The following is a 56,939-nucleotide window of genomic DNA, read 5'->3' as shown; positions in this document are numbered from 1 at the left end:
GGAAACTTCCGGATGCGCCACCGCTGGAACGCATCGGCCGAGGTAGCCGACATGTTCCTCGAACGCGACGCACGTCCCACACGGCTACCGGAGCTGTCCGAGACGGAGCGCCGATGGATCTCCGCTCGGCCTGTCGACTCCCGGACCAGCCCGCCACCAGAGGTCCTGCGCGCTGCCGTCCAGCGCGCCTCCACGACGATCGAGGCATACCGGCAGTCGGTGCCCGAAGGACAGGTGCCTGATTCCTTTCCCCTGGGTGAGGGGATGACCGCCGGCGACATGATCAGCGTCCTGGCCGTGATCATGGGGCTCGCCTCCCTGTGCGAGCAGACAGCGCACAGGCTCTCCCGGCTGGAGACGACGCTCTTCCACCTGACAGACACCCGGCTGATGGCCGTCCTCGCGGAGATGTGCCCGGACGTCTCGGAGGCTCATCAGGCTCTGGTGGTGGAAAGACTCACTTACCGGACCGGGCGCGCGTGCAGGACCTCCCCGCTTATCCGACACGGCGATGTCCTCATCGTCTGCCCGCCCCTCGTGACTCCGAGGGCCGTGGACCCGATCATGCTTCGCTCGGCCGCCCATGCCTCCCGGGGATTCGGTCGCATAGGTAGGGAACAGGGCGAGCGCGCAGCGGCGTGGGCTGCCTGGCTGCGCACGACACCCGGCACCTCGGTCGCGGAACGAGTGCCGGTGGTCAGGACCGACGGCAGGTCTGCTGGTGATCTGGACGTGGTCGTCGTGGACCCGGGCAGGCGTCTCGGTCTGTGCCTCGAGATCAAGTGGCCGATCGAAGCACTCTCCCTGCATGAGGTCATGAAGGTCGAAAACTGGGTCACCTCCGCAGCCCAGCAGCTGGACCGTGTGAGGGGAGAACTACGGGCGGGCACGGCCACGGCCGAGCTGCCGGCCGACTGGCCACCGTTCGACGCGATCGACTGGACCTGGTGTGTCGGCACACCCCAACAACTCGGTCTTCGCCCTCTCCCGGCGCCGGACATGCACGCCACCTCTCTCCGCTACGTACATGCCCTGGGAACCCCGCCCGACCTCGACACCTTGGTGACAGCCCTGACGCGACCCGACCTCCCCACCGAGGGATTGCACTACAACGTGGTGAAGAGAACGTTTCCCGTGGGTCGGTGCCAAGTGCACATGGACGCGCTCCAGGTGTCGCCGGTCGGTTGGCAACCACGGTTCCGGTAGGACGGCGCCGCCGCCCTGTCGCCTCATGAGCCGAAGCCCCCTTCCTCAGCACGCGGAGAGGCGTATGGAACGTTCACACCCCAACTCGACTACCCATCCAGGGCCCGAACGGCATACGTGGATAATCGCAACCAGTATCAGAAACCGGAAACAGGCTGGACATTCGGCGTGACGTACGACATAGCAGCTCCGGAGCCGGCGGGCATGGTCGCCTCGCTCAGTTCGCTCGGGTACTCCCTGCCTGCCGCCATCGCGGATCTCGTGGACAACAGCATCTCCGCGGGGGCGTCCACGATCGACGTCGAGTTCACCTGGGCCGGGCAGGATTCCTGGATCGCCGTTGCCGACGACGGTGCTGGGATGACAGCCAGCGAGCTCGTGACCGCCATGACCGTGGCCGCGCGAGGCCCTGCGACGCCCCGAAGCGCCACGGACCTGGGGCGCTTCGGCGTCGGCCTCAAGTCGGCCTCGTTCTCACAGGCCCGGCAGCTCACCGTCGCCACCGCCACCACCGGCGAATGGCACGTGCGCACGTGGGACCTCGACGTCGTCGAGAGGACGGGCGAGTGGCGGCTGCTACGCGGCGCGGACGAGACGACCAGCGAGTTGCTCGACAGGATCCGGGGTGAGGCGAACCACGGCACGGTCGTGTTGTGGCGGCGCCTCAACGGCTACCACGTCGACGCGGTGACGGTGGAGGACGAGCGGACCCAGAAGCAGTTCTACGCGGAGGCCGCCCGCACGGAGTCCCATCTGGGGATGGTCTTCGCGCGGTTCCTCACCGGAGGCCGGCGCCGCAACCTCCGGGTGTCCGGTACCGCCGTCGAGCCATGGGACCCCTTCCTGTCCCGCCACCCGTCCGTACAACCGCTTCCCGTCGAGCGCCTGCCGCTGGGATCGGGTTCCGTACGGGTGGAGGCGTTCGTCCTCCCCAGCGCGCAGAGGCTCGCCCCGGACGAGTACGAGAAGGCCGGCGGCCCGCGTGGCTGGCTCGACCAGCAGGGGTTCTACGTGTACCGCCGGGACCGTCTGATCCTTGCGGGCGACTGGCTCGGACAGCGCGGACTACGCCGCGAGGAGAAGTACAACCTGGCACGGATCGCCGTGGACATCCCCGCCGAGACGGACGTCGAGTGGGGGGTCGACGTCCGGAAGTCCAGCGTCGTCCCGCCGGTCGCCCTGCGTTCCCACCTCCGTCGCATCGCCCTGCAGGCCCGGAGAAGGGCCGCCGACGTGCTGCGGTACCGCGGGCAGATCGCGGCGCGCACGCATGGGGATCCGCTCCTCTACGCCTGGAACGTCCGTCGTGTCGACGACCGGGTCACCTGCAGGGTCAACCGGGGGCACCCCCTGGTGAAGGCAGCTCTGCGTCCTGGCGGTGCGAGCTCGGATGACGTGCGTGCCCTGATCCGTCTGCTCGAGGAGACCGTGCCGGTCACCGCCCTCCGCGTGATGCACGAGACGGACACCAGCGACGATCCCGAGCCCTTCGGAGGCTCCGGGCCGGCCGATGCCGGAGCGACAGAGGTTGCGCAGCGGATCTACGAGGCGATGGTCTCCGATGGCCGTTCGCCCTCCGCCGCCCGTGAACGTCTGCGGCACATGCCGCCCTTCGACCAGATGCAGGGCTTCTGGAGCGGGTGACCCGCTGTCAGAGGTCGCCTTTAGCCTGCCCGATACCACTCCCGCAAACCGGAGGTCCGCTGTGAGTATCACCCCTGAGGAATCCGACGAGTCCCTGGCCAGGGCACGTCGCCTGGTGCTCGCGATGTTCTCCCAGGACCGCCAGCCTTCCCCCGAGGAAGTACAGACCGCGGTCACGGTCATCTTCGGGATGCTGGCCGGCCAGGGCGAGGTAGTGGACCGGGAACAGTTGGCCAAGGAGATCGAGGCCATGACGGCCGTTTTCCAGGAGGGTTCCTCCGGGTTGGAAAGCGACACGGACCACAAGCCCTGGCTGCCGGAGGCCAAGAACGACCGCGAGTGGGATTTCTGGGAGCGCTACCGCCGCTACCTCGAGGATGTCAAGAACCTGCCTCCGCTCGTCGTACGTCGCTTGGACCAGAGCACTGACGAGGTGCTGAGCCAGCTTGAGGACCCACGTCGAGAAGGTTCATGGCGCCGCACAGGGCTGGTGATCGGGCAGGTCCAGTCGGGCAAGACGGGACAGTACATCGGGCTAGCCTCGAAGGCAGTGGATGCCGGGTATCAGCTCGTGGTGATTCTCGCCGGCATCCACAACGATCTGCGGAGCCAGACACAACTACGTGTGGACGAGGGTCTTCTCGGTTTCGACTCCCAACATCAGCAGCGTTCCAACGAGGCGGGGAAGTCCAGTCGCATGGGCGCGGGGCGGATGCCTGGCAAGAGGCTGGTCATCGCGTCACCGACCAACAGTTCCGAAAAGGGTGACTTCGGGCGCCAGACGGCGAGCGCATTCAACTCGGTTCACCTTGGGCACTTCCCGGTTGTGCTCGTGGTGAAGAAGCACTGGAAGATCCTCGAGTACCTGCGTAACTGGGTGACGGACGTCCAAGGAACGGAGGACGAAACGGGCCGCAAGGTCGTACGTGACATCCCTCTGTTCGTCATCGACGACGAGGCCGACAACGCCACGATCAACACCAAGCGTGACCCCGAGGCGGACCCGACCAAGACCAACGGTGCGATCCGCGAGCTGATGAGGAGCTTCGAGAAGTCGGCATACGTCGGGTACACCGCAACGCCGTTCGCCAACATCTACATCGATCCCGACGTCGAACACGCCACCTTCGGCTCCGACCTGTTCCCCGAGAGCTTCATTCGCACACTCCCCTCACCGTCCAACTACCTCGGTCCGGAACGCGTCTTCGGGCTCCAGGTCGACAGTGACGACGAGGACGACATCGCTCCGCTGCCGCTCGTGCGCTCCGTCGACGATGCGGAGAGTTGGATCCCCACCAAGCACAAGTCCTCGTTCGTTCCCTCCGACAACCTTCCGGAGTCCCTGCGCGAGTCGATCGCCTCGTTCGTTCTGGCCTCCGCCGCTCGGAGAGCGCGGGGGCAGGTGCGGGTGCACAACTCCATGCTCGTACACGTCACCCGCTTCACCGCGGTCCAGGGGATCGTGCGTGACCAGGTGGATGACCACCTGCGACTCCTCGTGGACTCGCTCCGTGACCGTTATGGGCAGGCTGCTGGGCGTATGGCGGAGTTCCAGGCTCTCTGGGAGCGCGACTTCGTCCCCACCACGGAGCACTTCCCTGTGGACGAGACCGAGCCTGTCACGTGGGACGAGGTGTCTAGCCAGCTCCTGCCAGCACTGCGCAAGGTCGTCGTCAAGACGGTGAACGGTGCCTCGCGCGACGCGCTCGACTACTACGATCACCGCAGGAACGGTCTCTCGGTCATCGCGATCGGTGGCCAGAAGTTGTCCCGAGGGCTGACGCTGGAGGGCTTGACTGTCAGCTACTACCTGCGCACGTCGAGCACGTACGACACCCTCCTCCAGATGGGGCGGTGGTTCGGGTACCGACCGGGCCACGAGGACCTGTGCCGCCTGTACACCACCCCCGACCTTCAGGCGAAGTACGTCGAGGTGACCGCCGCCACCGACGAACTGCGCCGTGAGGTCGAAGAGATGGCGGCACTCAACCTCACGCCGAGGGACTTCGGGTTGAAGGTTCGTGCTTCCTCGCTCGGACTCACGATCACAGCCCCCAACAAGATGCGTCAGGGGACGCCTGTAAAGCTCAGCTACTCCGGAGAAGGGCCCGAGACGACGCTCTTCAACTTTTCGCAGAGGGCGAGGGAACACAACCTCAAGACACTCGAGGACTTCGTCCGGCGTCTCGACGGGTTCACGGCGGGCAGGGCAGAGGTTCCCGGCGGAACAGTGAAGTGGAGCGGTGTGCCCCGCGAGGCGGTCTCCGACTTCCTCTCGGGCTACGTGACGGACGGGGTGGCCCGGAGGGTCCGCCCGCGGTTCATCGCGAAATACATCGATCAATGCGCGAGGGTAGACGAGTTGGCGGAGTGGACGGTGTGCCTGATCGGCAAGTCGACGGCGAAACCCCACGACGTCGCGGGCCATGGGGTGGGGCCCGTGACCCGGACTCCGCTGAACGACCCGGGGTACAAGACTGATGGCCGGTACATCATCCGCCGAGTGGTAAGCCCTCGGGACGAGCAGATCGGCCTCGACCCGGCCCAGGTAGATGCCGCCCTCGAGGCAACACGGCTGGTCGCGAAGAAGAAGGGCAGGGAGAAGGTCCCGGAATCGCCCTCCGGTGAGCAGCTGCGCTTCAAGCGCCGGCCGGACCAAGCGCTGCTCCTGATCTACGTGATCGAACCGAAGGGGGCGGAAAGCGAGAGGCAGCTTCCGTTGGTGGGGTTCCAGGTGAACTTCCCTCTCTCCGAGCACCAGTCGGACACGGAGTACGTCGTCAACAGCATCTGGAAGCAGGAAGGGCTTGACGACGCCTTCGACGACGAGGAGGACGGCGAGTGACCGTCACCGAGGCCGAGTGGCGCGACCTGGAGGCACCCCAGGACGCCCCCGGACGGTCCCGCATCCGCCTGCATCCTGACGCCCCGTTGGACGTCTTCCTGTCAGTCTCCCACCCGGCACAGCGGCGGATGCTCGTGCTCAGGACCGACGCCCGCTCCGCGGACCACATCGTGCGATCGGTGACCCGGCTGCCCAGCGCGGCTGGCCTGGAGATGAACCTGAGCGCCGTGTCGCGTCTCGAGTACGAGCTCCAGGTGGTCCTCACCGCGGACGAGCTCCGCGAGGTGTTCAACCCCCTCGTCACCGACGTCGCCGACACGGTGAGGGAAGCCCCCGGAGCCGCAGCGGCTCTGACCGCAGCCGTGGAGAGGTTCGAGCGGTGGCAGGACCTCCTGCGCGCCGTGGGCAGGGACGGTCTCGGCCCCGAGGCTCGTCGCGGGCTTGTCGGCGAGCTCCTGCTGCTGCGCGACCGCATCCTGCCCGTCGTCGGGCCGGCCGAGGCCGTAGACTCCTGGGCCGGGCCAAGCGGAGCCAACCAGGACTTCCAGCTACCCGGAGTCGCCGTCGAGACGAAGGCCAGCACCGCCAGGCGTCCCCGCAGCATCCGGATCGCCAGTGAACGCCAGCTGGACGACACGGGAACGCCCGCGCTCCTGTTGTCCCTGGCCATGCTCGACGAACGTCGAGGCGGTTCGGGCGAGAGCCTGAACCGCCTGGTGGACCGGATACGCGAGCAGCTCAGCAGCCCTCTCGTGCGCGCCGCATTCGACGGCCGGCTCGTACAGGCCGGCTACCTCCCGGCACAGCGAGACCTGTACGAAGAGCCTCGGTACACCCTCCGTGACCTGTGCTTCTGGCACGTACGAGAGGATTTCCCGAGAATCGTCGAGGCAGATCTCCCCGAGGGTGTGGGTGACTGCACGTACAACGTGAGCACCTCGGGGCTGGACCAGCACCGCGCCACGACCGACGAGGTGACCGCACTGATCGGGGGAACCCATGCCTGAGCTCGACCTGTCCCAGTACGCCCGCGACCTCGTCGCTGACGTCCAGGCGACAGCCGACGCCGAGAGAACCACCACTCCGGAGGCGTTCACGCGGCGTGTGTTCGAGGACCTGGAGCAGGCCGGCATCGCGTCCAACACGTTCACCGCGTTTCACGGTGCACACGGTCACCTCGTTCACGGCTACGGCATCGGGGACTCCGGGGAGTGCCTCGACCTCTTCGTCACGGACTTCGATCTGGAGCCGCTGGCGTCCAAGCTCACGAAGGGGCAGACCGAAACCGCCTTCAAACGGCTCCTCACGTTCGTCCGTCGGTGCCGGGACGGACTGCGCCAGCACATCGACGAGTCCTTCGACGTCTACGACATGTGCGCGGCGGTGGAGAAGGCGCTCACCGAAGTGCGCAGGATACGACTCTTCCTCCTGAGCAACCGCGTCGGCACCAGCACCGCGGTCCCGCCCACCGACTTCGACGGCCTCCCCGTGACCCACGAGGTGTGGGACCTGGCACGGCTGCACCGCCACGCCACCTCCGGCAGCATCAGCGAACCCATCATCGTCTCGTTCGTCCCACCGTTGCCCTGCGTCGCGGCGTCCAGTAGTGAGCCCGACCACTCGGTGACCATGGCCGTGATCCCCGGGCAGAGGCTCGCCGAGCTCTACGGGGAGTACGGGACGAGGCTCCTCGAACTGAACGTCCGTTCCTTCCTCCAGGCCCGCGGGTCGGTCAACCGTGGCATCCGGGAGACCCTGCTGAACTCCCCCGGCAGGTTCCTGGCGTACAACAACGGCATCACGGCGACCGCTTCGCAGGTCGACTTCGCCTACGACCCGGAAGGCAGGCCCACGGGCATCTCCCGCGTGCACGGGCTCCAGGTCGTGAACGGCGGGCAGACGACAGCCTCCCTGCACTACGCCTCCAGCCGCGACAAGGCGGACCTGTCGCATGTGGCCGTGCAGATGAAACTGACGGAGGTCTCCCCGGAGCGGCTCTCGGAGATCGTCCCGATGATCTCCGAGTACTCGAACACCCAGAACCGCGTGACGTTGGTCGACTTCAGCTCGAACCACGAGTACCACGTGGCCCTACAGCGGATCACCCGCTCCCTGTGGGCGCCGGCGACGGACGGCAGTGGCCAGGAGACCCACTGGTTCTACGAACGGGCGCGCGGCCAGTACACCGACGAGGTGGCCAAGGCCCGGACGCCCGCGAAACAGCGCACGTTCAAGAAGCTCAACCCGACGAAGCAGAAGTTCACCAAGGCGGACCTCGCAAAGTACGCCAACTCCTGGAACCACCTTCCATTCCAGGTCAGCCGTGGCGCGCAGAAGAACTTCGCCGTGTTCATGGACCGCATCGGCGAGGCGCCCCCGCGCGTCGACGTCCAGTACTGCCAACGCGTGATCGCCATGGCCATCCTCTTCAAGGCGATCGACCGCATCGCGGCGAACCACGAGGCCGGCAGCTACAAGAGCATGATCACGACGTACACCATGGCTCGTCTGTCGCTCGCAACAGAGCAGCGCATCGACCTCGACCGGATCTGGCGAGAGCAACGGGTCTCTCCTGCCGTCGATGCGGCGATCGACGACCTCTGTCCCAGGGTGATGCGGGCGGTGACCAGACCGCGCGAAGGCAACCACGTGGGTGAGTGGGCCAAAAAGGCAGTCTGCTGGGACGCCGTCTCCCGCGTGTCGTGGTCCGTGCCTGGTGACCTGGAGGCGGAACTCCGCGATCACCCACTGGACGAGGAGGCTCTCGTAGGAGGCGCGGAAGGCGGCCAAGGAGCCCGCGACGAGGTGGCTTCGATCCCGGCGGACGAGTGGTACGCCGTCGAGCGATGGGCGAAGGAGACGCACAACCTGGATCCCTCGCAGCGCCAGCTGGCGCAGTACGTCGGCAGACGACTCGAACTCGACCAGGAGATCCCCGAGCCACAGGCGGTACAGGCACTGCACGCACGGAACGAGGCGCTGTCGCTCGGGTTCGTCCCCGGTCCATAGGGCTGACTCGTCGTCGGCCTTCAGAGCTCCCCGCGCTCGAGCAGGTCCCTCATGGCGTCCTCGGCGCGGCGGAGCACGATCCGCCCGTCTCCGTCGCTGAAGGCCAGGAGGTCCGCCCCCGGTGCGATGCCCGCCTCCGCGAGCAGGCCGATGGGGAGCTCGACCCGGCCGTGGTCGTCGACACGGAGTTCTGCAGGTTCACGAAGCATGGGACGAGTGTGGCACCCTCGCACTCGTAGGCCGACGACGGGCTGGGGCTGAGGTATGGCAGCACGTGAGGAGACCACGGGCGCGGAGTGGGTCAGCACCGAGCTGAGCGGCCATCTGCGTGGTCGGCGCGTCCGCGACACGAAGCCGGAGGTGGCCCTCCGGCGTGCCGTACACCGGCTCGGCCTCCGGTTCCGTCTACAGCGCAAGGTGGCTGCCCGATGCACGGCGGACTTCGTCCTGCCCAGGTACAACGTGGCGGTGTTCGTCGACGGGTGCTTCTGGCACGGATGTCCTGTGCACGGCCCGAAGACGTTCCGCGGCCCGAACGCCTCCCTGTGGGAAGCGAAGATCGAGACCAACAAGGAGCGCGACCGCCGGAACACCGCAGCAGCCGAGGGCGCCGGCTGGACCGTCGTCCGTGTCTGGGAGTGCGAGATCAGGGCGGACGTCGGGCGCGCTGCGCTCAGCGTCGCCCGGCAGTGCGCCCAGGCTCGCGAGCCTGGGCCGGCACCGTCTCCCGTCCGTGGGTCCCGGTCAACGCATCCGTGAACAGGTCGCCCGAGACGCTCTCCCTGGCGACGCAGTACTTGCTCAGGGGGCACAGCTCGCAGAGCGGCTCCTTGGCCCGGCACAAGCTGCTTCCGATGAGCCGCAGCGCCGCCATGCGCAGAGGCGCGTCCTCGCCAGCTCCGACGAGCTTCACCAAGTCCACTCGACCGTCGCTGAGCCTGTTCGTGCGATCCGAATCGCTACCGTGCAGACGGGCGGCGACGCGCAGCGCCCCCTGCCCGATCCACAGGAGATCCTCGCCGACCAGCAGCCGGTAGACCGTCGCCTCAGCCGGCTTCAGCTTCAGCTGCTCGCCGACCTTCTCCTCGTCGCCCCAGACACTCGACTTGCCGACCACCGCGGCTAGCCGGGCGACCCGCGCCTTCGCCGCCTCGGAGGGTGCCGCCGCAGTGAGTGCCTCGAGCGCGGCCTTGCTCAGGGACGTCCGCCCCCGCACGACCTCGACCATCGCCGCCAGCTGCGCGGGCTGGATCCGGGTCCCGGACAGTATGGCCACGACGGCGGCCTGCAAGCCTGACATCTGCTCGCCCGGAAGCTGGTACCAGTCCTCCGACTCACGCCGTCCTTCAGCCCAGGCGGTCAGATCCCTTCGCACCGTGCGCCAGTGCGGCTGGAGTCCACCCTCGCTCGGTCGCTCGTCACCCACGGGCAGCAGCGCCTCCGCCGCAGCCTCGCCAAGAAGGGGAGGCACAGCGTTACCGATCTGACGGAAGGCGTCACTGCGCGTGCCGGCGAATCGGAACTTGTCCGGGAAGGTCTGCACCCGCGCGGCCTCGCGCACGGTGAGGGTGCGCGGCTGATCCTGGTCGGGGTGGATGTACCAGTAGCCGTCCTTGGCGATGTGTGCGGTGATCGACCTGCTGAGGTCCGCCCAGTCGAGCTTCTTGTACTTGTCCGTGAAGTGATCGGCCTTGTAGCGCTGCAGTTCCGGGGTGATCTCCGAGTACAGGGTCTTGGAGTCCATGCTGGAGAAGATCTCCGCGTCGTCCTCCCGGACCCGTCGGGTCATGTGGTCCCATACCCGGTCCTTGCGCGCCCACTTACGCATGTCCTGAGCGAACCTGGAGAGCTCGGACGGCTCGTCGTACGGGAGTTCGCGCTGCCCGACACGCTCGGTGGGTACGACAGGCAGCACCGGAAGGTCACCGATGGCGTCACGCAGTGTGGTCCGCTGATCGTGCTCCAGCTCCTGCCGCCACGAGAAGCGCTCCACGTCGTTCCTCGCGAGCAGGATCAGTCGCTTCCTGTGCTGCGGAACACCGTACTTCCACGCATCGACCAGGCGGACCTGCGTCGCGTAGCCGAGGCCCTCCAGCTGCTCCTCGATGGTGCGCACCACGAAGAAGTCGTCGCCGAGACCCATGTCCGGCACGTTCTCCATGAGGACCGCACGCGGCCGGAGGCGCTTCACGACGTCGAGGTAGGCGCTCCACAGTTCCTTGCGGCGATCATGAGGATCGCGGCCATGATGCTCCACGAGGCTGCGGATCTTACTCCGGCCAGCCCTGCTGAACGGCTGGCACGGCGGGCCGCCGGCCACCAGATCGATCTTGGCCGGCGCCAGCATCTCGACGAGCCTGTCACGCTCGTCAGGATTACCCAGGTCCATATGGAGGCTCATGCCCGGGAAGTTCGCGGCGTGCGTCTGGAGCGCCCGCTCGTCGAAGTCGACCGCGGCTGCGACCGTCCACCCGGCTCGCTCCAGTCCGAGGCTCAGTCCACCAGCTCCGGAGAAGAGGTCGACGGCCAAGCGCTTGCCAGCACCGAAGCCACCGAGCCACCTGTCGAAGTTCTCGGGCTTGCAGCTGTACCTGTGACGCTTGAGCTCCAGGTAGTCGCTTCGCTCCAGAGGCACCCCATAGTGCTGCCTGCGCACTGCGCCAACCTCCATCGGACGAGAAGAACGAGCACCAGGAGATCACACAACCTCTGGCAAGATCAAGAATCCGGCGTCTACCTCGGAAAACAAGATCGATCGACGCCCCAGGCGCCCCGAGAATATTACGCGGCACCCACCCCTGTGACCGAAAGCAGCCCCCAGCAACTCCAGAGAGGGTCAATCATACGGACAAACACTGACAAGATCACTAGGAGCCCTGGTATCCATGCCACCCCGCAGACGGACATCGCTCGCGGCAGCACAGACACCGGAGCTCATGCCATTGCCGCGTCCGCGGCATCGGATTCCGCCCCGAGGTGCTGCCCGGATCCTGCGGTTGGCCGATCCAATGGTCGAGCTGGAAGACCCCCGAACGTTCGGGGAATCCGGAGGAGTACGAACACCGACACAAGCCAGGATTTTCAGGCCACTGATTGGCGCCCGCCCCTGGCACGGGCGTACCGGCCCGGGGACTGGGCAAACCGCCCCTGCCGCTGCCCGACGTCGGAATAACCAGAGCCTCCCGTTGATTGGTCTCTGCAGAGATCAGGGGAGGGGGTGCTGGTGGCCGAGCTGTTGTTGTTCCGACGGGACGCGGACGGGCGGGATGTCGAGCTGTCTGGTTCGACAGTGGCGCTGGAGGTGGAGCTGCAGCGGCGGGTGGAGGCTGGTCTGGAGCAGATGCTGGGCATCCGGTTCGTGGCGTCGGAGTATGCGACCGGTCCGTGGCATCGGGGGCGGATCGACACCCTGGGGTTGGACGAGAACGGGTTCCCGGTGGTGATCGAGTTCAAGAAGGGCTCTGACAGCGGGGTGCTGTCGCAGGCCGTTTCCTATCTGTCGTGGCTGGAGTTGGCGCGCCACGAGTTCGAGGCGCTCGTTCGGAAGGTGCTGGGCGTGGAGGCTGCCGAGTCGATCGACTGGCGTCGTCCGCGGATGGTCTGCATCGCGGCCGGGTTCTCGCACCACGACCGTGTGGCGGTGCAGCGGTTGCCCGAGCGGATCGACCTGGTGCGCTATCGGGTGTTCGAGGGCGGCCTGCTGAGTCTGCTGCTCGTCGATTCCTCGCCCGGCTCGCCGAGCGCCGCTTCGTCCCGACGGAATCAGGGGCGGGACACGGTGGTCACCCGCGCGTCGAAGGTTCCGGCGGCTTCTGCGCCGATGGGTGCCGGTCTCGTTCCCGAGTGCCTGCGGGACCTGTACAGGGAGCTGGACGAGGCACTGACCGCGTGGGGCGAGGTCGAGGTCGCGGTCTTGCGGCACTACATCGCCTACCGGCGGCTGGTGAACGTCGCGTCGGTGATCTTCCGTCCGAAGCACGAGGCGATCCTGGTGTACCTCAGACTCGACCCGGACTCGGTCGAGTTGGAGGAGGGCTTCACCCGGGACATGCGCGGCATCGGGCACCTCGGGACCGGCGACCTGGAGGTGCGCCTAGTGTCGGCGGCCGACCTGGAGAAGGCCGCGCCGCTGATCCGGCGGGCGTTCGAGGCGGCCTGACGCAACGGGAAGGGCGGCTGGTGCATCCGTAACTCGATGCACCAGCCGCCCTTCGGCGTCTGCGGCCCACCGGCCCCGGGCTCTCTCTGCTCTCATGATCACGCCTCCGGTCCGGCCAGGTCGAAGTCGTCCTTCGTCAGCTCGGCACGCAGCCGCTGCTCGGCGACGTCGGCGTAGTGCGCGGACAGCTCAATGCCCATGAAGCGGCGTCCCTCGCGCAAGGCCGCGACGCCTGTGGAGCCGCTGCCGGCGAACGGGTCGAGGACGGTGCCGCCCTCGGGGCAGACCTGCACGAGCTGCTGCATGATCTCGACGGGCTTCTGGGTGATGTGGACCCGGCCCTTGCGGGGCTGGGAGGCGATGTAGTGGCCGGGCAGGTAGAGGTCGCGGGTGTTGTCGAGGGATCCCTTGACGCCCCAGATGATGAACTCGGAGTCCTGCCTCGGCCCGCCCTTGCGGGGGCGGCTGGCGGGCTTGATCCACGGGATGGTGCCACTCCAGGTCCAGCCGGCCATCTGGAGGGCGTCGGTCGTGGTCGGTTCCTGACGCCAGTCGGAGAAGACCATGGCCACCGCGTGCTCGGTGGAGGCGCGGTACGACTCGGTGAGCAGCTCGGTCAGCCAGGAGCGGTAAGAGCGCTGATCGCGGTTCTCGCCGGGGAAGTTGGCGAGGTCGTGGGCCGAGTTGCCGGTGACGTACTTGGCACGCGCGGTACGTCCGGTGCGTTCCGAACTGGTGCGTCCACCGGAGTTGTACGGGGGGTCGGTGATCACCGCGTTAACGCTCTCGTCCGGGAGGGACTTCAGGACGGTCAGGGCATCGCCTCGGTGCAGCGTGTAAGTCATGGGGGCCTCTTTCAGGACATAGCGGGTCCGCTCCTGCTCCGGGCAGCGCTCAACGGCGTTCCTCCGGAGCAGGGTTGTGCCGGAGGTTAGCGGCGGTCTCCGGCCGCACCTAACGAGGCGGGCCGGACCGAGGGCCCGGGTGCGGGGGTCGTTTGGTGCGGCCGGAATCCCGGTCTACTGTCTCGCCGTGTCGCCGGGCAGGAGCCTCACTCCACCCCAGTTGACCTGTGCTTATCCGTGTTGTCTCGTCCAATCGAGCAGCGTCGGCGGCACGTTGCCCATCTGTCCGCGAGCGTCGTGAGGGGGTCCCGGTGTGCTGCCTGAGATTACGAGCGCGGCTGGCTGCCGCGCGTGACCTGAAACCGGCGTCCGGGAGCTACCGACTCTTCTGACCCGGGCCCGCCCGAGCGGCGGATGCACATCGGCGCGGTGCCGGCGGCTTTGCACGAGAAGTCGGCACCGCGCCTCCTACGAACGTCGAGGAGCCGCTGCGATGCAGCATGCCCTGATACACCCGTGCCCCGACCCACCGCGGTCACCTGGCCGACACCAACGTCTCGGTGAACGGCGGCGGCGATGAAGAAGACCACCGGAGCCCTCGTCGGTCTCTGCGCAACCGGCCCGCTGCTGCTGGCCATTCCGATCCTCGCCATCGGCGCCGGAACCGCCTCGGCCTCCTGCTCGACCGGCGGCGCACAGGCGGTGGATGCAGGGGCGGTCGCCAAGCAGGTGAAGGCCATCCTGCACGGCGGCGACAAGGGCAAGGTCTCCGTGCCGGGCCTGGACGACCCGTCCGAGCAGGTGCCCAACGCCAAGACGATCCAGGCCACCGGCGTCGCGATGAACATCCCGGCCCGTGGACAGGTCGTGGCCCTTGCGACCGCCCTGCAGGAGAGCGGCCTTCGGAATCTGACCTACGGCGACCGCGACAGCCTGGGCCTGTTCCAGCAGCGGCCGTCGCAGGGCTGGGGTACGGCGAACGAGATCCTCGACCCGGTGCACGCCAGCACCAAGTTCTACGAGGGGCTCAAGAAGGTGTCCGGCTGGCAGTCCCTGTCCGTCACCCAGGCCGCCCAGGCTGTGCAGAAGTCGGGCTTCCCCGAGGCGTACGCCAAGTGGGAGCCGCTGGCCACCGCCCTGCAGAAGGCCATCGAGCCCCTGCTGCCGAAGGCCGGCGCCCCGTCGCCGAGTCCTTCGTCTTCCGGCTCGGCCGGAACCGGCAGCTCCTCGCCCGAGGACGCGGGTGGCTGTTCGGCGGACGGTGACGGGACGGACTTCGGCACCATCCCGGCCGGCGCTCTGCCCGACGAGTACAAGATCCCCGCCAACGCGTCGCGAGAGGTGCAGACGGCGATCCGGTGGGCGCTCGGGCAGCTCGGCACGCCCTACCAGTGGGGCGGGACCTGCAAGAACTCCCACGGCAAGGACGCAATGGGCCGGTGCGACTGCTCCTCCCTGATGCAGCAGGCGTACAAGGCAGCCGGGGTGCCCCTGACGCGGACCACGTACACGCAGGTCAAGGACGGCAAAGCCGTGTCCATCGGCGCCCTTCGGCCGGGTGACCTCGTGTTCACGGAGGGGACGGCCGCCGTGCCCGAGCACGTCGGGATGGTCATCGGGCAGGGCCTGATCGTCCATGCCCCGCACACCGGCGACGTGGTCCGCATCGCGACCCTCGCCTCCTGGAAACCGCGCATTCTCGCGGCTCGCCGAGTCGTCTGACCGGCGCTTCCTCTCCCCGCTCTTTCTCTCAACGCCGCTTCGCCCGTGCGGGCTTTGGCGTGCCATAAATCGAACTGGAGTTCCATGTTTCTCGCCGAGCAGGTCATACAGCTCGCCTACGATCCCGGGATCAAGCCGAACGAGGGTGGCCTGCCGGGTCTGTCCGTCCTCAAGCAGGTGATGGGCTCGATCAACCTCTTCGGTCTCGTGGCCGTGGTCGGCGCCCTCGCCGTCAGCGCGGGCGTGTGGGCCTGGGGCCACCACTCCGGCGGCCACCAGGCGGAGGCGAACGGGAAGAAGGGCGTGCTGGTCAGCGCCGGCGCGGCCCTTCTTCTGGGCGCGGCGAACGGCGTGGTGGCGTTCTTCAGCACGCTCGGGACGCAGGTCCACTGATGGCTCAGCACTCCCCCCATCCCGGCGGCGCATCGCGCGTGCGCCGCCGGGCGCTGCTCGGCGCCGTCGTCCTGGTGGTGCTCGTCGCCCTCGCCGGCCTGGCCGCCTATCTCACTCGCGACGGCAGGAGCCCCTCGAAAACCCCGGCTCCACCGCCGAGTTCGCCCGTGGCTTCCTCCTCGCCCGCGGCACCAGCCGGCCCGCATACCCGGCCCCGTGCTCTTCCTGTCCCGCCGAAGACCCACGACCCGATCACGTACGGGAAGGCAGCCGCCGCTGCGCTGTGGTCCTACGACACCCGTGCGTACTCGCAGGCCGGGCTGCGGAAGGCGCTGCACGGGTGGTTGACGACGGAGTCGAAGTACGCCGACCCGGCCTCGGTCGACAAGGTCGTCCCTTCGCGCGCGCTGTGGAAGGAGATGGCCGCCAACGGCCAGTTCGCCACCGTCAAGGTGCACGAGGGGCACTTCCCGAACGCCTTCACCCAGGCCCTGCAGGAGGACCCTGGGGCGATCACCGAGGCGTACGTGTACGCGGTCACCGTCTCCGGCAAGCAGTCGATCGCCTGGAAGGGCTCGCGCGCCGGCGGCGCGGAGAGCCGGTCCGCCACCCTCGCGGTCCAGTGCCGGCCCAATCATCCCTGCGCCCTGGTCGGCGTCATGCCGTCCGTCGCTCCCTGACCCCTTCCACAGAAAGGAGGTACTGCCATGGGAGTCTGTGACTTCCCTCTGATGGACAAGGTCTGCGGCACCGTTGATTTCGTCAGCAACCCGTCCGGAGCAGTGACCGACGGCATCGGCGCATGGCTCGCGAAGTCAGCGGGTGAACTGGCGGCGACCGCTACGGATCTCGCTTCCGATGCTGTCGATATGACCACTGCCATCGACCTCGACGCCAAGTGGTTCCGGGACAACTACGAGTTGCTGCTTCCCATCGGGCTCGCCCTGACCGTGGGAACCTTCTGCATTCAGCTGATGACCGCGGCGTGGAGGCGGGACGAACGCGCCCTCGCCCAGGCCGCCATCGGCACCATGATCGGTGTCCTCTTCAGCTTCTGCGCCATCGCTTTCACGTCCGTCGCCATCACCGTCGTCGACGCGTTGTCGGACGGCTTGTTCCAGGCCGCGAACAGTTCCGTGGACGATGCGGTCCGCCGCATTGTCAAGGTCAACATGCTTGGTGCGCTGTACCCGATGGGCTGGGCCGTCCCAGTCCTGATCGCTGTCGGCTGCGCAGTGGGCGCCTTCCTCTACTGGGGTGTCATGGTCGCCCGCAAGGTCGGCATCCTCATCCTCGTCACGCTCGCCGTCTTCGCCGGGGCCGGCGGCGGCTGGGAGGTCGCGAAGAAGTGGCGACGCGGCTGGATCGAGGCCACCGCCACCCTGATCGTCTCCAAACTGCTGATGACCGTCGTCTTCCTGATCGGCGTCTCCGCTCTCGGCAAGACGGAGACCACCGACGGCATGACCGCGCTCTCCGACGCGATGGCCGGGATCGTCGTGATGGTCCTGGTTCTGCTCTGCCCTTACGCGACGTACAAGTTCGTCCACTGGGCGTCCGACGGCGGTGGGCAGGACGACCTGCACCGCACCGGCGTCGCCGGCATGGCGGTCGCCGTCGGGGCGGCGAAGACCGCGGGCTCCCTGGCGATGCAGGCCGGTACCGGGGCCCCCGCTCCGCAGGGCCCGAACAAGGTCCCCGGCGCGGGCACCGATGGTGTTGCCTCCGGTATCAACCCCTCCGGCGGCACCCTCAGCAAGGAGGGCATCGACGCCGGGCCGCCCAAGCAGCAGACCCGATTCCGGTACGGCGAGGATCCGAACGCCACCGGTGACAAGGGCCGGGCCCTGATCCAGCGGCCCGGGATCCCACCGCTCATCACGCGCCCCGGCGAGGGCGAAGCGGAGGGGTCTTCCGAGGTAACCGTCCAGGGCGGCTCCGGACATCTGGCGGGCACGTCAGCACCGGGCAGCAGGCCGGCCCCTGTACCGCCGGTCGACCCCGGGCCCTCGGCCGCCGGTTCTCCGACGCCGACGACCTGGGTGTTCCCCACCCAGCCGCCTAGGGGTTCGTGACCCACCACACCCCGGGGGCGGGCCGTACTCCTCGGCCCGCCCCCGCCTCACCCGACCAGCAGGAAGGTTCCGTGATGGCATCCAGAAGATCGCCGCACTCTCTGCCCTCCGTCCGTCCTCACCGTCTGGAACCCCCTTGTCCGGCAAGCACCAGGCCCCCTCGGCCACCGTGAAGTTCCCCCACCGCAGCAGGCGCGGCATCCTGCTCGGCCTGACCGCCCCGCAACTGATCGTCGCCGGACTCACCGGCCTTCTCCTCCTCGCCGTGGTCCTGGCACGCGGCGTGGTCGGCGCCCTCCAGCTCATCCCGCTGTGGGCCGTCATCGCCCTCCTCGTCTTCGTCCGCCACCGAGGCCGTGCCCTGGCGGACTGGGCTCCGATCGTCACCCGCTACGTTCTGCGCCGGATGCGAGGCCAGCTCGTCTGGCTCACCCGCCCTTCCCGCCGACCGACCCGCGAAGGACTGCTCCACCTGCCCGGTACCGCCGCGAGCCTGCGCGTGGCCACCGCGCCGGACGGCCGCTACGGGGCGGTCCACGACCCGCACAGCGGCACGCTGACCGCCGTGGTGAAGGTGTCCTCCCGCGCCTACGCGCTGCTCGACCCAGGTACCCAGCAGGCCAACGTCGATGGCTGGGGACGCGCTCTGGCCGCTCTCGCCCGTACCGGGCATGTCGCCCGCATCCAGGTGATCGAGCGCACGGTCCCGGACTCCGGTGACGCCCTGCGCCGTTACTGGGAAGAGCACGGGCAGCCGCACGCCGCCACGGCGGGGCCGATCTACAGCGAGCTGATCCAGAGCGCGGGCCCGGCAGCCGCGCCGCACGAGGCGTACGTCGCGGTGTCGCTGGACACCAAGGCGGCACGGCGCCTGATCAATCAGGCCGGCGGCGGGCTGACCGGGGCTTTCAGTGTTCTGGCGCAGCTCACGTCCACCTTCGATCAGGCCGCGCGGACCGCCGGTCTGAATCCGGCCGGCTGGCTCACCGCCCGGGAGATCGCGGCGGTCGTGCGCACCGCGTACGACCCCAAGGCCCTTGCGCCGCTGGATCGTTGGTCGGCCGACGGCCGTCCCGAGGCCGATCCTGCCGCCGCCGGGCCCGTCGTGGTCGTCGAGAAGGCGGACCACATCGTGACCGACTCGGCCGTCCACGCCACGTACTGGGTGGAGAACTGGCCCAGGACCGAGACGTCGGCCGGGTTCCTGCACCAGCTCCTGTTCACCGGCGGGGTCCGGCGCACGTTGTCGCTCTCCTACGAGCCGAAGGGCCTGGACGCCGCGCTGCGCGATGTCCAGCGTAAGAAGGCCAGTGTGATCGCCGATGCCGCCGAGCGCGCCCGGCGCGGCCAGGTCGACTCCGAGGCGGACTCAGTCGAGTACCAGGACATCAAGTCCCGCGAGCGCCAGCTCATCGCCGGGCACGCTGATGTCGCGCTGACCGGGCTGCTGACCGTCTCGGCCGACTCCGAGGACGAACTCCGTACCGCGTGCGCGGTCGTGGAGACCGCCGCGGTCGGGGCCCAGCTCGACGTTCGGCCGCTGACCTGGCAGCAGGCCGAGGCGTTCACCGCCGCCGCCCTGCCGCTCGCGCTCGCCGCCTGACGCCGGCCTTTTCCTCACCTTCCGAAAGAGCCCCCTCATGTCCCGCACCGCCAGCTCGACCGCGCAGGACTTCGTGCCCTTCGCCACCGCCGCGCTCGACTTCCACCGCGCGCTCAACATCCCGGGCGGCCCGCTGGTCAGCACCCGTGCCGAGTTGGACTCCCTGCACGCGCACCTCGTCGCGGTGCACGGGCTGCTCGACGCCCACGCCATCCGCACTGGTCGGCTCGTTCCGGCCGAGGGCGAGCAGCTCCGTGCCGCCCGCACCCGCATCTGGCAGGCCGCCGAGCACCTCCACGCCGCCTACCACGCGGCGCCCCGGCCGGACTCGGGCGAGGTGCCCGAGCGCGAGGCATGCCGGGCGGGCCTTCCCGAGGGGGCCCCGGAGCTGACCATCTGCCAGCGCCACCAGCGCACCGCGCACCTGGTGCGCCGGCGCACCACCCCGGCCGACCTGCACGCGCCGTTCACCGGCCTCGTGCGCCGCTGACCCGTATCCAGTCTGGAGAAACGTTCATGTCCCGCCCCCGCGCCAGTGCCTCCCCTCTCTACGTGCCGCGCAAGGCGTCGCGTGCCGAGCAGAGGGCCGCCCGAGCCGGTTTCGCCGAGGCCCGCCGTCAGGCCCGGCTCGCCGAAACGGCACCCAAGCACCGCACGGAAGAAGCCCTCGACCTGGAGTTGCGGCCGACCTATCCGGCGGCCGGTCGTCCCGGCCCAGCCTCGGCCCGCGGCGGCAAACTCCGCCTGCCCGCCCACCGGATGACCACCGCCACCGCTTCGGGGGCCTACCCCTTCGTGGCCGAGGGCGGTCTGGGGGCCGAGGGCGTCTTCATCGGCCGTGACGTCCACGCCGAGGCCGCCTTCTGTTTCGATCCTTTCTCGCTGTACAACAGCGGCCGGATCGAGGGCTTCACGAACCCGAACGTGGTCCTCGCCGGGATCATCGGCATGGGCAAGTCGGCGCTGGCGAAGTCCATCGCGACGCGGTCGATCGCCCACGGCTACCGCATCTACATTCCCTGCGACCCGAAGGGCGAGTGGACCGGCGTCGCGCAGGCCCTCGGCGGCTACAGCATCGCGCTCGGCCCCGGCCTGCCGGGCAGGTTGAACCCGCTGGACGCCCCGGCCCGGCCCGCCTCGGTCAGCGAGGACGACTGGGCGACCGAGGTACGCAAGCGGCGCCTTCTGCTGCTGGCCGGCCTGGCGCGCACCGTACTGAAGCGCGATCTGCTGCCGATGGAGCACACCGCCCTGGACCTCGCCCTCGACCTGGTCGTCGCCGAGGCCGCCGCCCGGGGCGCGGTGCCGCTGCTCGGCGAGATCGCGCACGCCCTCGGCTCGCCCGAGCGCCTCGACCAGGCCCTCGGCCGCCAAGGCGGGCACCTGGGCTCCGCTGCCCAGGACCTCGCGCACGCTATGCGCCGCCTGGTCCATGGCGACCTCAGCGGCATGTTCGACGCCCCCTCGACGGTGGCGTTCGATCCGACCGCGCCGATGCTGTCCATCGATCTGTCCCGCCTCGGCGGGTCCGGAGACGACACCGCCCTCGTCCTCGCCATGACCTGCGCGAGCGCGTGGATGGAGTCCGCCCTTGCCGACCCCGACGGCGGACGACGCTGGGTGATCTACGACGAGGCGTGGCGGCTGATGCGCCACGTCGGCCTGCTCGAACGGATGCAGAGCCAGTGGAAGCTCTCCCGTGGTCTGGGCATCGCGAACTTGATGGTCATCCACCGGCTTAGCGATCTGCTTTCGGCGGGCGATGCCGGTTCGCGCGGCCGGGTGCTGGCCGAGGGGCTCCTGGCCGACTGCTCCACCCGCATCATCTACCGCCAGGAACCCGACCAGCTTGCCGCCGCCGCTTCCCTGCTCGGCCTGACCGGCGTCGAGACTCAGGCGGTGTCCGCCCTGACCAAGGGCCGGGGCCTGTGGAAGGTCGCCGGCCGCTCCTTCATCACGCAGCACATCCTGCACCCGGCGGAACGCGAGCTGTTCGACACCGATGCCCGCATGGCCGCGAAGAGCACCGGGTTCACGAAAACTGAAGCGCCCTTGGCGCCCGTCCGACGCCGGGAGGTGCAGTGATGAGCGCAGGTGAGGCTTCCTCCTCATCCGCGGCCCCCGAGAGTCCGTCGTCGGTCAGCAGTGGTCACCTCGGGTGGCGACGGCATCTGCCGGCACTGGCCGCGGCGGCAGCCGGGATCAAGAAGGCGTCCGACGCCTGGGACGCCGTCTCGGACTCCTTCTGCGACCAGGACGGCTGGCCCCTCGACGAGGAGGGCTACGCGGACGGCAAGGTGAAACGCGATGCCGAGGCGTGGAAGCACACCGAGGTGTTCCTCGACCACGGGCCCGAGGTGCTGGCCGGGGTCCGCGCCAGCGCCGACGGGCCCGATTACGTCGAGGGGCCGGTCAGCGACGACCTGCGCCGTCTGCGCGGGATCGACACCACGCTGGAACGCGCGGGCCGGATCCGGGACGAGTGGGCCGATGTCATGGCGCTCATGGAGGCCACGCAGCCGGGCTCACTCGCGCTCTACCAGGACACCGCGGAGGAGCAGCGCAACTCCGAGGGCTGGCACTACGCGGACGAGTTGTCCTATCAGGGGCCGGCGCTCGTCCGGGCCTCCGAGTACCTGGCCAACCGGGCGGACACCGAACGGCCTGCGCACACCGAACGGGCGCGCGCGGCCCTCGCCCGGTCCGCTCCCGGCACCCGCGGCACCGCTCCCTCTTCTCCCTGTTCGCCGCCTGTCCCCCCGGCGCCGACTCCGCCGGCCACCGGCCGTTCCCGCTGACGCTCCTAGCGCCGAATCACGGCAGCGCCAAACCGGCCGATCTCCGGACCCTCGTGGGCCCCTGCACCTCTTCCAGCGCCACGCGCCTGCGGCTCATGCCGTGGGCGCGGGGCGTCCGGCAACGGAGAACCCCCATGCACCCCGACAACGCCCTCACTACCTTCGCGCGGATCAGTGCGCCGCCCTCCCGGCCTGCGGCTTCCGAACAGGCCCACCGGTACGCCGCCCTCACTGCTGCCCTCCGGCAGCGCGGCTTGGAGTGCACCGCCGAGTACGGCCTCAGCGACTACATCGTCCACGCCGAGCTCCCCGACGGCAGCTCGCTGATCATCTCTCCGCCGCAGGAGCCGCCGTCCGAGCACCCCGAGTCGCCCGAGAGCTGGACGGTGACCCGCCACCCGTCCGCCGAGCCCGCGGTGTACGAAGTGGTCTACGACTCCGAGCCCGACGGCCCCGATGCCCGGCACAGCGGCAGCGTCCCGCACCTGCTCACCGCCGTCGACGCGTACCTGGACCGGCTTGACGTTCCGCCGCACCAGGAACAGGAACGATCCGTCGAAGGGCGCACCACCGGCGCGACGCCGAACCGCACGGGCTTCGCCTCTGACCCGTCACGGGTGAGCGCCGCCCTCACCCCTGCGCCGTCGGCCGGACACCACGCGGTCCCAGCCGTCCCGTCGACGGTGTCGTCCGCGCGCACCGCGCTGCCGCCCGCGCGCCCCTCGTCCGCCCACGGGAGCTGACCACACTGTCTGGGAGTTCTTCGTGTACCGCATCGGCAGAAGCGATCCGTCCCGCGACCACCACTGCGACCGAGCCCACCCCGGATGGATCCGCCATGCCCAGCCACTACAGCGAACTGCCCGATCTCGCCTTCGGCCACCACCCCGTCCACGGCATCGTCGCCGCGAACCCGAAGAACCTCCCCGCCAGCGCGTGGATGCTGACGCGGTTCGACTTCCACCCCGTCCCGGACCAGCCGACGCTGTACGCGCTGGCCGACCAGGAACGTGACGGGCAGGGCCGTACGGCCCGAGCCGTCCAGCTGCTCCGCAAGTCCGGCTACCAGGTCGACGTGGACGCCGCGCTCGCCCCCTCACCGGCACGCGATACGGCGCCCGTCCACGACCGGGCTCCGCTCGGCGAGCCCGATGTCGCCTTCGCCGAGCATCCACGCCTCGGCATCGTCGCGGCCACCGACGACCACGCCTCCGAGCTCACCGAACTGGCCCTGGTGGAACACGGTTGGCGCCACATCCCGAGCCTGGAGATGTACGCACTCCCCGTCGGCACACCTCGGGACGAGGCCCTGGGGAAGGTCGCCGACGCCACGCTGGCGCTGCACCGGTCCGGTGTCCAGGTCGCGGTGCAGCCTCGCCTCGCTCAGGACGTAACAGCACGTCCTCGCCCTGCTCCCGTACCGGCCGCGTCCCGTGCGCGCGGCCGGGGCACCCCTCGTGCGTTTCCGATCAGCGCCGCCGCGCTCGCCGCCAGCCCCGCCCGTTCCGGTCTCCCGGGCAAGGCGCCGGTCCCCGCGCCCGCCGCCCCGGCTGCGGCGCCCCGTCCGGTCGACCCGCGCATCGCGTTCTCCCACACCCGCTGATCCAACTTCCTTAAGGAGATGGCCTCATGGCCGTGAAGACCATCTGGTCGATCAACCACACCTGCGGTCACCAGGCCGACCGCAATCTGTCCGACCGAGCGGCCGACCGCCGGGCGGGCTTCGCCGACTGGCTCGCCAAACAGGAATGCACCGCCTGCTGGCGTGCTTCCAAAGAGGGCGACGAGCAGGACAAGGCCGCCTGGCTCAAGGCCCAACGCGCCAAGGAGCAGGCCGAGTCCGAAGCCTGGTCCGAGCAGTACCGAATGCCCCCTCTGGAGGGGACCGAGCGGGCCGTCGCCTGGGGTGTGCGCTGTCGCCACCAGATCATGGCCGTCGCCTACACGGCGCTGGTCCTCGAAGGTGAGACGACCGAGGCGGAGTGGGAGGCGATCGAGGAGGGCGCGCGCACCGTGACCCGGGCAGGGTGGTGGATCGATCAGCGCGCCTCCATGCCCGCTGACCTCGCCGAGCTTCTCCAGGCCGCCGTCGAAGCCGACCGGCCGACCGAGAACCCGTACTTCTGACTGACCGGGTGCCCCGCTGCGGCGGGGCGCCCGCCTCCTTCTGCGCCGGGGCCCCGAGCTGTCTCGGCCTCTATCAGCGATCCCCGGCCGGGCCAAACCTCGGATCCGGCGGATCCTCTCCCTGGCGGTCCGAGTGCCGGCGCCTCGTCGCCGAACACGGCCGGCCTGCCGTTCCCGCCTCAGCCCCCGTACCCAGGAGGCCACATGCCTGCCCCCTCGATCATCATCACGTCCGAGTTCAGCGGCAGCGTCGTCGCCAAGGGTGCCACCGACGACCTGTCCGCCCAGCTCCTCAAGCACGCCGGCTTCAAGCAGATCGACGACTGGCACGGCCGACGCCACCGCCTGCCCACCACCATGCCGCTCGCCGACCAGGTCGCCATCGCCACCCACGCGGCCGAGATGCTCCGCGCCGCCCGCTACGACGTCGACCTACCGCCCTCCCTGGACACGGCCCGGATGAGCCCCCCGATACCTGTCCTCGGGCCCTACGCCGCCGGAGCGGAACTCCTTCAGATCACCGACCGGATCAGGGCCGCCGAGGACGGGGCCGACCTTCAGCGGGCGGTCGACCACCTCCTTCACCCTAAGCACGGCGTCCTGGAACGCGCCCGGGAAGCTCTGGAGGCGGCAGGCCAGCAGATCTACGACCTCGACGACGAGGCGTACAACCTCGCCGACCGGTTCGACATCGCCGCAGAGTTCCTCAGCGCGGCACAGTCCGAACTCATCAGCTCCGAAGACGAGTTGCTCCACATCGGCACCGCCTCCGATTCCCGCACCGAGGCACGGACGCGGTCCTCGGCTCTGTCCGATCAGCGAGGCGCCGCGCTGGCCACGTCGCCCGCAGCGGCCAAGACCAAGGTCTCCTCGGCACCCGGCTCCGAAACGGCGCCGCCCAACACTGCCGTGCACCCGTCACGCGTCCCGGGCCCCCGACGGTGACCCCGACCGCCTTCGTCCCCGCCCCGGCCACCTGAGACAACCGCTGAGGAGGAATACGTGCCTGAGTACTACTCCAGCATTGGCGAGGCCGTCGGTGCCGCGATGCAGCACAACATCCGGCTCGCCCACCGCGGTGTGGCGCCCGGCTCCGACGAGCCGCTGCAGGTCCGGCACCTGCCCAGTGCTTCCGCCGACCCATACTCCGTCCGCGGGACGATCGCCCGTCTCACCGAGGACGCAACGCCCGACGAGGTCGCGGGAATTCTGGAGGAGGTCAACGGTGCGCTGGTCGGCGCGCTGCCTCAGCTGACCGAACTCGTCGCCGCTGCGGCCGACTGGACCCGTGTCCGTCTGGCGTTCGACGACACGCACCACAACCCCGCCTTCGAGACCTGGACTCGGCTGGCCGCCGCCCACGGGATGCTCTAGGACGTCCGGGAGCAGTTGGAGGTCGCCGAGGACGGGGTCGCCGCATGTCCTGCCGAACGGACCGATCCCCGGTTGCACGAGATGGTCAACGTTCTGCGGACCCGGGAACTGCTCGACGACGTCCTCGGCGCGGACCCGGTCGGCGCAGCGCCTTCCACCTCGGATCCGGGCTTCGTCGGCGAGGTCGTCGATCCCGAAAGCCGGCGTCTGGCCGCCGCCCGCCAGGTCTCGCCGGCCACGGCCACCGCCGGCACTGACACCAGCACCGCGTCGCCCGTCGCGCCGTCACCTCCTGCGGCCCGCCCCGTCACCCGCCTCCGCTGAACCATTCTTTTCGATCCTCAAGGAGTGAGCCCGTGAACTGCACGAGAGCCGAGCGCGCCCCGCCCCGTCCGCTCGCACCGCCAAGGAATCACCGTGCCCTCCCCTCGTACCAGCGCGCCCTCGACCACCACCGGCTCCGACGCGCTCCTCTACCTCCTGATCGGCGTCCTCGGCGCCGCCCTCGCCTTCACCTCCCTCGCCTGGCTGACCGGCAACCTCACCAACACCCTGGTCGGCAGCGGTCCGTGGGCTCCGTTCCGCGCCACCGAGGCCCTGCTGCACCCCGAGGTGCTATGGCCGGCCCTGGGCAGTACCGCGCTGCTGGTCGGTGCCCGCGTCGTCCCCGGCCTGCTCACCCTGGCCCTGGCCACCACCGGCCTGGTGTTGTGGATGCGCTGGCGCTCCGATGCGAAGTCCGGTCTGGCCCGCAAGAGCGACGCGGCGTCGCTGCTGGACAAGGAGATCACCGCCAAGGCGAAGAGCCTGCGGCCGTCCCTGAGCGGCCGGGAGGGTAAAAGAGGTCGCTCCCTCCGACCGCGGCATCCGGCTCGGCACCCTCGACCCCGGTCGGGCCGAGGTCCGTGCTTCCTGGGAAGACGTGATCGTCGCGATCATGGCCCCGCGTTCCGGCAAGACCTCGGGCCTGGCGATCCCCTCGATCCTCTCGGCACCCGGCCCGGTCCTGCTCACCAGCAACAAGGCCGCGAACGACGCCTTCACCGCCACCGTGGACGCCCGCGGCGAGATCGGCACGGTCTGGACCCTCGACCCCCAGCAGATCGCGCACCACCCGCGCGAGATGTGGTGGGACATCCTGGCCGACGCCCGCGACCTGGCCGACGCCCGCGACCTGGCCGGCGCGAAACGGCTCGCCGGACACTTCGTGGCCGCGAGCGTGGACGAGTCCAGCGGCTCCGACTTCTGGTCCACCGCCGCGTCCAACACCCTGGGCGCCCTATTCCTGGCCGCCGCCAGCCACCGGCGTCCGGTCACCGACGTCCTGGCCTGGCTCGCGATGCCGGCCGACCGGACCCCGGTGGACCTGCTCACCGACGCCGGCCATCACGCGGTCGCCGCCCAGCTCCAGGGCACCGTCTCCGGCGCGACCGAGACCCGCGACGGCATCTACGAGACGGCGCGGCAGTACGCGAGCTGCCTGCTCGATGCGGACGTCGCCGCCTGGGTCACGCCTAACGAGGACCTCCCCGAGTTCAAGCCCTTCGCCTTCGCCACCTCCCGCGACACGCTGTACCTGCTCAGCAAGGACGGCGGCGGCAGCGCGAGCGCGATCATCGCGGCAGCGGCCGACGCCGTGATGCGCGCGGCCGTCGTCGTCGCCGAGCGCTCCGGCGGCCGGCTCGACCCGCCCGCCCTGTGCGTCCTCGACGAGGCCGCCAACGTGTGCAAAATCTCCGACCTCCCCGACCTCTACTCCCATCTGGGCAGCCGGGGCGTCATCCCGATGACGATCCTGCAGTCCTACCGGCAGGGCCAGCGGTGCTGGGGCGAGGCCGGCATGGACGCCCTGTGGTCCGCAGCCACCGTCAAGATCATCGGCTCGGGTATCGACGACGCCGACTTCGCCGACCGTCTCAGCAGGCAGGTCGGTGACCACGACGTCCAGACCACCTCGGTATCGACCAGCGAGAGCGGCAAGTCCACCTCGGTGAGCATGCGCACCGAGCGGATCCTGCCGCCCGACGCGATCCGTGCCCTGCCCAAGGGCAAGGCGCTGCTCCTGGCCACCGGCATCCGGGTCGCCATGCTCAACCTGAAGCCCTGGTACAAGGAGCCCTCCGCCAAGGTCGTCGGACCCGCCTCCGCCCGCGCCACGAAGGCCATCACCGAGCGGGCCCTCGCGAAGAGCATCGGGCACGACGACTTCAGGCTGTCGGCATGAGCGCGCCCACGCCGCGTCCCGGGCGACTGCCGCGCTCGCCTGTCGTTCTGCGCGACGGCCAGTGGTGGCTGGTCGGCAGGGCCGGCTCGATTCCCGCCTCCGATCCCGCGTTCACCGCCGTCCTGGACGACCTCGCCCAGGCGATGGCCGCCGCCGACCGGGCGGTCGCCGAACTCCGTACCCGGCAGAACGAGTCCTCCGCCTCCGAACCGGGAGGCCGGCGATGAACCCGCTGCAGCGTGCCGAGCAGGCGGTCCTCGGCGCCGTCCTCCTCGACCCAGACCAGCTCGCACACCTGGACTGGCTCGCGCCGGATCACTTCTACCGGCCCGTCCATCAGGCACTGTTCGCCGCGCTCCGCAAACTCCGAAGCGACGGCCACCCGGCGACCGGCGCCGAGGGACCGGTGCCGCTGTCGTGGGTGAACGACGCGGTCGCCGAGGCCGGCCTCCATGTCCGGGGGCTGACCGCGGTGTACGCCCACTCCCTGATCTCGGCCTGCCCGCGTTCCGAGCACGCTCCGGTGTACGGCCGCATGGTGCTGGAGGGGGCGATCCACCGCACCGTCGCTCAGCACGCGATCCGCCTTCACCAGGCGGCTCGGGCCGACGCCGTCCAGGGCGAGGTCGAGGGAGCCCTGCGCACGGCGGACGTCCTTACAGGAGTGCTCACCGATCTCGCGCGCCGCTGGGGAACCGACCCACGCCCGGTCGCGCGCACTGCCGGGCCAGCCGCCGCCGTGACCACCGTCTCGCCGCCGGTCCAGTCCGACCAGGCCACCGAGGACGAGCGGTTCCTCCTTGCCGTCCTCACCGAGCAGCCGAGGGCCATGGATGAAGTGGTGGACTGGCTGCGGCCGGGCGACTTCGCCGATCCGGCCCACGGGCAGGTCTACCGGTGCCTGGGCGCGCTGCGCCATCGAGGCGAGCCCATCGACCGGATCACCCTGCTCTGGGAGGTCCAGCGGCGCGGGCTCCTGGCCGACGGCACCCTGTCGGGTGAGCAGCTGATCGCCATCGGCGACGGCATGCTCCCCGGCAGCGCCGAATGGTTCGGGCACCAGGTGATGCGCTCCTCCCTCACGCGCACCGCAGCCGCCTCCGCGCGCGCCGTCCGGGCCCTGGCCGAGGACGAGGCCCTGGGACCCGGCCGGCTGATCAACCACGCCCTGCACGCCCTCGGCCCGCTCGACGAGGTCCGTTCCCGCTGGCAGGCCGCGAAAGGCCGCCCGGTTCCGAAGCCGACGGCTTCAGCTCCCTCGGAGGGCGGGCCGCCTCCGGCCCGGGTGCAGGCCGCCCGCGCCCGCAGCACGCCGCGCCCAGCCCCGTCGCCCCCGGCCCTGACCGGTCCCGTCCCCGCACCGGCCACCGCCCGGCCGCCCTCGCGCGGCCACCCCTGACCTTCTCAACGTCCAGCCATCTCCCTTTCTTTCGCTTGGAGTTCGCCTTGACCGACAACTCTTCCTCCGACCTACTGGCCCTGCGCGCCACGGCATCGGGCTTCGACACCGTGCGCAGCAAGCTCCCGGTCACCGGGGATCCCGACCGCCCGCTCGACAGCGTCACCGTCGCCCGCCAGCTCTCCACCCTCGGCACGCTCCTCACCAAGCTGGCCGACGAGGTCCTCGTCCGTGCGGCCGAGCAGAGGCGGGACGGGCACACTGCCCCGGCCATCGTGGGCTTCGCCGCCGCCGTCCGGTCGGCGTGCGAGGCGGCATCCGCGCTCGGAGCGGTGGCGCACCGGCTCTCTGCCTGGGACCGGGCCAAGCACCTCGGCGACGAGCCCGAGGCTGAAGAGTACGAACGGCTGGTGATGGGCAACGCGCTCGGTATGGCGGACAAGGCTCTGCGCGAGACCGCCGAGGGCCTGCGTGCCGCAGAGGCGGCGATCTCGCCCTCCTCCGCCCGCGCCGATGCCGCCTGCAGCCGTTCCGCGACCGCGGCGCCCTCCCTCACGCCGCCTCCTGCTGTCGTCCCACCGGCAGCTCCGCCGGGCCGGACCGGACGGGAACGGTGACATGCCCACTGTCCTTTCGCGTTCTGCGCTGATCGGGTCGCTCTGCTCGGGGTACGGCGGCCTCGACCTGGGGGTGCAGGCCGCTCTCGGCGGCGCCCTGGCCTGGCACGCGGAGGTCGATCCGAACGCCTCGCGCATCCTGGCCCGCCACTGGCCCGACATCCCCAACCTGGGCGACATCACGACCGTCGACTGGACCTCCGTCCCCCGGGTGTGCGTCCTGACGGCGGGTTTCCCCTGTCAAAGACGTCTCGGTCGCCGGCCGTAGGGCCGGACTCAACGCCCAGACCCGCTCCGGGCTCTGGCTGCACGTCGCCCGTGCGGTCGAAGCCCTCCGACCCTGCCTGGTTGTGATCGAGAATGTGCGCGGCCTCCTCACCTCCCCCGCCGGTTCCCCTGGCGACGTGGAACCCTGCCCGTGGTGCCTGGGAGACACCACAGGTCAGCCTCCTTTGCGAGCACTCGGTGCCGTACTCGGATCCCTGGCCGACCTCGGGTACAACGCGAAGTGGCTCGTGCTTCGCGCCTCCGACGTCGGTGCCCCGCACCGCCGCGAGCGGGCCTTCCTCACTGCCTGGCCCACCGGAGACCCTGCTCAAAACCCCGACCAGCAACATCGGCAAAAACGGCGGCTCCCAGCACCCCGCGAAGAGGAAGGGCGGCGGGCACGGTCCGAACCTGGCCGACGAGGTCGAGTGGCTCCTTCCGACCCCGAAGGCGTCGGACGGGATCAAGGGCTCGCCCAACCAGCGGCACGGCAACGGCGACATGACCCTGCCCAGCGCAGCGGCGTCACTGCTGCCCACACCGATCACCAGCGACACGGGCACACTGGGCCGTCGCCCCGGGAAGAAGTGGCGTCCTCCCTCGTCGGCGGTAGCCCTGCCGCTGTGGGCGGAGGAGTCGCCGGAGGCCGAGAGCCGGAGCGGCGGTGGGGACCGTACGCAGCCGCCATCACCCGATGGGAGACGCTCACTCGTCCCGCGCCGGACCCCACGGACGCGGGCGGGCGGCTCCGCGCCGACTTCGTCGAGTGGATGCAGGGTCTCGACTCCGGCTGGGTCACCGCCACCCCAGGGCTCGGACGCCCGGCACAGCTCACCGCGCTCGGCAACGGCGTCGTCCCCCAACAAGCCGCTCGGGCTCTGGAGTTGCTGGCACCGCCCTTCCCCCGCTGCTCTCGCTGCGGGGGCGGGTAGGACCCCACTACCGGGTTTTCCCGGCCCGGCCAAACCGCGGTTTCTCCGGATCCTCTCGGGCATGTCGCCGTCTCACAGATGGAGCACGCCCCCATGCCCGACAACAGCCCGACCGCCCCCGTCCCCGAGCCGTTCCGCCTCCCGGACGGGGACCTCGACGACCTTGCCAGCAACCTCGCCAAGACCATGGCCAAGGTCAGGCAGCACGGCGTCATCCTCGACCGCCTCGGCTCCGAACCCGCGCCCGACCCCGCTGACCACCAGCAGGAAGACAGCGCTCCGGCAGCCGAGGCGGCCGATACCAAGCAGACCGACGGCCCCGCCTCGGTGTTCATCGTCGCCCTGGGCGGCGAGGCGTACGCCGCCGAACTCTCCGCCCTCAGCAACTGGGTGCACCACCTCTTCCTCCCGGTCTACGGCCGGGAGATCAGCACCAGCCGACCCTGGTGCGCGCAGTGGCACGAGCACCCGGAGGCCGTCGCCCGGCTCCACGCGCTCTGGCTCGCGTGGCAGCAGTTCACCGACACGGAGGCCGGCCTGTCCGGTCCGTCGACCTGGCACCGCGACCACCTCGACCAGACGCTGGTGCACCTTCGCGCCCCTGACGGGCCCTTCGCCGCGTGCACAACGAGCGCGACCCGGCCCAACCACCGCGTTCTGGCCACCCCGGCGCCCGAGCAGTCGGGAGTTTCGGCGTGAACGGCGACCTCGACTTCTCCTTCGACTTTGACCTCGATGAACTCGCACCCGCCGATGCCGCCTCCGAGGAGGTGCTGGACAGGCTCTGGTCCGGTGACCTGAAGGTCTTGTCCCAGCACCATTCCGCTCCCCACGGCTCGCACAGCTTCGTCCTCGCCCACGACCGGTCGGCCACGTGGGAGATACCCGGCTCGCCGCAACTCGTCGCGATCGCGGTCGCGCGGGATCTCAGCCTTTCCACGTTCACCCTGGAGACGAGCCACCACGCCACAGCGGCCTTCGCCCAGCGCTGGCTCGTCGAACGCGGCTGCCCGCCCGAGCGGATCGTTCTCGTCGGCAGCGACTACCTCAAACCTGACGACGACCTCACCCTCCAGGTGGAACAGCAGATCCGGGAGTCCGGCACTCGCTACGAAGTCCTCGAAACTCACACCTCGGACCATGACCCGAGTGAAACCTGGACGCTGACCCGCGACTCCAGTGCCCGTCAAGCACCAGTTCGTGTCTTCCACGAAGAGTGGAACCACGACATCGGCACCTACACGATGCGCGAGGGCGCCTTCGCCGACGTGGATACCGCCCGCTCCTGGCTCGACGACCGCAACGGTCCGCTGCCCGAGCCTCCGGAGTACAGCGATCACGACGGCGCCGTCGTCCGGGCCCGCATCGCTCACATGGCGCTCGCCCGGTCGGCCGGTGCCTCCGGGATGCCGAAGTCCGGCCTCGACGCCACCCGCACGCCTCCGGCCACGGTGGCGATCCAGCGTCCGGGACAGGGGAAGCTGCTGTGAGCCGCGCCCGCTTCGCGTTCGCCGCGCACCCCGACGCCATCGCCGACCTGCGGACACTTCCCGACGAGGTCCGCGACTTGGCCCTGCTGGAACTGCAGAACCTGGTCCACGGAAGTGACGACTGCCTGCCGTTGAAGGGCCGCCTCGCCAGCTTCCACAAGGTCTACGTCGACCCCTCGGTCGCCTACCGGATGGTCATCCAGTTCCGCCCCGCCCCACCGACCTCGACCCACAAGCGCGAGATCTACCTCGTCGCCGCCGGGAGCCGGAAGGACTACGCGGTCTACCGCTCGGCCCACCTGCGCACCGGCCCCCGGCAGGACACCGAGACGGCCTCCGCCACCGAGGCCCGCGTACGCGCTGCCCGGTCCCGCTCATCCCTGACCGTCGACCGCCCGGCGGCCTCCCCGACAGCTCCTCCCACAGCGACACCGGTCCCGGCTGCCGCTTCCCGAAAGGTTCCCCAGCGATGACCACCAGCCGCGCTCCCCTGACCCGTACCGACCTGGCCGGCCTCCTCACCGAGGCCGCGCAGAGCGTCTCAGGCATCCTCACCGCCGAGTACCCGACGGCCCCCAGCCGCTCCTACCTGCACCCCGTCCTGGGCGCGCTCGCAGCCGGGCCCAGGGTGGTCGACGAACTGAGCGACCGCCTCGAAGAGTTCGTGGCCGCCGAGCCTCGGCCCACCACCCCTGCGGGCCTGTTCACCCTGGCCTCCTACGCCGCCACGCTGGGCTGGCTCACCGAGTCCCTCGCCGAGCTGACCACCGCCGTCGACCGGATCTGCACCCGCGCAGGCATCCCCACCGAGCCCCGTGATCCGGCCGTCACCGCGCCCGACGACAAAGGGTTCGACTTCTCGTTCAACGCGCTGGAGCTGGCCGCGATCCGTACCGCGGCCGAGGCCGCCGGCCTCGCGCCGGACGACTACGTCGCGGTCCTCTCCGAGTCGCTGCTCGCCGCCTCCCGGATCACCGACGACTGCATGGAGATCTCCAGCAGCCTGCTCGAAGACGCCGCGTACGTCCTCGACGAGGCCACCGACCACATCTCGGTCGGCGACGGCCCCGGCAGCCTGCCCACCCTGGTCCGCTCCCTGCTCGCCCGGATGGAGACGGCCCGGTGAACCCCTACGACCCGAATACGCACCCCGGCGCCGATCTCGTCGCCGAGACGCTCGGCGTCCCCGAAGTCAGCACGCTCAACACCACGTACCGCCTCGGCAGTCCGCTGTACCAGGCCGCGACGCGGATGATCGGGGCCGCGTACGAGCTTGACGCGCGGCACGACCGGGTGACGGTCGCGGCCAGGGACGCTCTCCGGCTCCTCGAACCCGTCGGGCGCGGTGAACTCAGCGGTGCCCGCGTCTCGTACGCGATCCTGCGGACTGCGGTCCCGAAGCTCGGAGAGCTCATCACCCAGCAGGATCGGGCCTACGACCAGCTCATCGAGGCCATCTCCGCGTACCAGCACCTTCAGCCCAGCACCGAGCACTCGACGGCGAAGGCCCACGAACTGCACCAGGAACAGAGTTCCGGTCGGGACGACGACTGGGCTGTCGCGGGTGATCGCCGGCTCAGGGCTCTCGAAGCCGTCGAGGCCGGCGGCGTCCGGTTCCGTCTCGCGGGGATCGGCGACGACCCCTACGTGGTGTGGGAGAAGGCCCAACGGCAGGACCCGGCGATCTGGCCCCAGACCGTGCAACGGCTGGTCGCCGACGGACTGCTGCACCAGGACACCGGCGAGAGTTGTACAGGCCCGGACAACTTCTCTCGCTCACGCCGCAGGGTGAAGCCGCCCTTCGCGCAGCGCGTGCGGCAACGCCACGGGTGTCTGCCGCGCTCAACCGCAGCCACACCTCCGCGCCCCACGGCCCCCTTCCCGACTCGGCCGTCCGGCGCGTTACCGCGGCGGTCGGCAAGCCCTCGCGTTCCCGCTGACTCCTTCCGAAGAAAGGGTATTTCATGTCCGCCCCCGTACAGCCTCCCGTCTTCTCCATCGGCTCGGTCGATGCTCAGCGTGTCGAGGGCGCGCTGTCTCTGCTGGAGCCGAGGTGGACCACCTGGACGGCGATGATTCTGGCCCAGGGGAACCGCCCCATGCGCGTACACGAAGTCGCCGCCCAACTCCCCTTCATCAGCGAGCAATTCGTCGGCAAGAGGCTGGCCACGATGCGCGCCGCCGGACTGGTCACCCGAGAGAATGCCCGTCGCGGGGCTCCGTACCGGCTCAGCATGCTCGGCGAGTCCCTGCATCCCGTGTATCGCACCGTGTCGGACTGGTCCCGCGCCTATCTGTCGCTGGGCCGGATGCCCGAAGCCGAACGCGTCGAGGACGCCCTGAGCCGTCTGCATCTTCGGCATTCGACCGCCGTGATCCAGGTCCTCGACGAAGGCGGTCCGATGCGGCTCGGCCACATCGCCGAGGAAGTCGGCATCGAAAGCGTCTTCGCTCGGGTGCGGCTCCTCCGGCTCCAAGCCGACGAACTGGTGACCCGCACGGGGCCGCGCCACGGCGACCCTTACGTTCTGACCGACGCTGGTCAGGCGCTGGGGGCCGTGTACGCGAGCATCGAGCACTGGAGCGGCCCTCTCACCGAGCAGCGGACCTCGTCGGCGCCGCGCCCTGTCCCGGCTGCCACACGCACCCGTACCGGTGTCCCGCTGGAGGTGGACGGCGCCCGTACGGCTGCGGCTCTACGCCGCAGCGCTGCCACGCCGGCTTCGCTGTTCAGCCACGCTCCACAGCCGCAACCACGAGTGCCGGCGGCCGTGACCGCCCAGTCGGCCCCGGGCCGGTCCCGGTGACCCGCGTGGGGAGAACCAGAGCCGCCCCTCCGCCACGGCGTCCGTGTGCGCACCAGCCGCCTTCCCGGCTGCGCACGCGGGCGCGTTCCCCACCCACACGCCCCGGAGCTTCGATCGTGCCCACTCCCTATGACGCGCACTTCTACGAGGAGGTGCTGGTCAGCCCCATGTACCTGGCCGGCTCCAACGGGACCGGCGAGGCCGGCTTCGCCCCCGTCGCCCACTGGCCGCACCACTACGTCGACGACGGCCCCTGCCAACTCCTCGTCACCGCGCCCGACCAGCGCATTCGGATCGGCTGGTTCGGCGACGACTTCGAACTGTGGAAGATCACCGCCGCCAAGGAGGCGGTCGCCGCACCCCGCTGGACGGCCACCTTCAACCACGTCACCCCGGCCGAGATCGTCGCCGGCCTCACCACCGCGCTGGCCCACGACTACGCCGAAGCCGACCCCTACGACGGCAACGGCCGCTTCCTGGCAAACCCGTCGATGTACTGGGCTGACGCCGTCCGGCCGCTGACGGACGCCGGCTGGAAACGCGGCGTCCCCGCCGAGCGCGGCACCATCGAGATCGTCGCCCCCGACGGCCAGGCCGGCGTCGTGATCGACAACCGTCTTTCCGGATGGGACGACGAGACCGTCACACTCTGGGCCGGTCCACCGGGCTGGCGCACACGGGCCGAGGCGGTCTTCACCGCCCGCACCCCGTCTCACCTGATCGCCGCGACCGCGGCCGTCATGGCGGAGTCGGCTCCCGTTGTGCGTGAACGGCACCAGATCGACCGGCGGGTGGAACACCTGGTCACGCTGACCCCGGTCTCCCCGGCCGCCGAGCCCTCGGTCTCCCGCGCTCCGACTCCGCTCGACGTGCGCCGCACCGCGGTCACCCAGGCCGTCCACCGCGCCGCACGCGCCCCGCGTACCGCCGCCGACCTACGGGTGATGGCCGCCCAGAGCCGCTCCACAGGTGCGATGCAGAACCGGTCGGGCAACCTCGCGCCCGCACCCGCCGCCTGGCCGTCGGCCAGCTCGTCGGCTATACGGCACGGCCGCTGACCTTCACCCGGCCTTTCCGGGACACCGCCCCCGCCTGAAACAGCCCATGACCATTGGGAGTTCCGTCATGCCCACCGCCACCATGCTCGACCAGGCCACGGCCCTGATCGAGAAAGCCTGGGGCCAGCCCATCGAGGCCCTCGAAGTCCTCGCGGTCCGCCGCCCTTGCGAGGACCCGCTCCTGCGCTCGGCCATGCACACCCGTACGGCCCTGGCCATCACCGACAACGCGGTGGCCGTCCACCAGAAGCGTCTGCACGCCCTGACCGGGCCCAGGTACATGCCGGCCTTCTACGAACTGGACCGGATCGTCAGCTCGGCAGCCGACCTCCGCGTCGCCCACGCGGAGAGCCATGCGCATCCGCAGGCGATCAGGCGCGTGACCGAGGCCCGTGAAGCCGCGGCACCCGCAGCCCAGGGCCCGGCGGCTCGACTAGCCCAGGCCGCTGTCGCCCGCTCCGGGGGCATACCCGACGCCCCGCGCCAGGTGCCCGATCCACCCGTTCCCCCGGCCGTCTTCGGACCGTCGGCGCCCGCTGCGGGGCCGCGTCGCTGAACCGTCAGGCGAGGTCCTCGTCGCGGTGGGCGTCCTCGGTACGGGGGCCCACCGCGCGGGCCAGCTCCTCCAGCGTCAGCTCGACGCGCCGGCCTTCCGTCACCCGGCGCTCCACCACCGTCTCCTCGTCCGGCCACCTGCCCGGCTGTGCACCGACGCCCCACTGACCGTCGGCAACCATCGCGATGTCGCCCACCGTCCACGGCCGCCCGGCAGCGCGGATCTTGCGCTCCAGCCCGGCGCCGTCCCAGTGTCTGCTCGCCTCGGCCATCCCTACTCCCCCCTTTCGCTGCTGCGCGGCCCGTCACCGCAACCCACGTACGACAACCGCGTTCGCCGATCCATTCCCACGCGCCGACTACCTGCTGGCGGCCTCCAGTTCGCCAACGGCAGACGGCCCTCCCCAGGAAGCGACTACGCACTTCGGCATGCTGCATGCCAACGTACGGGTGTCGGGAAAACCGCAGGTCAACGAAGGGATCATCGAACCGTGACCACCTCTGCCACCCTCCTGCCCGCCGTCGTCCGCCCCGCCGTGGAAGACCCCCACTGGCTCTCCTCCGACCACTGCGCCGCTCCGGTGCTCGACCTCCTGAGCGCCCTCGGCTGGGCGGTCGTCGACACCCCGGAGGCCAACGTCCACGCGACCAGCCCGGACGGCCGCGTCTACGTCGGCTGGCTCCCCGAAGACCCGGACGCCTGGAAGCGGAACGTCGTCTGGCACGTCCGGGTGCAGCCCGCCGACGGCGACGCATGGGTCCAGGAGTTCGGCCTCCACACCCCCGCCGAAGCCGTTGCCGGATTCCTCGCCGCCCTCGTCGCCCACTCCTCGCGCTGACCGCCGAACCACCGGGGACAGGCCGAGGCCGACCGGCTCTGTTCCCTCATCCGCTTCACGAGGAGCGCCCGCTCCTCACGCTGTCCGACAAGAAGGTCCTCCCAGTGCGCATGCTCTGGCGAGGGGCGGAAGGTCCTTCGCGACCTGCTCCGCCTCCTCGACGCCTTCCGCCTCTCCCCCGTCAGCCCGTCCCCTTTTCTTCCCCTGCTGCTCTTGGAGGTTCTCTTGCCCCAGCACCTGACCGTTGGCCACCTGCTCCGTCAGCTCCAGGAGCTGGACCCCGGCCTGCCGGTCCGCCTCGCCGTCAACCCCGACTTCCCCTTCGCGCACTACGTGGGGGCGGACGTCGTCGTCCGGGACGGCGTGGCGTTCATCGCCGATGACGGCCAGGAGGACTACCTCCCGGTGGGCGCGCGCGACGCCCTCGCCTGGGCCTGAACCATTCCCTCAACGCCTCGGAGGCTTCCATCTCGTCGTCGCAATCCCGTCCTTCGTCCGTCCTTCCGCTGACCGGCCTGGCCGTGCGTCCCGTGCCGGACGGCGTGCGCGGCGCGCTGGTCTGGCGCGTCTCCGCCCGACCCGACGGCCCTCTCGATGTCACGTGGCTCACCGCCGGAACTCCGAGACTTCCCCTCGGCCGTGTCCTCCTTCACTGGGAACCCGCCGCACGTTCGGGCTGGGACGTCACCGCCCGTCTGGGTCTGGCCACCGCCGAGGTGCACCTCGCCTCCTGGCCCGCCGCCCCGGACGACTGGCCGCGCCTGGTCCGCCCGACCGTCCACGAGGTGATCGGCCTGTGCGCCGCCCTCACGTTCGCGACCGCCGCCCTCGACCTCTCGAACCGCCTCGCCGGAGTCTGACCGAGAACCGTACAAGGCCGCCCCGTGCCGATCAGGCAGGGCGGCGGGGCTTGCGCGGGAAGAACCTGGCAACGTTCGTGTGACGAGGACGATTCAGCCAGCTCCAGGAAGCCGTTTCCGGGATCTCCAACCGCGTGCTCTCCAGCCGCCTTGCTGACCTGGAGAGCCGTGGACTGGTGTCCAGGAACGTGGCCCCGACCCGCCCGGTCACCATCACCTACCGGCTCACGGTGGCGTTGACTCATCTGCGCGCGGTAGCCGAAAGCCGTTGTGAGACATGACTGTCCTCCGGCACCCCGCCGTCTGGACTGCGGTGAGCCGCCACCAATGCTGGCCGGCCGTGCCGACGAGCTCAAGGCGGCGATCGTCCGCCTGCTGGCGGAGGGTCTGACCGACGCTGCCATCGCCCGCCGCCCGGGTCTCCCGATCCACGCTGTCGCCGCCACATCGCGGACAGGATGGCGGCCCTGGACTCCGAGCACCGCTTCCAGGCCGGATAGTTGCTGGTCCGGCAGGAACAGACCCAACCGACGAGGCAGTGATCCCAACTGGCGGCGTGGCCGCCAGTAGCTCCGGTACGCTCTCACGCGGCGATGTCGCGTGCTGGCGACCCGGAAATCGGAAGTGGTACAACCAACGAACGGTGTTCACTTGGACATGTCGGGGGAAACGTGGACGGCGATCTTGGACTGACGGACGATGCTCAACGCAACGCGGTCATCGCGGCGTTGAAGGACTGGCTACCTGACGCCAAGCTGATCTACAGGACGATGCCCCAGGGCAGATCAGAGGCCCGCCTCCTTGGTGTCGATGTCAGCGGCCGGACCGGTAACACCTTCAAGCCTGGGTTCTACGTCGTGCGGGTGGGACCGAATGACGACGGCCTCGTCCAGCGCAACGAGCTCGCAGCCCACAACCTACTGCGCGAGGCCGCCCCCAACTTCGCCGAGAACCACATCCCCCACATGCTGAGGATTCGTACCGTCGGCGCCACGGACGGCTCCCAGCCCCTGGTGGTGTCCCTCCAGCAGTTCGCCGGAGGCGGCACCCATCGGTACGTCTCACCCCGCAACCCCTCCACCGCGTTGCGGTTGACGGCGGAGCCGCTGTCCCACGAGCTGTTGACCGCCTGGTCACTACCGCACGACATACGCGAGCAGACCCCGCACGAGCTGCTGATCGACCTGGTCGGAACGGACCGCGCCGCCGCGTGCCTCGATGGAGCGGAGTCGTTCTTTCCCGCGAGCCGGCCGGTGGTGTCCGGAGGGCAGACCTTCCTCGACCCCCGCGAGATTCTCGGCCCCGACCAAGACGACCGCTTACCACTCATGTACGGCTACTGCCACGGCGACCTCAATACGGGCAACCTGCTGGTGCCCGCTGCCGAATTGGCCGGTGCCGACTCCGGATACTGGATCGTCGACCTCGACCGGGCACGCGAGGGTGCAATCGGCTTCGACCTCGCCTATCTCGAGGTCAGCGTCCTGGTCAATCTCCTCCCCGACCTCGACCCCGTCATCCTCGGCCGCTGTCTGGCAAGCGCCGAGGGGATCTCCCGCTGGCAGATCCCGGACGGGACCGACTGGTTGATGGCCTTCCTGGAAGCGTCTCGCCGGGGGATCGAGCAGTGGACTTCCGTCCAGCAGGGGCGGAGGGACCACCTCGAGCGCCAGTTCATGCTGATCAGGATGATCACGGGGCTACTGTGGGCCAAGCGGTTCGAGCCGGGAAGCCCCAAGGCTCGGCTCTGCCTCGCGTACGCCGGGTGCTACGCCTTCCACTACGACCGTGTCTACGGCACTGGATGCCTGGCCCCAGCAACCGAATCATCAGGCGAACGGGCAGCTGATACCAGAGCCGGGCATCGGAACTCAGACGACCGGCAGCGGGCGGAGGCTGAGGAGACGCTGTGGCGATCGCTGTGGGACGCGACATCGGGATTCGCCCCTCACGCGGGCCGTTATGTGCTGATCACCGAACGGATGCCCGCTCTCGACACCGTGGCTGCCCTCGGCCGAATCCCCTGGTCGGTGATCCTGGATCTGGACCCCAAGTCGGACGGTGACGGGTTACGGCACCGCGCGGGGCCGGTCCTCGACGCCCAACGCGCAGTCCATCTCTTCACTCACGACCAGCCGCAGGTCGACTACGGACGCGGCACGGCCTGGATGCTGGCGGTCGGCTCCGTCCTGCGCAACGAACCCCCCGAAGATCTGCGCAACTGGGGCTACCGGCGCATGGAAGCCATCCGGCGGCTGGCCTCGTCCTTCCGGGAGACGGTGGGCGACACCCCGGTCTTCGTCATCGTCCTCGAAGAGGGCGGCGACGACGGCATGGAACGGGACCGGCTCCTTAGAGCGCTCGAAGCCGTGGACGAAATGCTGCAGGGGCGGGCCACGTTTCTGCACATCGGCCGGTCGCCCCTTGCCACCCGGGTCGAGACGACCCAGGTGCCGCTGTCGCTGTCGGCGCTCCTCAACCGGCTGAGCGACACCCTGGGCCAGGCCCCCGAGCAGGCCGACTTCACCCTGCCGTCGCTCGACCGGAAGCCATCCTCGGTCTCGCCCGAGACCATGCAGCGACTTCGCGAGCACCTCGTGGTGCTGCACGACGGGATCGAGCTGGTGGAGCCGCCCGCGACAGGACGGTACAACGACGAGTTCTGGCGTGGCGGCCTCATCCGATGGTCCGACCTCGACGCCGACCGGGACGTCCCCCGCACCGTGGCGCACGACCTGGTGACGGCGCTGCGAGATAGCCTAGAGAATCACCACACCCGTACGGTTGTGCTCCGCCACCGGCCGGGAGCGGGAGGCACCACGGTGGCGCGTCGCGCCGCCTGGGATTTGCACCACGAGTACCCCGTAGCCGTCCTTCCCCATGGCATCGCCGTCGACCGCTCCCGGGTCTCGCTCATCGCGGACCGGATCGACCTGCTGTACAGCCGGACGCAGTTACCAGTTCTCTTCGTGGCCGAATCCGGCGACCTCAGCGAATCCGACCGCGAGATGCTCTATCAGGAGCTGAGCAAGCGCGGCACCAGGGTGACCATGTTCTACGTTCGACGCGTGGTAGCGGACGCAGAGAACGACGCCTTGGAAGTGCACGAGCTCCTGAACTCCACGGAGATGAGGGAGTTCGAGCGTCGCTACAGCGAACTCGTCGTCGAGCCCTCCCGTGTCTCCGAACTGCGCAAGCTGTCACGGCAGCAGTACGAGCAGTACCGCACCCCGTTCTACTACGGGCTAGTCACCTTCGAACGGGATTTCACCAAACTCTCCGACTACGTGAAGACGCATCTGGAGAACGTGCGGGGCCAGGCCGCGAAGGTCATGACCTACCTCGCGCTCGTCACGATCTTCACCAACTCGGGTCTCCAGCGGGACACCGTCAAGAAACTGATGCGCCTGCCGTCCAGCGCGACCCAACTAGAACTTTCCGACGTGCTGGGACAAGAGGCCGCCCGCCTGGTGACCGTGCGCGCTGACCGGGTGCGGCTCCAGCACCAGCTGATCGCCGAACAGGCGCTCGTCGAAATCTTTAAGGATGACCACTGGGATTCCTACCTTAAGGACCTGTCCATCGATTTCATCGAGGCGCTCGCCTTCCGGACCGACGCCTCTTCGACCCCAACCCGACTGCTGCTGAAGCAAATGTTCGTGGACCGACAGGGCGGCACCGTGGACGGAGTCGAGGACCGGGGCCAGTTCGCGCCACTCATCGAGCAGCTCGACGACTACTCGGCGCATACCGTGCTGCGTTCGCTCACCGAACATATCCCGGAGGATCCGCACTACTGGACACACCTGGGACGCCATCAGATCTACCGGCTGGAGGAGGAGTACGACAAGGCAGAGGAGTACGTCTCCCGCGCGGTGGCTCTCGCCGAGCACGACTTCCTCCACCACCACGCCCTGGGCCTAGCGCGCAAGAGGATCCTAAAGGAGGCGCTGACACAGGCCAGGTCGCACGGTCTGGCGGCCGTCATGAGCGTGGTCGAAGAGCACTACGAGCGGACCGTCGAGTGCTTCGTTACCTCGCGCCGACTCAACAAGGAGAACCGCTACGCCTACATCACCCACGTCCAGTCGGTCATCGACGTGGCTCGGGCCATGAAGGCAGCGGCTCGGGTCGCGTCGATTACGGACCTGACGGCGTCGGCGGGCGAGTGGGTGAAACTGAAGGTCGCTGAGGCGCGGGATCTCCTGCGCGACGTGACCCGCGCCTACGGGTCCTTGGACGGGCACAACACGTACATCGCGGGCTGCCACGCAGCCATCAGAGGTCTGCACGGCGACCTGAACGCCGCCGTCGAAACATGGGAAGTGGCTGTCGCGGGTCGACAGTCGAACACGGCGGTCCGGCGGGCCCTGGCCCATGCGTACCACCTGAGAAGCGAGACCGACGGGCGTCCCCTGAGCCACGCCGAATTGCGGCGCATCGTCCAGCTGGCGCGGCAGAACCTGTCCCGCCACGACTGCCGCGAGGACGACTACCGGCTCTGGTTCGAGGCGTACAGGCAGCTGCCCGAGTTCGACATCCCAGAGAGTCTCTCCGAGCTCCAGCTCTGGTGTGACCGCTTTCCGTCGTGGCGCGCCCATTACTACCGCTACTGCCTCCTGTTCCACCAGTGGTTCAGCGGAAATAGCAACCAGACCGAGCAGTTCCGGTACGAGCAGCAGCAAAGCAGCCAGTTAGTGCTCGGCCGGTCCACCTGGTCGTACCTGTGGCTGGCAAAGGGACCGGACTGGTATCCGGTTATCTCGGACAGTGACCTCGGCGAGTGGGACCGTAAGAAGACCTTCTGGAAGAAGCCTGACCGTCTGCAGCGGGTTAACGGCGTGATCGACACGGTGGGTTCACACTGGAAGGGCACCATCAGACTCGCCGGCCGGGTCACCGCCCACTTCAGGCCGCATCTGGGCAACTTCCTTGACAGCGAGGAGAACACACAGGTCAACTTCTATCTGGGGATGAGTTCGAGCGGACTGCGCGCCTACGAGGTAGAACGGGGCCACCACCCTGACGGTGTAACTCCGCGGCAGCTGTCCTGGCAAGGCCACCTGTCGTCGTCGGCTCCGGACAAAGCGACCGGAACGGAGATGGGCGCGGCGGGCTCCGACGCGGGCAGGGCGACGGAGCGGGCCCTACTCTCCACCGAAGCGGTCGCGACCCATGCCGTTAAGATCCGTGACGAGCAGAAGCTGGCCTTCTGCATGTCGCTGCTGAGGGCCTGGGAGGAAGTGGAACGGACGGCACGGCTTTCTGATCTGATCGACCGCGCCAGAGCTCGGTACCGTTATGACGGTGCCGATGTCGAGGACCTCCTGAAACAGTCGGGCCAGGTCCATTACTTCGGCGCCGAAAGCGATCCCGAGATCCGGCTCCTCAGCTCTCCGTCGTGGCCACCGGCTGCGCAGGCACACACGCCCGCGCAGAAGCGCCGACCGATGAAGACACCGTCGGAGAATGCCCCAACCACCCGGCCGAGCCACAAGGTGCTGGGCCGGGCCATCACGATCAACGAGGAGACGCGTACCGTCCTGGTCACCTACGCGGACAATCAGTTCGCCACGCTGCATGTCGACGACGTTCTGAGCCCTCCTCGCGAGGCTCCGCGCGCCGGGCAACTTCTGTGGATGAAACCGGAACCGAACCGTCGGGGCGATGGGTGTACGGCGCAGGAAGCGGAGCTGCTCCCGCACAGCGCTACCGCGGTGGACGACGAACTCATCCCTGCCGACCGGCTGTGGGACCGCGTCGAGAGCGATCTGCGGGACGAGGTGGAGGCCCGACTGGCGCGGGGCGCGTCACCTGTCCCTGAGGCCGCCGTGATCGAGTGGCTGGAAGCCCGGTTCAGTGGGTGCGCACCACTGGCCGAACGGCTGGGCCTCGCCGATCTGAGCACGCTGTGGAGCGAGTTGGACTGGCTGCGACGTGAAGGCACGGGCCAGAGTGCGACACTGACGCCGTCGACCAACGCCGTGTTCGGCCGAGTGAGCCTGCCTCGCCGGGCGGATGACGCCTCAGATGAGGAAACCCAGGCGCCGGCGTCCCTGCCCACGTTCGGAGAGGCGCTGTCCGCCGCGGTCACCCTTCTGCGGCAGCGCAACGGGAGGGTGGATCCGACGTTCGCCGACGTACGGGCGGCACTCCACGCCTCTCTCGGCGAGAGCTTCGGCACCGTGGTCGGCCCCGAGGGCGGTCGATCGCTGCGCGCGAAAATCGTCCAGGAGCCTGGTTGGGAACTAACGGACAATCCTCCCCACTCTGGCCGCGTACGGCGGAAGGCAGCCGCCCCCACCTCTCGCCCCGCACCGGACATCGCGGCGGACATCGCCGACGTGGTGCGCGGCTTGGTCGCGCAGGGCCAGAAGCCCATCCTGCCCCAGGTCGGCAACCGACTCAGGTCCCGCTGGGGAGTAGAGACCTACAGAAAGATCGCCTCCAAGCAACCGCTGGCCGCCCTTGTCAGGCGCCACGGCTGGGAGGTCTTCGAGATCGGGGCCGGCACTCAGTGCATCCGCCGACCCGCCACACCCGGAGACCATGATGGAAGCCACGACGGAGGCCACACGCGATGACCGAAGCGGCCCGTACGAGAACGGCCAACCTCCTGGACTGCCTGGCCGCACAGGAGGGAGCCACCCCCGTCACGGCGCGGGAGCTGGGCCGGCAGGCCGGTCTTGAACCCTCAGAGGCCGACAGCACGGTGGCCGCTGTGCTCGCCTTGGTCGGCGTGTTCGGCGTCCTGCGTACGGAGACCAGACCCGACGGCACCCCGACCACCGCGGTCGTCAGTCCTCAGGCCGCGTACTTCCTGCGCGGACTCGCTGCATATCTGCGCAGCGGTCACGAGATGCTCGACAACTGGGAGCGCGCGGGCACAGTGACCGGCCCGTACACCGACCATCAGGTGCTCGCCGGACCGCAGTTTCTCTATCTGGCAGAGAGCCGTCGCCTGTCCCTCGACCCCGGCGCGGTACCACTTCGGGAGGTGGACGTGGTCCAAGTCGTCGTCAAGGCACGCCGTCGCGGCAGGGGTGGACAGGCCCACTACCTCCTCCAGTACGACGAGCGTGCCCGTCAGTACCAGCTGCCGGGAGGCCATGTCCGAACCACCGACGCCGACCACCGTGCGGCCGCGATCCGGGAACTCGAAGAGGAACTGGCGGGCTACCACCATGACCCGGACCGGGACGTCCTCACGAACCTCGGCGTGATCGAGGCCGTCCAGCCGTCCCGCACCTTCGGAGCCGTGACTGCGTACCGAGTCACGTTCTTCCAGTTGAAGACGGAATCCGACCGCCTCCTCCTCGGCCCGGGATCCCACTGGACACGGGAGGAACAGATCCTCGCCCCGGCCTTCCGTATCGGCCGGGCAAGCCTCAACGTGACCGCACTCTCCCAGCTCGACATCACGCTCCCAGGCGGCCTGAAAGGCCTTCCCCTGAGCGTCCCAGGCCATCTTCACCGCACCATGACCGAGGTAATCCGGGACCGCCCGTGGGAGGTGGCCGGCCTAGCCGTGGGCGTGATCGGTCTTGCCGTGTCACTCATCCCGCTCCTGCTGTGAGCGAGGTCGAGGCGCGGTGGCCTCAGCGCTGTCGTCAGGTCGAGAACAGGACTACGCCCGCCGCGACCGACCCCAGGACCGCGCCCCGTAGCAGAGGAGGCCAATCACCGTGCCGTGCGCCCTGGAGCCGCAGGCCGTCGTACAGCGCGTAGCGGAAGCGATGGGCCCATTGAGGCTGTTTCCTCTTGGAATTCCCTAGTCGTAGGGGCTGGTGTGGGAGATCCCTCACCATGATCACAGTGCGGAGCCTCATCGTCGGCACCGGTGCTCACCTCCACCCTCAGCGGACTGGCGCACGAGGAGACGGCTCTTCCCTACTGTCCGCGCACCGGCCACCACATGGCCGCCATCAGGCCCCATGTGAGAGGTCTCTACGCCCGCCGAACCACAATCACACTGAGGGAGTGCACTGAAATCTTCACTGAAATGAATCTTGCGCTACTGAAATCTCTAGAGCCGTGCGACATCCAGCCTGGCAGATGAGCCTCGACGGCGTTGTCGAGACCGTTGCGCAGGGCATCGTCGCCGACCCGGCGGGCGGAGCCGTCGATGTTCTTCCGCTCGCTCGGGAACAGCGGGGCGCCAGGTCGGGTGTGGTCGTCGTCGAACTGGCCCCACACGTCCTCGATGAACCACCGCAGCGTCCGGTCGGCGCCGTTGATCAGCGGCACCATCCGCTCGCGCGGCCCCGAGCCGCGGGCGCCCTTGCCGTGGCGGACGTGGAGCTTGCCGAAACGGCCCAGGTCCCACTTGATGTCGCCCAGGTCGAGGCCGCACGCCTCGCTCACCCGCAGGCCCACCTGGGACATCAGCTTCGCCGCGGTGTAGTTCCGGGCGGTGGGGGCGAAGTTCCGGCAGGTCGCCAGCTCGCCGCCCCAGCCCGTGAACAGCGTCCCGATCTCCGGCTCACTCGGCGGGATCCGCAACTGGGCGTCCTTGGCCCCACGCGGCCGGTTCATCTCGTCGATCGGGCACTCCACCACCCGGCCGGTTATCCGGTGCAGTTCGACTTTGTGCCGCAGCTCCAGGAACGTGAAGTACGTGCTCAGCGCCTGTGACCGGCCCAGCCGAGTGCCGCAGCACCTTCCCGAAGTACGCGTCCGCGTCGGCGGGCTCCATGTCCCACAGCGGCCGGCCGAACCAGGACCTGATCTGATCCAGGTGCCCGACGTCCCCGCGGATCGTGCCGTCCTCCAGCCCTGCCGAGGCCCGCGCCAGGACGAACCCGGACAGCACGTCGGTCTCGAACCGCTCAAGTTCTTCCGCCGACGCGGGCGTCCATTGCTCACGCAGGTCCCGCACGACTGCCAGCGCCGCCAACCCGAGCCTCCTCACCTTCGGCCCGACTGCGGAACGATCGGACGAGATGAGAACGCTTCAGGAATCCCGAAGTTACGTCACAAGCCAGCAGAGCACACGAAGGAGGAAGAACGCCCTGGCTACGGGGTCAGCGACTCAGCGGGGCTCAGGAGAACTAACGGGATGTCACACAGGCCTTGCCGTACGCCCACTCGCTGGTGCGTACGCTCATCCCGACAAACGAGGAGGACACCATGGCCGACGACCAGCAGCTCTGGGGCTATCGCGAGGTCGCCGCCCATCTGGGCATCAGCGTCGGCGCCGCCCGGAGCCGGAAGAGCCGGGGCATTCTGCCCGCGCCGGACGACGACAGCGTGCCGGACCGGCCCTTCTGGAAGCCAGCCACGTTCCAGGGCTGGAAGCCGGTCGGCCGGGGATTTCGCAGCGACCTGCACGGCCCCCCGACTCCCCCAGCCCCGCCCGCTGCCCCAGAAGCGTCATGAACTACCTTCTCGCCGGTACCGTCGCGGTCACCACCGCCAGCACGGTGACCGGCATCGTCGCTGCCGCCCAGGAGAACTACGGCGTCTGCGCCGTTGCCTTGTTCACCGTCGCGGCCGATGCTGTCGGCGCCTACCTGGTCAGCCGCTTTCGGGATGCTGCGACCGATCGCGCCGTCCCTCAGCGGCGTCGGGAATCGCCCCGCCAGCCTGTCGAGGCCCTCGCGAACGAGCTTGGCCTCCGCCCGGCCGCCGTCCGGCTCAGCATCCGCCGCCTGACCAAGATGGGCGTGCCCTTCCCGGGAGCAGATACCGCTGATTGACGGCTCGCTCGCCCCTAGGATCAGGTGCCTGGCCGACTCCCCGATACCGTCCCCGCTGTTCCCCTCACCCGACAACGCCGTGCTCAGGTTGATCGTCGGCAATGCCATCGAGTCTGTCCGCAGCGGCGGGGCCTCCGCGGAGGAGGCCATCCTGCACGCGACGGTCCATGGCTGGTACAAGGGCCATGTCCAGGAGGGTGAGGACGCCTGCCCCGGGTGCGATTTCTGGGGCGGACTACCGAAAGACAGCACACGCGGCTGACCACGCCTACAACGCCAAGGAGCGCCACTGACGTATCGGTGGCGACCCTCGGCGTTTGGTGTGTTGTTCGCCTACTCCAAGTAGATGCCGGCGAAGACGCCGTCGAAACCGAGCGCGATCATGGCCGCTTCGACGCTCGGGTAGCTCGTCCCGTCCGGGCCTCCGATCAGGGCGTCGAAGTCGGCGCGACTGATCTCGGGTTCAAGCCACTGGTTGCCGCACCTGCAGCGGATCCAGACATTGCGCCTGTGGTTGATGAGCAGCCAGTCGCGCCGGGCCCGGCAGGCCGAGCACCTCGCCGGGATGCCTCCGAAGGTCAGTTCGCATGGGTGGCCGACGCAGCGGGTCACGGCGGGGCCGTCAGCCGGTTGCGTCTCGTACTGGAGCTGCAGCAGGGGGTCGGTGCCGGCGGGAAGGACGGGCAGCGGGGGTGCCGACTCCGTGGTGCGGTCGGTGGTTCTGAGCACGAGCGTCATCTCCCGGTCGTGGGCTTTCTGTTTCCATCCGTAACAGCAGGTGGAACCGGCTGTCCAGGCATTTCGTGGAGTCGTCCGGTCGACCAGTGGCCAGCCTGCCGGACGAGCTGATCAGCGGCGCGGTGGGCGGCTGCGCGGATCGGACACGGCAGGGCGTGCAGCAGCTGCGGGGGCGTTGCGTTCGCTGGTGCGGTTGGTCGAGGTCTTGGCCGGGCGGGTGCCGGCCTGCGGGCGACGGGGAGCTGCGCCCGGGTGAGCGGGGAGTTGGGCGATCCGGCGCAGGCGCCAGACCAGGACGTCGTTGACGTCCTCGGCGGTGTCGAGTTCGCGCATGTTGATGGCCTGCCGCAGGAGTGCTTCGGGGTCGTAGCCCTCCAGCTGGGCCTGGGCGAGGGTTGCGACCAGCGCGTCGGTCTTCGTCGGCATGCCGTCCGCTCGTACGCCGCACTCCGGCAGAACGGTGCGCAGTGTGGCCTCGTGCATCCGGCGCTGGGCCTCGGGGAGGGCGCGGCCGTGGTCGTGAAGCGCTCGCATGGGTGTGGTGGCGGCCTGTCGGTAGGCGGTGCGCAGGTGCGCGGCGGCTTGTCGGGAGGCGTGGGCCTGCTGGGCGTGGCCGCGGGCGGAGTGCCAGCGGGCGGCGGCGAGGGTGACCAGGACCAGGGTGGAGACGAGCATGGCGGTGGTGCCGCCGTCCTCGCCCCGGCCGAGCGCGCCGCCGGCCTGGACGATGCCCCGGGCGGCCGAGCGGAGCGCCCGGGTGTCGGCATGTTCTGCTCGGACGTGGCTGCGGGTGGCCCTCTCGAAGGAGCGGGCGGCAGCAGCCAGTTCGGTACGGGTGGCGGCCGGGGAGGTCTGGGCGAGGGCGTCCAGGAGTTCTCCGACGCCGACGAGCTGGGCTGCGGCTTCGCCGTTGTCGTCGTGGTCCAGGAGGACGGCGGCGCGTTCTGCGATGCTGGTGGCGTTGCGTCGTGCTCGGGCGGGCGGCGACCAGTTCGCTGTGCTGACGGCTTCTGGCGGCGTGGCGCGTTCGGTAGGGCCGTTGGTCAGCCGGAGGCGGATCTTCGGGAGGGAGAGGTCGGGGGCCAGCTTGGAGCCGGGGTACCAGACCGGGTCGCCGTGGCGGTTGCGGTCGCCGGGCAGGGCCACGTTGTAGCCGAGCGCGTCACCGGACGGGGCGTGGCGCACCTTCACGCGCAGGCCCGCCTCGCGGAGCCGGGTGAAGAACTCCTCTTCGGTGGCGGCGCCCGCGATGGCCTGGCGGATGGCTTCGCGGAGCGTCTCGCGGGAGGTCTCGGGGCGGCCGGTGCGTTCGGCCTTGAACTTCTCTGCGCTGGTGGGGTTCTTCGCTGCGGTGCCGTCTCCGGCGTTCAGGCGGCGCAGGCTCATCTCCTTCTCGATGCGGCGGCATTCGGCCTGGGCCTTGTTGAAGTCGTAGTTCAGGCGGGGGTTGCGCAGGTCGCCTCGGACCAGGGTGGCGACGATGTGGATGTGGTCCTCGGCGTGGCGGACGGCGATCCACCGGCAGCCGTCAGGATCACCATCCGGGGCGATGTTGGTGGCGTGGAGGATGCGCTGGGCGACCGTGTTCCACTCCTCGTCGGAGAGTCGCCGGTCACCAGGGGCGGTGCGGACCGAGCAGTGCCAGACGTGCTTGGCGGGCGCGCGGTCGCCGGCCTGCTTGACCCGGAGGTCGAGGGCGGCGGTGAGCCGGGCGAGGGTGACCTTCGGATCGAGGTCGGGGCTGGTGTCGCGGCCGGGGTCGGGGGCGAAGCCGTCCCAGGAGCCGACGAGGTGGGCGTCGGTGTGCTCCTCTCGCCTGCCGGGGCCGTACAGGTAGACGAGCAGGCCGTGGGTACGGGAACCGCGTCCGATGTCGGGAACCATCACAGCCGCCTGGTCACCAGGTCGTTCGCCGCGTCGTCGACGCGGGCGAGAAGTCGGATCAGCGCGCCCAGCGCGTGTTCGAGTTCGCCGGCGCGCGGGTGGCCGCCGCTGTTGAGGACGAAGGCGATCTGGTTGATGTTGTTGCCGATCCGGGCCAGCGCGGTGCGCAGAGCTGCGAGTTCGTCGATGGCCGTGTCGAGTCGTTCGTTGGTGTGCACGGCGGCGCGCCCGCGAGCGGCGCTCAGGCCGGCGGTGGCGAGGAAGCGGGCGACGGTGACGCCGCGCTGCGCGGCGGCGCCAGCGATCTCGGCTTTCTCTTCGTCGGACAGGCGGGTGGTCGTCTTGCGGGTGCGCTCGCTCGGGTTGCGGCTGCGGCGGCGCGGTGTGCGGTCGGGGAAGGCGGGCGTGCTCGGGCTCGCCTGCTCGCGCTGCTCGGCACGGTCCGCTTCTCCCCCGGTGACCGGCGCCCCCTGGCGCCGGCTGCCCGGCTGGTCCCCGTGCGCCCTCGCTCGGGGACCAGCCGGGCTTCCCCCGCCCTCCGGGGCGGGGGCAAGTGCGTACGACGGGCCGTAGGACCGTCGTACGCGATAGCTTGCTCCGCCAGGAGCCGTCGTGAGGTCACGCTGCTGTCCGGCGGTAATCACCTCCGAGTCGTCGGTGGTCACCGCCTCGTCTCCGGGGCCTGCTGCTGGATTTCGCGGACGAGTTCCTCGATCCAGTCCATGGCCAGGACCGGGTGGTGCAGGGTCCAGGGACGGCTCTGCTGCTCGCGCTGCACGATCCAGGTGCTGTCGGGGCCGGACTGGGCTCGGTGAAGGTGACCGCGCTGGTGCAGGACGGTCAGCCAGGAGTCGACTTCAGCGGGCGTGGCCGGGTGAGTGCGCATCGGGTGCTCTCCGCTTCTGCTCGGGAGGGATGTGGGGCGGGTGTCCGGAGCGGGTGACCGGCCGGGGTGACCGACTCGGTCACCCGCTTCGTGGGGGTTCGGTCAGGGCCGGGCGGAGGTGACCGGCTGCCGGTGCTGCTCGCGGAGCTGGGCCATCAGGGCGGTCAGGGTGTCGCTGGACAGCGGGATCTGCTGACCGCGGATCGCCTGGGCGACCACCTTGCGGGTCAGCTTGTCCTCGGCCCTGACCGCCGACCGGGCGATGTTCAGCAGCTGTTCAGTGTCCGGGTCGGGCCGCCGGTCACCGGGTGTCCGGGCAACCCGGTCAGTGACCGGCGGCGGAGTGACCGGCGGGACGGTGACCGCCGCCGGGCTGTCCTGGTCGTCGGTGACCGGGGTGGTGTCGTCGGCGCGGTCGGTGACCGGCCGCGCCGTGTCCGGCTGTCCGGGCAGGCCAGCGGCCTTATGCGGCTGACCGCGGTGACCGGTGACCGGCGCCGGACTGTCCGCCGGACTCGTGTCTCCGGCCAGTGACCGGGGGGCGGGAGCCTGCTTGTCCAGCGACAGCGGCGGCCGGTCGGTCAGCGCGGTGACCGGCTGACCGGAGGTGACCTGACCGGCCGTCGGCTGCTGCTGACCGACCCGGTCAGTCCGGGTGACCTCGACGGCGTCACCTGGGTCGCCCTGACCCGGCTGACCCGAGTGACTGGCCTGACCGAGGTCTTCGCGGTCACTGCTCTTGACCGGCCCCCGGGCGATGAGGATGTAGAGGTGGACCGCGCCGGCGAGGGCGAGCGGGGCGATGGTGGACAGCACCGCGACCACCATGTCTCCGAGGCGGAGGCCGGTGCCGGCGACCGCGTCCGCGTTGAGCCGCACCGCGTGGAGCGCGTTGGCCCAGATGCTGGCGGCGGTGGCCGTACCGAAGAGCGCCCAGACGTAGAGCCGGGCACGCAGGGGCGCGTCGCGCAGGACCAGGAGCGCCCGGATGCCGTAGGCGATAAAGCCGTCGATCACCAGGGGGAAGAGGTAGGTGAGGAAACCTCGGATGTGGATGGCGACGGCCATCTGCTGGAGGGCGTCGTACGACAGCGCGCATCCCGCGCCGCCCAGGGCGATGACGACCGCGCGGTCCCAGCCGGATATGTGCGCCGCCTTCTGCGCACTCGTGGAGGTCATGCCGCCGTCCCGAAGTCGTAGCGAACCAGGCGCTCGCCGTCGGCCTCGGGTAGCAGAGTGGCCGTCTCGGGTTGGTTCATGTCTCGGTTGCGCAGGGCGCGGCGGAGTTCGCGGTACTTCTTCTTGGCATGCTCCTCGGTGACCTTCAGGAGCCAGGCCAGGCGCTGCTCGGTCACTCCGTGGCGGTAGGCCGCGTAGATGACCGCGCGGCGCTCGGCCTGGGTGAGGTGGACGTCGCGCCCGTCGATCGTGTCGTTGACGCGGCTGTAGTCGAGGCGTTGGGGGAGCTTCTCGTGCAGTGGCTCACGTTCCTCCTCGGTCAGTCCGCCTCGGATACCGTCGGTGTCTCCGCCCTCCAGTGCGGCGTCCAGGCAGGTGCGGCGGACCGGGCACTGGCCGCACAGCGACTTCGCGGCGGCAATCTTGTCGGTCTCGTCGGGCTCCGGGAAGAACATGTCGGGGTCCACCGGGTTGTACTCGGTGTTCTGGCAGACGGCCTCGTCCTGCCAGGTCTGGTCGCCGAGCGACCGGTGGCGGGCTGGGCTGATCGTCGTGGGGGTCATGCGGTTGCTCCGATCGCTCTCCGCGCGCGGTGGGCATCGGCGGAGAGGTGTTGCTGGGTCGGGAAGTACGTGGGGCAGCACGCTGGGTGCGCGGCTCGGCGTGGCGGCCTGCTGCCGGTCAGGCGGCGTGGGGCTGGCGTCTGCGGTCGACGGGCTCGAAGGTGACGCGGGTGGTCATCTCGGCGAGCCGGGAGGCGACGCGGTCCCCGAGGTGTTCGCGGAGGTCGCGCATGGCGAGGTTGGTAGTGATCAGCGTGGGGAGCATCAGGTTGTAGCGGCGGTTGATCAGTCGGTAGGTGATCTCCTCGACCCACTCGGAGGCCTTGGCCGCGCCGAGGTCGTCCAGGATCAGTAGCGGGTAGCGGCTGACCGTCTCGAGTTCGCGTTCGGTGTCGTGTCCGGGGCGTGGGCGCAGGTCGGCGTAGAGGTCGGCGGCCGTGGTGGCCCACCACCGGACGACGATGCCCGCTTCGACGAGGGTTCGAACCGCGCCGTACACCTGGTGGGTCTTGCCCGAGCCGGTGACGCCGGCCAGGAGCAGGCTGGGGCCGGCGGTGATCTGCCGTCGTGCGCCGGGGTTGGGTGCCCCGGCCTGGGCGATCACACTGCGGGTCCAGGTCAGTACCTCGGGGTGGTCGGCGCGGGCGGTCCGGTAGCGCGGCGGCATCCGGGCGTCCAGCAGGCCCAGCGGGGTGTAGGGCTGGTCCTCGTCCGGGGCGTCGGAGAGGTGCTTTGGGTTCATGCCCCGGGCGGTGAGGATCCGCTGCAGTCGCTGGAGGGCTCCGTCTCCGAGGAGTTCGGGCTCGCGGCTCATCACAGCTCCTCCGCGTAGGCGGCGGCCGCGTCGACCGGGTTGGTCCATGCTCGGTGCGTCGGGCCGGGCCGGGATGCCGTCTGGGCGGGGACGCGGGCATTCATGGCGTCGTTCACCAGGCTCGGCAGCCTGGAGGGATGGCCCTGGATCTCGGCGTAGCGGGCGAGGCCGGCGCGGATGTGGTCCACGTCGATGTCTTCGGCGAGCAGCTTCTTCAGCAGGCGACCGAGGTGTCCGAGGACGTCACCGGGCGGGCGCTCGGTGCAGGAGCCCACGTACTCGGCGAGGAGGTTCCCGGCTGTGACCGTGCCGTCGGACGCTGTGCGTCCCGTAGGTGAAGACGATCCAGGATCCATGATCCTGGATCCGGACGTCGAGGCTCCGGCGAGGGTTCGCGGAGGGTTCGTCGAAGCCTCCGCGAACCGGCCTTGACCTGCGGGTTCACCTCCCGTTGGGGAGACCTTCCCGCTGGTGTCGGGATGCGTGTTGTCGCTGGTGCCCGGCGCCGTGGTGCGGTCGCCGTGCGGACGCGCGAGCTGTTCGGGGTGCGGGTCGACGGCTCGGTGAGGATTCGTCGATGGCTCGTCGAGTGCTCCCCGGGTGTTCGCCTCGGCCTTGACGCAGACTCCCTTGCACGGGCCGCACCTCTTGTCGCTGTTGTGGGCGACGCAGACCGGGAGACGGGACTGGCTGGGCCGGTCGATCTTCTGGTGCTCGTACCAGCCGGTGATGTGGAGATAGCGCTTGCCGTCGCAGCCGGTGTACCGGCAGATCAGTCCGGCGTCGGCGAGTTGCTGGAGGTCCTCCTCCACATGTACGGGAGTGTGCTCGGCGCGCAGCGGCCACAGGAGGCCGGCGATGATCGCCGGGTTGTCCCGGTGCCTCCCGTGGTCGTCGGACTGAGTGAACAGGCCGATGTAGGTGACGACCGCGGAGACCGAGCAGGCCGCGACGCTTTCGTTGACGAACAGGTCGGGCTTGACTGTCCGGATGCGGGCCATCAGCCCTCCCGACGAGCTCGACGACGCTCGAGCCGCTGGCACCGGCCCCGCGTCGAGCCTGCCGGGATTCCCCTGCCGGGTGGGCGCATGTGATACTCCGTCCTCATGGACGGGGCTGCGCGGTTGTCGCCTGCAAGCTGGCCACGCGGCCCCGGATCATTGGGTGCCCTCGGCGAGGGCAGCCGACGGATGCCCGGGAGTTGCCGCTCCCGGGCATCGTCGTTTGGCCCCACCCCGGCATGGACCGTTTTCATGGGTGGATGGCACGATGATCACACTAGACTGAGATGGGGCACCGCTGTCAACCAGCGAAAATGAAGACAGGGCAACCATCCACCCCAGTGAAGGCGACGCGACCGGAGGACGGCCACGATGGACCACCAGAACAACCCACCTGCGACACAGGCGGGTGACGGGGCCACACTCGCCGGCCGCCTGGACCGACTGTTCACCACCGTCCACCCGAAGGGCCGCGGCCCGTACAGCTACGAGGAAGTGGCGTCAGGCATCCGCCGACAGGGCGGCCCGACCATCTCCGCGAGCTACATCTGGCAACTGAGGACCGGCGCCAAGGACAATCCGACCAAGCGCCACCTTGAGGCTCTCTCCACCTTCTTCGGCGTGAAGCCCGCCTACTTCTTCGATGACGACGAATCGGAGAAGATCGCCGCCGAACTCGACGCGCTCGCCGCCATGCGCGATGCGGGCGTGAGATCAGTGGCTCTACGTGCATCCGGACTCTCCGACAAGAGCCTCAAGATCATTACCGAATTCATCGAACGCGCCCGCGAACTCGAAGGCCTCAGGGCCTCCGACGAGGATTCGACCATCGATATGAATTCCAGTGGCAAACATCACGACGACATGAAGTGACGCCCCGTCGGCAAGGATTCATCACCCCATTTGCGCACTATTGTCCGCATTTTCCCGGCGTAGTCGACAGCCCTCCAGATGTGCGACCGGAAATCATTCATATACCCGCCACGGCATCGCGGCAGTAAGTCGCACGTTCGAGAAGTGTCGGAGTCGGAGGGCAAATGAAATCCCGTCGTTCGGGGCCCTCCCCAGATCAGGGAATCCGACTCGAATCCGTCCTGGATGATCTCGACCTTCCCGACCCCTTCAAGATCGAGGAACTACTCGCCCGCGTGTCCAAGAAGCGCGGCCGGCCTATCCACCTGCACACATTCCCAGCGATCACCGGTGACGAACTGCCCTGCGGAGCCTGGCTCGCCACGGAGAAGGCGGACCACATCCTCGTGGAGGACGCCACCAGCCCTCTCCACCGGGACCACATCGTGCTGCACGAGATCAGCCACATGCTCCTC

General features: G+C 69.5%; 56 protein-coding genes and 2 pseudogenes (2 of these 58 cut by a window edge). 45 read left to right on the top strand and 13 right to left on the bottom strand.

Annotated elements, in window-relative coordinates; genetic code table 11:
* The 5 genes from AB0D53_RS28010 to AB0D53_RS27990 form a co-directional block, all read left to right on the top strand.
* Positions 1–1,206, top strand: partial view of a hypothetical protein gene (locus AB0D53_RS28010; protein WP_362451502.1) — the 3' portion only. The gene continues 339 nt to the left of window position 1, outside the view; only the last 1,206 of its 1,545 coding nucleotides appear in the window; the start codon falls outside the window, past its left edge; it ends in the stop codon at positions 1,204–1,206.
* A 168-nt stretch (positions 1,207–1,374) separates the two neighbouring features.
* Positions 1,375–2,850, top strand: coding sequence for an ATP-binding protein (locus AB0D53_RS28005; protein WP_362451500.1), 1,476 nt, complete (start codon positions 1,375–1,377; stop codon positions 2,848–2,850).
* Between the two features lie 61 nt (positions 2,851–2,911).
* Positions 2,912–5,695 carry a Z1 domain-containing protein gene (locus AB0D53_RS28000; RefSeq protein ID WP_362451498.1) on the top strand — a complete coding sequence of 928 codons (2,784 nt, stop codon included), beginning with the start codon at positions 2,912–2,914 and terminating at the stop codon, positions 5,693–5,695.
* Positions 5,692–6,702 carry a PD-(D/E)XK motif protein gene (locus tag AB0D53_RS27995; RefSeq protein ID WP_362451496.1) on the top strand — a complete coding sequence of 337 codons (1,011 nt, stop codon included), beginning with the start codon at positions 5,692–5,694 and terminating at the stop codon, positions 6,700–6,702. Before AB0D53_RS28000 ends, AB0D53_RS27995 begins: the two co-directional genes overlap by 4 nt.
* Positions 6,695–8,704 carry an AIPR family protein gene (locus tag AB0D53_RS27990; RefSeq protein ID WP_362451494.1) on the top strand — a complete coding sequence of 670 codons (2,010 nt, stop codon included), beginning with the start codon at positions 6,695–6,697 and terminating at the stop codon, positions 8,702–8,704. The genes AB0D53_RS27995 and AB0D53_RS27990 overlap by 8 nt, the downstream gene beginning before the upstream one ends.
* 20 nt (positions 8,705–8,724) lie before the next feature.
* Here the strand turns inward: AB0D53_RS27990 and AB0D53_RS27985 are convergent, their stop codons facing one another.
* On the bottom strand, positions 8,725–8,913 hold the full coding sequence (locus AB0D53_RS27985; protein ID WP_037655330.1) for an AbrB/MazE/SpoVT family DNA-binding domain-containing protein: 189 nt from the start codon (positions 8,911–8,913) through the stop codon (positions 8,725–8,727).
* 55 nt (positions 8,914–8,968) lie between these two features.
* Between AB0D53_RS27985 and AB0D53_RS27980 the strand changes: the two genes are divergently transcribed.
* A complete protein-coding gene (locus AB0D53_RS27980) occupies positions 8,969–9,463 on the top strand; it encodes a very short patch repair endonuclease (protein ID WP_362451491.1) in 495 nt (164 codons plus the stop codon).
* On the opposite strand, the gene dcm is transcribed toward AB0D53_RS27980, so the two are convergent.
* Positions 9,378–11,360 carry a DNA (cytosine-5-)-methyltransferase gene (gene dcm / locus AB0D53_RS27975; protein WP_362451489.1) on the bottom strand — a complete coding sequence of 661 codons (1,983 nt, stop codon included), beginning with the start codon at positions 11,358–11,360 and terminating at the stop codon, positions 9,378–9,380. The two genes, AB0D53_RS27980 and dcm, sit on opposite strands and share 86 nt — an antisense overlap.
* A gap of 567 nt (positions 11,361–11,927) precedes the next feature.
* Here dcm and AB0D53_RS27970 point away from each other — a divergent pair.
* Positions 11,928–12,863 carry a DUF5655 domain-containing protein gene (locus tag AB0D53_RS27970; protein WP_362451487.1) on the top strand — a complete coding sequence of 312 codons (936 nt, stop codon included), beginning with the start codon at positions 11,928–11,930 and terminating at the stop codon, positions 12,861–12,863.
* A gap of 98 nt (positions 12,864–12,961) precedes the next feature.
* Here AB0D53_RS27970 and AB0D53_RS27965 read toward each other — a convergent pair whose 3' ends face one another.
* Entirely contained in the window at positions 12,962–13,708 is a 747-nt protein-coding gene (locus AB0D53_RS27965) for a site-specific DNA-methyltransferase (protein ID WP_362451485.1), read from the bottom strand.
* Between the two features lie 576 nt (positions 13,709–14,284).
* Between AB0D53_RS27965 and AB0D53_RS27960 the strand changes: the two genes are divergently transcribed.
* The 28 genes and pseudogenes from AB0D53_RS27960 (at position 14,285) to AB0D53_RS27825 (ending at position 37,150) form a co-directional block, all read left to right on the top strand.
* Positions 14,285–15,430, top strand: coding sequence for a C40 family peptidase (locus AB0D53_RS27960; RefSeq protein WP_362451483.1), 1,146 nt, complete (start codon positions 14,285–14,287; stop codon positions 15,428–15,430).
* Positions 15,431–15,514: 84 nt separating this feature from the next.
* Positions 15,515–15,823 carry a DUF6112 family protein gene (locus AB0D53_RS27955; RefSeq protein WP_362451481.1) on the top strand — a complete coding sequence of 103 codons (309 nt, stop codon included), beginning with the start codon at positions 15,515–15,517 and terminating at the stop codon, positions 15,821–15,823.
* Positions 15,823–16,503, top strand: coding sequence for a hypothetical protein (locus AB0D53_RS27950; protein WP_362451477.1), 681 nt, complete (start codon positions 15,823–15,825; stop codon positions 16,501–16,503). The genes AB0D53_RS27955 and AB0D53_RS27950 overlap by 1 nt, the downstream gene beginning before the upstream one ends.
* A gap of 27 nt (positions 16,504–16,530) precedes the next feature.
* Positions 16,531–17,898, top strand: coding sequence for an ATP-binding protein (locus tag AB0D53_RS27945; RefSeq protein WP_362451475.1), 1,368 nt, complete (start codon positions 16,531–16,533; stop codon positions 17,896–17,898).
* Positions 17,899–18,034: 136 nt separating this feature from the next.
* Entirely contained in the window at positions 18,035–19,501 is a 1,467-nt protein-coding gene (locus AB0D53_RS27940; RefSeq protein ID WP_362451473.1) for an SCO6880 family protein, read from the top strand.
* Positions 19,502–19,538: 37 nt separating this feature from the next.
* Positions 19,539–19,991 carry a DUF6238 family protein gene (locus tag AB0D53_RS27935; RefSeq protein WP_362451471.1) on the top strand — a complete coding sequence of 151 codons (453 nt, stop codon included), beginning with the start codon at positions 19,539–19,541 and terminating at the stop codon, positions 19,989–19,991.
* A gap of 26 nt (positions 19,992–20,017) precedes the next feature.
* Positions 20,018–21,586 carry an ATP-binding protein gene (locus AB0D53_RS27930; RefSeq protein WP_362451468.1) on the top strand — a complete coding sequence of 523 codons (1,569 nt, stop codon included), beginning with the start codon at positions 20,018–20,020 and terminating at the stop codon, positions 21,584–21,586.
* The gene (locus AB0D53_RS27925; RefSeq protein WP_362451466.1) at positions 21,586–22,299 is read left to right on the top strand and encodes a hypothetical protein; all 714 of its coding nucleotides are present in this window, start codon (positions 21,586–21,588) and stop codon (positions 22,297–22,299) included. Before AB0D53_RS27930 ends, AB0D53_RS27925 begins: the two co-directional genes overlap by 1 nt.
* 134 nt (positions 22,300–22,433) lie before the next feature.
* Positions 22,434–23,042: a hypothetical protein gene (locus AB0D53_RS27920; protein ID WP_362451464.1), complete on the top strand. Its 609-nt coding sequence runs from the start codon at positions 22,434–22,436 to the stop codon at positions 23,040–23,042.
* 95 nt (positions 23,043–23,137) lie between these two features.
* Positions 23,138–23,902, top strand: a complete 765-nt coding sequence (locus AB0D53_RS27915) for a hypothetical protein (RefSeq protein WP_362451461.1) — start codon at positions 23,138–23,140, stop codon at positions 23,900–23,902.
* A 26-nt stretch (positions 23,903–23,928) separates the two neighbouring features.
* Positions 23,929–24,426, top strand: a complete 498-nt coding sequence (locus AB0D53_RS27910; protein ID WP_362451459.1) for a hypothetical protein — start codon at positions 23,929–23,931, stop codon at positions 24,424–24,426.
* A 204-nt stretch (positions 24,427–24,630) separates the two neighbouring features.
* Positions 24,631–25,371 (top strand): hypothetical protein, encoded by a 741-nt coding sequence (locus tag AB0D53_RS27905; protein ID WP_362451457.1) that lies wholly within the window; start codon positions 24,631–24,633, stop codon positions 25,369–25,371.
* Positions 25,372–25,428: 57 nt separating this feature from the next.
* Complete coding sequence (locus AB0D53_RS27900) at positions 25,429–25,800, top strand: hypothetical protein (protein ID WP_362451455.1); 372 nt, start codon at positions 25,429–25,431, stop codon at positions 25,798–25,800.
* 15 nt (positions 25,801–25,815) lie between these two features.
* Positions 25,816–26,124: a hypothetical protein gene (locus tag AB0D53_RS27895; protein WP_362451452.1), complete on the top strand. Its 309-nt coding sequence runs from the start codon at positions 25,816–25,818 to the stop codon at positions 26,122–26,124.
* A gap of 93 nt (positions 26,125–26,217) precedes the next feature.
* A pseudogene (locus AB0D53_RS27890) lies at positions 26,218–28,024 on the top strand (TraM recognition domain-containing protein).
* A complete protein-coding gene (locus AB0D53_RS27885) occupies positions 28,021–28,251 on the top strand; it encodes a hypothetical protein (RefSeq protein WP_362451450.1) in 231 nt (76 codons plus the stop codon). The pseudogene AB0D53_RS27890 and the gene AB0D53_RS27885 overlap by 4 nt, the downstream one beginning before the upstream one ends.
* Entirely contained in the window at positions 28,248–29,423 is a 1,176-nt protein-coding gene (locus AB0D53_RS27880) for a DnaB-like helicase N-terminal domain-containing protein (protein ID WP_362451448.1), read from the top strand. Before AB0D53_RS27885 ends, AB0D53_RS27880 begins: the two co-directional genes overlap by 4 nt.
* A gap of 47 nt (positions 29,424–29,470) precedes the next feature.
* Positions 29,471–30,040, top strand: coding sequence for a hypothetical protein (locus tag AB0D53_RS27875; RefSeq protein WP_362451445.1), 570 nt, complete (start codon positions 29,471–29,473; stop codon positions 30,038–30,040).
* A 1-nt stretch (position 30,041) separates the two neighbouring features.
* The gene (locus tag AB0D53_RS27870) at positions 30,042–30,308 is read left to right on the top strand and encodes a DNA cytosine methyltransferase (protein WP_362451442.1); all 267 of its coding nucleotides are present in this window, start codon (positions 30,042–30,044) and stop codon (positions 30,306–30,308) included.
* Between the two features lie 37 nt (positions 30,309–30,345).
* On the top strand, positions 30,346–31,239 hold the full coding sequence (locus tag AB0D53_RS27865) for a DNA cytosine methyltransferase (RefSeq protein ID WP_362451572.1): 894 nt from the start codon (positions 30,346–30,348) through the stop codon (positions 31,237–31,239).
* Positions 31,240–31,332: 93 nt separating this feature from the next.
* A complete protein-coding gene (locus AB0D53_RS27860; protein WP_362451440.1) occupies positions 31,333–31,938 on the top strand; it encodes a DUF4913 domain-containing protein in 606 nt (201 codons plus the stop codon).
* Positions 31,935–32,729 (top strand): glycosyl hydrolase, encoded by a 795-nt coding sequence (locus AB0D53_RS27855; RefSeq protein ID WP_362451438.1) that lies wholly within the window; start codon positions 31,935–31,937, stop codon positions 32,727–32,729. The genes AB0D53_RS27860 and AB0D53_RS27855 overlap by 4 nt, the downstream gene beginning before the upstream one ends.
* A complete protein-coding gene (locus AB0D53_RS27850) occupies positions 32,726–33,202 on the top strand; it encodes a hypothetical protein (protein WP_362451435.1) in 477 nt (158 codons plus the stop codon). Before AB0D53_RS27855 ends, AB0D53_RS27850 begins: the two co-directional genes overlap by 4 nt.
* Entirely contained in the window at positions 33,199–33,855 is a 657-nt protein-coding gene (locus AB0D53_RS27845) for a hypothetical protein (protein ID WP_362451433.1), read from the top strand. The genes AB0D53_RS27850 and AB0D53_RS27845 overlap by 4 nt, the downstream gene beginning before the upstream one ends.
* The gene (locus tag AB0D53_RS27840; RefSeq protein WP_362451431.1) at positions 33,852–34,805 is read left to right on the top strand and encodes a hypothetical protein; all 954 of its coding nucleotides are present in this window, start codon (positions 33,852–33,854) and stop codon (positions 34,803–34,805) included. Before AB0D53_RS27845 ends, AB0D53_RS27840 begins: the two co-directional genes overlap by 4 nt.
* A 23-nt stretch (positions 34,806–34,828) precedes the next feature.
* Positions 34,829–35,536, top strand: a complete 708-nt coding sequence (locus AB0D53_RS27835) for a winged helix-turn-helix transcriptional regulator (protein ID WP_362451429.1) — start codon at positions 34,829–34,831, stop codon at positions 35,534–35,536.
* 167 nt (positions 35,537–35,703) lie between these two features.
* Entirely contained in the window at positions 35,704–36,594 is an 891-nt protein-coding gene (locus AB0D53_RS27830; RefSeq protein WP_362451570.1) for a DUF317 domain-containing protein, read from the top strand.
* 67 nt (positions 36,595–36,661) lie between these two features.
* Positions 36,662–37,150, top strand: a complete 489-nt coding sequence (locus AB0D53_RS27825) for a hypothetical protein (protein ID WP_362451427.1) — start codon at positions 36,662–36,664, stop codon at positions 37,148–37,150.
* Positions 37,151–37,154: 4 nt separating this feature from the next.
* Here the strand turns inward: AB0D53_RS27825 and AB0D53_RS27820 are convergent, their stop codons facing one another.
* Positions 37,155–37,421 carry a hypothetical protein gene (locus tag AB0D53_RS27820; RefSeq protein ID WP_362451425.1) on the bottom strand — a complete coding sequence of 89 codons (267 nt, stop codon included), beginning with the start codon at positions 37,419–37,421 and terminating at the stop codon, positions 37,155–37,157.
* A gap of 219 nt (positions 37,422–37,640) precedes the next feature.
* On the opposite strand from AB0D53_RS27820, the gene AB0D53_RS27815 reads away from it, so the two are divergent.
* The 6 genes and pseudogenes from AB0D53_RS27815 to AB0D53_RS27790 all read left to right on the top strand — a co-directional run bounded on the left by AB0D53_RS27815 (position 37,641) and on the right by AB0D53_RS27790 (position 46,424).
* Positions 37,641–37,988, top strand: a complete 348-nt coding sequence (locus AB0D53_RS27815; RefSeq protein WP_362451423.1) for a DUF317 domain-containing protein — start codon at positions 37,641–37,643, stop codon at positions 37,986–37,988.
* A gap of 225 nt (positions 37,989–38,213) precedes the next feature.
* Positions 38,214–38,426: a hypothetical protein gene (locus AB0D53_RS27810; RefSeq protein WP_362451421.1), complete on the top strand. Its 213-nt coding sequence runs from the start codon at positions 38,214–38,216 to the stop codon at positions 38,424–38,426.
* 83 nt (positions 38,427–38,509) lie between these two features.
* Complete coding sequence (locus AB0D53_RS27805; protein WP_362451419.1) at positions 38,510–38,848, top strand: esterase; 339 nt, start codon at positions 38,510–38,512, stop codon at positions 38,846–38,848.
* Positions 38,849–38,949: 101 nt separating this feature from the next.
* A pseudogene (locus AB0D53_RS27800) lies at positions 38,950–39,129 on the top strand (winged helix-turn-helix transcriptional regulator); the annotation flags it as partial.
* 390 nt (positions 39,130–39,519) lie between these two features.
* On the top strand, positions 39,520–45,432 hold the full coding sequence (locus tag AB0D53_RS27795; protein ID WP_362451417.1) for a hypothetical protein: 5,913 nt from the start codon (positions 39,520–39,522) through the stop codon (positions 45,430–45,432).
* Positions 45,429–46,424, top strand: a complete 996-nt coding sequence (locus tag AB0D53_RS27790) for an NUDIX hydrolase (RefSeq protein ID WP_362451414.1) — start codon at positions 45,429–45,431, stop codon at positions 46,422–46,424. Before AB0D53_RS27795 ends, AB0D53_RS27790 begins: the two co-directional genes overlap by 4 nt.
* 371 nt (positions 46,425–46,795) lie before the next feature.
* On the opposite strand, the gene AB0D53_RS27785 is transcribed toward AB0D53_RS27790, so the two are convergent.
* Complete coding sequence (locus tag AB0D53_RS27785) at positions 46,796–47,383, bottom strand: site-specific integrase (protein ID WP_362451412.1); 588 nt, start codon at positions 47,381–47,383, stop codon at positions 46,796–46,798.
* A gap of 594 nt (positions 47,384–47,977) precedes the next feature.
* Between AB0D53_RS27785 and AB0D53_RS27780 the strand changes: the two genes are divergently transcribed.
* Positions 47,978–48,226 (top strand): MarR family transcriptional regulator, encoded by a 249-nt coding sequence (locus tag AB0D53_RS27780; RefSeq protein ID WP_362451409.1) that lies wholly within the window; start codon positions 47,978–47,980, stop codon positions 48,224–48,226.
* Complete coding sequence (locus tag AB0D53_RS27775) at positions 48,223–48,546, top strand: Lrp/AsnC family transcriptional regulator (protein ID WP_362451407.1); 324 nt, start codon at positions 48,223–48,225, stop codon at positions 48,544–48,546. The genes AB0D53_RS27780 and AB0D53_RS27775 overlap by 4 nt, the downstream gene beginning before the upstream one ends.
* Before the next feature lie 333 nt (positions 48,547–48,879).
* Here AB0D53_RS27775 and AB0D53_RS27770 read toward each other — a convergent pair whose 3' ends face one another.
* The 8 genes from AB0D53_RS27770 to AB0D53_RS27735 form a co-directional block, all read right to left on the bottom strand.
* Positions 48,880–49,284 carry a hypothetical protein gene (locus tag AB0D53_RS27770; RefSeq protein ID WP_362451405.1) on the bottom strand — a complete coding sequence of 135 codons (405 nt, stop codon included), beginning with the start codon at positions 49,282–49,284 and terminating at the stop codon, positions 48,880–48,882.
* A 111-nt stretch (positions 49,285–49,395) separates the two neighbouring features.
* A complete protein-coding gene (locus AB0D53_RS27765) occupies positions 49,396–51,168 on the bottom strand; it encodes a mobilization protein (protein WP_362451403.1) in 1,773 nt (590 codons plus the stop codon).
* Complete coding sequence (locus AB0D53_RS27760; RefSeq protein WP_362451400.1) at positions 51,168–51,833, bottom strand: MobC family plasmid mobilization relaxosome protein; 666 nt, start codon at positions 51,831–51,833, stop codon at positions 51,168–51,170. Before AB0D53_RS27760 ends, AB0D53_RS27765 begins: the two co-directional genes overlap by 1 nt.
* A complete protein-coding gene (locus tag AB0D53_RS27755; RefSeq protein ID WP_362451397.1) occupies positions 51,830–52,054 on the bottom strand; it encodes a hypothetical protein in 225 nt (74 codons plus the stop codon). Before AB0D53_RS27755 ends, AB0D53_RS27760 begins: the two co-directional genes overlap by 4 nt.
* A 102-nt stretch (positions 52,055–52,156) precedes the next feature.
* Positions 52,157–53,233, bottom strand: coding sequence for a DUF2637 domain-containing protein (locus tag AB0D53_RS27750; RefSeq protein ID WP_362451395.1), 1,077 nt, complete (start codon positions 53,231–53,233; stop codon positions 52,157–52,159).
* Complete coding sequence (locus tag AB0D53_RS27745) at positions 53,230–53,796, bottom strand: WhiB family transcriptional regulator (protein ID WP_362451393.1); 567 nt, start codon at positions 53,794–53,796, stop codon at positions 53,230–53,232. Before AB0D53_RS27745 ends, AB0D53_RS27750 begins: the two co-directional genes overlap by 4 nt.
* 118 nt (positions 53,797–53,914) lie before the next feature.
* Positions 53,915–54,610: an ATP-binding protein gene (locus AB0D53_RS27740; protein WP_362451391.1), complete on the bottom strand. Its 696-nt coding sequence runs from the start codon at positions 54,608–54,610 to the stop codon at positions 53,915–53,917.
* The gene (locus AB0D53_RS27735; RefSeq protein ID WP_362451389.1) at positions 54,610–55,611 is read right to left on the bottom strand and encodes a hypothetical protein; all 1,002 of its coding nucleotides are present in this window, start codon (positions 55,609–55,611) and stop codon (positions 54,610–54,612) included. Before AB0D53_RS27735 ends, AB0D53_RS27740 begins: the two co-directional genes overlap by 1 nt.
* A gap of 372 nt (positions 55,612–55,983) precedes the next feature.
* On the opposite strand from AB0D53_RS27735, the gene AB0D53_RS27730 reads away from it, so the two are divergent.
* Positions 55,984–56,484, top strand: a complete 501-nt coding sequence (locus AB0D53_RS27730) for a helix-turn-helix domain-containing protein (RefSeq protein WP_362451387.1) — start codon at positions 55,984–55,986, stop codon at positions 56,482–56,484.
* Positions 56,485–56,648: 164 nt separating this feature from the next.
* Positions 56,649–56,939, top strand: partial view of a hypothetical protein gene (locus tag AB0D53_RS27725; protein ID WP_362451384.1) — the 5' portion only. The gene runs 219 nt beyond the window's last position; only the first 291 of its 510 coding nucleotides appear in the window; the start codon lies at positions 56,649–56,651; its stop codon lies off the right edge, out of view.

It is taken from the genome of Streptomyces sp. NPDC048295 (genome assembly GCF_040652135.1).
Lineage (GTDB): Bacteria > Actinomycetota > Actinomycetes > Streptomycetales > Streptomycetaceae > Streptomyces.
This window is presented reverse-complemented; position numbering and strand designations above follow the sequence as displayed.

Bases quoted from the DNA above. Each gene is read 5' to 3' on its own strand.
- AB0D53_RS27780 (WP_362451409.1), top strand. From the start codon at position 47,978: ATGGCCGACGACCAGCAGCTCTGGGGCTATCGCGAGGTCGCCGCCCAT.
- AB0D53_RS27735 (WP_362451389.1), bottom strand. From the start codon at position 55,611: ATGGCCCGCATCCGGACAGTCAAGCCCGACCTGTTCGTCAACGAAAGC.
- AB0D53_RS27945 (WP_362451475.1), top strand. From the start codon at position 16,531: ATGGGAGTCTGTGACTTCCCTCTGATGGACAAGGTCTGCGGCACCGTT.
- AB0D53_RS27790 (WP_362451414.1), top strand. From the start codon at position 45,429: ATGACCGAAGCGGCCCGTACGAGAACGGCCAACCTCCTGGACTGCCTG.
- AB0D53_RS27845 (WP_362451433.1), top strand. From the start codon at position 33,199: ATGACCACCAGCCGCGCTCCCCTGACCCGTACCGACCTGGCCGGCCTC.
- AB0D53_RS27860 (WP_362451440.1), top strand. From the start codon at position 31,333: ATGCCCGACAACAGCCCGACCGCCCCCGTCCCCGAGCCGTTCCGCCTC.
- AB0D53_RS27740 (WP_362451391.1), bottom strand. From the start codon at position 54,610: ATGAGCCGCGAGCCCGAACTCCTCGGAGACGGAGCCCTCCAGCGACTG.
- AB0D53_RS27915 (WP_362451461.1), top strand. From the start codon at position 23,138: ATGCCCAGCCACTACAGCGAACTGCCCGATCTCGCCTTCGGCCACCAC.
- AB0D53_RS27835 (WP_362451429.1), top strand. From the start codon at position 34,829: ATGCGCGTACACGAAGTCGCCGCCCAACTCCCCTTCATCAGCGAGCAA.
- AB0D53_RS27775 (WP_362451407.1), top strand. From the start codon at position 48,223: ATGAACTACCTTCTCGCCGGTACCGTCGCGGTCACCACCGCCAGCACG.
- AB0D53_RS27950 (WP_362451477.1), top strand. From the start codon at position 15,823: ATGGCTCAGCACTCCCCCCATCCCGGCGGCGCATCGCGCGTGCGCCGC.
- AB0D53_RS27765 (WP_362451403.1), bottom strand. From the start codon at position 51,168: ATGGTTCCCGACATCGGACGCGGTTCCCGTACCCACGGCCTGCTCGTC.
- AB0D53_RS27930 (WP_362451468.1), top strand. From the start codon at position 20,018: ATGTCCCGCCCCCGCGCCAGTGCCTCCCCTCTCTACGTGCCGCGCAAG.
- AB0D53_RS27730 (WP_362451387.1), top strand. From the start codon at position 55,984: ATGGACCACCAGAACAACCCACCTGCGACACAGGCGGGTGACGGGGCC.
- AB0D53_RS27910 (WP_362451459.1), top strand. From the start codon at position 23,929: ATGGCCGTGAAGACCATCTGGTCGATCAACCACACCTGCGGTCACCAG.
- AB0D53_RS27935 (WP_362451471.1), top strand. From the start codon at position 19,539: ATGTCCCGCACCGCCAGCTCGACCGCGCAGGACTTCGTGCCCTTCGCC.
- AB0D53_RS27965 (WP_362451485.1), bottom strand. From the start codon at position 13,708: ATGACTTACACGCTGCACCGAGGCGATGCCCTGACCGTCCTGAAGTCC.
- AB0D53_RS27755 (WP_362451397.1), bottom strand. From the start codon at position 52,054: ATGCGCACTCACCCGGCCACGCCCGCTGAAGTCGACTCCTGGCTGACC.
- AB0D53_RS27990 (WP_362451494.1), top strand. From the start codon at position 6,695: ATGCCTGAGCTCGACCTGTCCCAGTACGCCCGCGACCTCGTCGCTGAC.
- AB0D53_RS27905 (WP_362451457.1), top strand. From the start codon at position 24,631: ATGCCTGCCCCCTCGATCATCATCACGTCCGAGTTCAGCGGCAGCGTC.
- AB0D53_RS27870 (WP_362451442.1), top strand. From the start codon at position 30,042: ATGCCCACTGTCCTTTCGCGTTCTGCGCTGATCGGGTCGCTCTGCTCG.
- AB0D53_RS27880 (WP_362451448.1), top strand. From the start codon at position 28,248: ATGAACCCGCTGCAGCGTGCCGAGCAGGCGGTCCTCGGCGCCGTCCTC.
- AB0D53_RS27925 (WP_362451466.1), top strand. From the start codon at position 21,586: ATGAGCGCAGGTGAGGCTTCCTCCTCATCCGCGGCCCCCGAGAGTCCG.
- AB0D53_RS27985 (WP_037655330.1), bottom strand. From the start codon at position 8,913: ATGCTTCGTGAACCTGCAGAACTCCGTGTCGACGACCACGGCCGGGTC.
- AB0D53_RS27920 (WP_362451464.1), top strand. From the start codon at position 22,434: ATGCACCCCGACAACGCCCTCACTACCTTCGCGCGGATCAGTGCGCCG.
- AB0D53_RS27980 (WP_362451491.1), top strand. From the start codon at position 8,969: ATGGCAGCACGTGAGGAGACCACGGGCGCGGAGTGGGTCAGCACCGAG.
- AB0D53_RS27820 (WP_362451425.1), bottom strand. From the start codon at position 37,421: ATGGCCGAGGCGAGCAGACACTGGGACGGCGCCGGGCTGGAGCGCAAG.
- AB0D53_RS27960 (WP_362451483.1), top strand. From the start codon at position 14,285: ATGAAGAAGACCACCGGAGCCCTCGTCGGTCTCTGCGCAACCGGCCCG.
- AB0D53_RS27745 (WP_362451393.1), bottom strand. From the start codon at position 53,796: ATGACCCCCACGACGATCAGCCCAGCCCGCCACCGGTCGCTCGGCGAC.
- AB0D53_RS27830 (WP_362451570.1), top strand. From the start codon at position 35,704: ATGTACCTGGCCGGCTCCAACGGGACCGGCGAGGCCGGCTTCGCCCCC.
- AB0D53_RS27770 (WP_362451405.1), bottom strand. From the start codon at position 49,284: ATGACGCTCGTGCTCAGAACCACCGACCGCACCACGGAGTCGGCACCC.
- AB0D53_RS27885 (WP_362451450.1), top strand. From the start codon at position 28,021: ATGAGCGCGCCCACGCCGCGTCCCGGGCGACTGCCGCGCTCGCCTGTC.
- AB0D53_RS27955 (WP_362451481.1), top strand. From the start codon at position 15,515: ATGTTTCTCGCCGAGCAGGTCATACAGCTCGCCTACGATCCCGGGATC.
- AB0D53_RS27750 (WP_362451395.1), bottom strand. From the start codon at position 53,233: ATGACCTCCACGAGTGCGCAGAAGGCGGCGCACATATCCGGCTGGGAC.
- AB0D53_RS27785 (WP_362451412.1), bottom strand. From the start codon at position 47,383: ATGAACCGGCCGCGTGGGGCCAAGGACGCCCAGTTGCGGATCCCGCCG.
- AB0D53_RS27825 (WP_362451427.1), top strand. From the start codon at position 36,662: ATGCCCACCGCCACCATGCTCGACCAGGCCACGGCCCTGATCGAGAAA.